56 protein-coding genes (2 of these 56 cut by a window edge) are annotated in these 57,671 nt (G+C 43.9%); 20 read left to right on the plus strand and 36 right to left on the minus strand.

All coding sequences use genetic code 11. From position 1 onward, the window contains the following. On the plus strand, positions 1–189 hold the final stretch of the coding sequence (locus tag PGR14_RS05035) for a response regulator transcription factor (RefSeq protein WP_008368880.1). The gene continues 513 nt to the left of window position 1, outside the view; the window shows 189 of its 702 coding nt (coding positions 514–702); its start codon lies off the left edge, out of view; it ends in the stop codon at positions 187–189. Then, complete coding sequence (locus PGR14_RS05040; RefSeq protein ID WP_055297415.1) at positions 189–1,601, plus strand: sensor histidine kinase; 1,413 nt, start codon at positions 189–191, stop codon at positions 1,599–1,601. The genes PGR14_RS05035 and PGR14_RS05040 overlap by 1 nt, the downstream gene beginning before the upstream one ends. Before the next feature lie 295 nt (positions 1,602–1,896). Here the strand turns inward: PGR14_RS05040 and PGR14_RS05045 are convergent, their stop codons facing one another. Continuing rightward, positions 1,897–3,117: a substrate-binding domain-containing protein gene (locus PGR14_RS05045; RefSeq protein ID WP_270223093.1), complete on the minus strand. Its 1,221-nt coding sequence runs from the start codon at positions 3,115–3,117 to the stop codon at positions 1,897–1,899. Positions 3,118–3,463: 346 nt separating this feature from the next. Between PGR14_RS05045 and PGR14_RS05050 the strand changes: the two genes are divergently transcribed. Continuing rightward, a complete protein-coding gene (locus PGR14_RS05050) occupies positions 3,464–3,634 on the plus strand; it encodes a DUF362 domain-containing protein (protein ID WP_008368888.1) in 171 nt (56 codons plus the stop codon). 234 nt (positions 3,635–3,868) lie between these two features. Next, positions 3,869–4,480 carry a helix-turn-helix domain-containing protein gene (locus PGR14_RS05055; RefSeq protein WP_055155538.1) on the plus strand — a complete coding sequence of 204 codons (612 nt, stop codon included), beginning with the start codon at positions 3,869–3,871 and terminating at the stop codon, positions 4,478–4,480. A 60-nt stretch (positions 4,481–4,540) separates the two neighbouring features. Here the strand turns inward: PGR14_RS05055 and dnaB are convergent, their stop codons facing one another. From dnaB to srtB, 10 genes are all read right to left on the minus strand, one after another. Continuing rightward, positions 4,541–5,896: a replicative DNA helicase gene (gene dnaB, locus PGR14_RS05060; protein ID WP_055155539.1), complete on the minus strand. Its 1,356-nt coding sequence runs from the start codon at positions 5,894–5,896 to the stop codon at positions 4,541–4,543. A gap of 13 nt (positions 5,897–5,909) precedes the next feature. After that, positions 5,910–6,356: a 50S ribosomal protein L9 gene (gene rplI, locus PGR14_RS05065; protein WP_008368899.1), complete on the minus strand. Its 447-nt coding sequence runs from the start codon at positions 6,354–6,356 to the stop codon at positions 5,910–5,912. A gap of 1 nt (position 6,357) precedes the next feature. Beyond that, positions 6,358–8,406 (minus strand): DHH family phosphoesterase, encoded by a 2,049-nt coding sequence (locus PGR14_RS05070; RefSeq protein WP_118199541.1) that lies wholly within the window; start codon positions 8,404–8,406, stop codon positions 6,358–6,360. 113 nt (positions 8,407–8,519) lie between these two features. Beyond that, the gene (gene galE, locus PGR14_RS05075; RefSeq protein WP_022221100.1) at positions 8,520–9,536 is read right to left on the minus strand and encodes a UDP-glucose 4-epimerase GalE; all 1,017 of its coding nucleotides are present in this window, start codon (positions 9,534–9,536) and stop codon (positions 8,520–8,522) included. Positions 9,537–9,678: 142 nt separating this feature from the next. Beyond that, the gene (locus PGR14_RS05080; RefSeq protein ID WP_270223094.1) at positions 9,679–10,602 is read right to left on the minus strand and encodes a sugar phosphate nucleotidyltransferase; all 924 of its coding nucleotides are present in this window, start codon (positions 10,600–10,602) and stop codon (positions 9,679–9,681) included. Positions 10,603–10,750: 148 nt separating this feature from the next. After that, positions 10,751–11,014, minus strand: coding sequence for a 30S ribosomal protein S18 (gene rpsR / locus PGR14_RS05085; protein ID WP_008368909.1), 264 nt, complete (start codon positions 11,012–11,014; stop codon positions 10,751–10,753). Between the two features lie 21 nt (positions 11,015–11,035). Next, a complete protein-coding gene (locus PGR14_RS05090; protein WP_055262097.1) occupies positions 11,036–11,476 on the minus strand; it encodes a single-stranded DNA-binding protein in 441 nt (146 codons plus the stop codon). A 13-nt stretch (positions 11,477–11,489) separates the two neighbouring features. Beyond that, on the minus strand, positions 11,490–11,777 hold the full coding sequence (gene rpsF / locus PGR14_RS05095) for a 30S ribosomal protein S6 (RefSeq protein WP_008368913.1): 288 nt from the start codon (positions 11,775–11,777) through the stop codon (positions 11,490–11,492). 100 nt (positions 11,778–11,877) lie between these two features. Then, positions 11,878–12,072, minus strand: a complete 195-nt coding sequence (locus PGR14_RS05100; RefSeq protein WP_022221102.1) for a DUF951 domain-containing protein — start codon at positions 12,070–12,072, stop codon at positions 11,878–11,880. A 15-nt stretch (positions 12,073–12,087) separates the two neighbouring features. Further along, a complete protein-coding gene (gene srtB, locus PGR14_RS05105) occupies positions 12,088–12,918 on the minus strand; it encodes a class B sortase (protein WP_117824224.1) in 831 nt (276 codons plus the stop codon). A 306-nt stretch (positions 12,919–13,224) separates the two neighbouring features. Between srtB and PGR14_RS05110 the strand changes: the two genes are divergently transcribed. From PGR14_RS05110 to PGR14_RS05130, 5 genes are all read left to right on the plus strand, one after another. Continuing rightward, complete coding sequence (locus PGR14_RS05110; protein WP_022221103.1) at positions 13,225–13,620, plus strand: hypothetical protein; 396 nt, start codon at positions 13,225–13,227, stop codon at positions 13,618–13,620. A gap of 21 nt (positions 13,621–13,641) precedes the next feature. After that, positions 13,642–14,361: a J domain-containing protein gene (locus tag PGR14_RS05115; protein WP_270223095.1), complete on the plus strand. Its 720-nt coding sequence runs from the start codon at positions 13,642–13,644 to the stop codon at positions 14,359–14,361. A 20-nt stretch (positions 14,362–14,381) separates the two neighbouring features. Further along, a complete protein-coding gene (bilS, locus tag PGR14_RS05120; RefSeq protein ID WP_022221104.1) occupies positions 14,382–14,912 on the plus strand; it encodes a flavodoxin family protein BilS in 531 nt (176 codons plus the stop codon). Between the two features lie 182 nt (positions 14,913–15,094). Then, a complete protein-coding gene (locus tag PGR14_RS05125; protein WP_022221105.1) occupies positions 15,095–16,930 on the plus strand; it encodes a Na/Pi cotransporter family protein in 1,836 nt (611 codons plus the stop codon). A gap of 28 nt (positions 16,931–16,958) precedes the next feature. After that, on the plus strand, positions 16,959–17,444 hold the full coding sequence (locus PGR14_RS05130; protein ID WP_055262093.1) for a gamma carbonic anhydrase family protein: 486 nt from the start codon (positions 16,959–16,961) through the stop codon (positions 17,442–17,444). A 92-nt stretch (positions 17,445–17,536) separates the two neighbouring features. Here the strand turns inward: PGR14_RS05130 and PGR14_RS05135 are convergent, their stop codons facing one another. Further along, the gene (locus tag PGR14_RS05135; protein ID WP_117824228.1) at positions 17,537–18,739 is read right to left on the minus strand and encodes a class I SAM-dependent rRNA methyltransferase; all 1,203 of its coding nucleotides are present in this window, start codon (positions 18,737–18,739) and stop codon (positions 17,537–17,539) included. A gap of 42 nt (positions 18,740–18,781) precedes the next feature. Beyond that, the gene (locus PGR14_RS05140) at positions 18,782–19,249 is read right to left on the minus strand and encodes an HAD family hydrolase (protein ID WP_022221108.1); all 468 of its coding nucleotides are present in this window, start codon (positions 19,247–19,249) and stop codon (positions 18,782–18,784) included. 116 nt (positions 19,250–19,365) lie between these two features. On the opposite strand from PGR14_RS05140, the gene PGR14_RS05145 reads away from it, so the two are divergent. After that, positions 19,366–20,076, plus strand: coding sequence for a gamma-glutamyl-gamma-aminobutyrate hydrolase family protein (locus PGR14_RS05145; RefSeq protein ID WP_173692360.1), 711 nt, complete (start codon positions 19,366–19,368; stop codon positions 20,074–20,076). Positions 20,077–20,308: 232 nt separating this feature from the next. Here PGR14_RS05145 and PGR14_RS05150 read toward each other — a convergent pair whose 3' ends face one another. Next, positions 20,309–20,950 carry an HAD family hydrolase gene (locus tag PGR14_RS05150; protein ID WP_008368935.1) on the minus strand — a complete coding sequence of 214 codons (642 nt, stop codon included), beginning with the start codon at positions 20,948–20,950 and terminating at the stop codon, positions 20,309–20,311. Positions 20,951–21,070: 120 nt separating this feature from the next. Beyond that, positions 21,071–22,195 carry a trigger factor gene (gene tig, locus PGR14_RS05155; RefSeq protein ID WP_270223096.1) on the minus strand — a complete coding sequence of 375 codons (1,125 nt, stop codon included), beginning with the start codon at positions 22,193–22,195 and terminating at the stop codon, positions 21,071–21,073. Between the two features lie 237 nt (positions 22,196–22,432). On the opposite strand from tig, the gene PGR14_RS05160 reads away from it, so the two are divergent. Continuing rightward, the gene (locus PGR14_RS05160; RefSeq protein ID WP_022221110.1) at positions 22,433–22,873 is read left to right on the plus strand and encodes a hypothetical protein; all 441 of its coding nucleotides are present in this window, start codon (positions 22,433–22,435) and stop codon (positions 22,871–22,873) included. Between the two features lie 51 nt (positions 22,874–22,924). Here the strand turns inward: PGR14_RS05160 and PGR14_RS05165 are convergent, their stop codons facing one another. The 9 genes from PGR14_RS05165 to PGR14_RS05205 all read right to left on the minus strand — a co-directional run bounded on the left by PGR14_RS05165 (position 22,925) and on the right by PGR14_RS05205 (position 36,935). Then, positions 22,925–23,398 carry a DUF1934 domain-containing protein gene (locus PGR14_RS05165; protein ID WP_055247913.1) on the minus strand — a complete coding sequence of 158 codons (474 nt, stop codon included), beginning with the start codon at positions 23,396–23,398 and terminating at the stop codon, positions 22,925–22,927. A gap of 24 nt (positions 23,399–23,422) precedes the next feature. Continuing rightward, complete coding sequence (pfkA, locus tag PGR14_RS05170; protein ID WP_055247911.1) at positions 23,423–24,400, minus strand: 6-phosphofructokinase; 978 nt, start codon at positions 24,398–24,400, stop codon at positions 23,423–23,425. Between the two features lie 85 nt (positions 24,401–24,485). Next, the gene (locus tag PGR14_RS05175) at positions 24,486–27,965 is read right to left on the minus strand and encodes a DNA polymerase III subunit alpha (RefSeq protein WP_008368946.1); all 3,480 of its coding nucleotides are present in this window, start codon (positions 27,963–27,965) and stop codon (positions 24,486–24,488) included. Positions 27,966–28,435: 470 nt separating this feature from the next. Beyond that, a complete protein-coding gene (locus PGR14_RS05180; protein ID WP_270223097.1) occupies positions 28,436–29,839 on the minus strand; it encodes an alanine/glycine:cation symporter family protein in 1,404 nt (467 codons plus the stop codon). A gap of 359 nt (positions 29,840–30,198) precedes the next feature. Next, positions 30,199–30,843: a pyroglutamyl-peptidase I gene (pcp, locus tag PGR14_RS05185; RefSeq protein WP_008368953.1), complete on the minus strand. Its 645-nt coding sequence runs from the start codon at positions 30,841–30,843 to the stop codon at positions 30,199–30,201. Between the two features lie 23 nt (positions 30,844–30,866). Then, positions 30,867–31,856 (minus strand): thermophilic metalloprotease, encoded by a 990-nt coding sequence (locus PGR14_RS05190; protein WP_022221111.1) that lies wholly within the window; start codon positions 31,854–31,856, stop codon positions 30,867–30,869. 109 nt (positions 31,857–31,965) lie between these two features. Further along, on the minus strand, positions 31,966–32,919 hold the full coding sequence (locus PGR14_RS05195; RefSeq protein WP_270223098.1) for a DUF979 domain-containing protein: 954 nt from the start codon (positions 32,917–32,919) through the stop codon (positions 31,966–31,968). A 14-nt stretch (positions 32,920–32,933) separates the two neighbouring features. Beyond that, the gene (locus PGR14_RS05200; protein ID WP_008368960.1) at positions 32,934–33,626 is read right to left on the minus strand and encodes a 5-oxoproline transporter, DUF969 family subunit; all 693 of its coding nucleotides are present in this window, start codon (positions 33,624–33,626) and stop codon (positions 32,934–32,936) included. Between the two features lie 33 nt (positions 33,627–33,659). Next, positions 33,660–36,935, minus strand: a complete 3,276-nt coding sequence (locus tag PGR14_RS05205) for a M14 family metallopeptidase (protein WP_270223099.1) — start codon at positions 36,933–36,935, stop codon at positions 33,660–33,662. Positions 36,936–37,174: 239 nt separating this feature from the next. Here PGR14_RS05205 and PGR14_RS05210 point away from each other — a divergent pair, with 239 nt between their 5' ends. Then, a complete protein-coding gene (locus PGR14_RS05210; protein ID WP_173686404.1) occupies positions 37,175–37,762 on the plus strand; it encodes a TetR/AcrR family transcriptional regulator in 588 nt (195 codons plus the stop codon). Between the two features lie 501 nt (positions 37,763–38,263). Here the strand turns inward: PGR14_RS05210 and PGR14_RS05215 are convergent. From PGR14_RS05215 to PGR14_RS05255, 9 genes are all read right to left on the minus strand, one after another. Beyond that, the gene (locus tag PGR14_RS05215) at positions 38,264–38,497 is read right to left on the minus strand and encodes a hypothetical protein (protein ID WP_008368971.1); all 234 of its coding nucleotides are present in this window, start codon (positions 38,495–38,497) and stop codon (positions 38,264–38,266) included. A gap of 150 nt (positions 38,498–38,647) precedes the next feature. Next, positions 38,648–39,469, minus strand: a complete 822-nt coding sequence (locus PGR14_RS05220) for a CvfB family protein (RefSeq protein WP_055157926.1) — start codon at positions 39,467–39,469, stop codon at positions 38,648–38,650. 3 nt (positions 39,470–39,472) lie between these two features. Next, positions 39,473–40,180: an acyl-[acyl-carrier-protein] thioesterase gene (locus tag PGR14_RS05225; protein ID WP_173692357.1), complete on the minus strand. Its 708-nt coding sequence runs from the start codon at positions 40,178–40,180 to the stop codon at positions 39,473–39,475. A gap of 5 nt (positions 40,181–40,185) precedes the next feature. Continuing rightward, a complete protein-coding gene (locus tag PGR14_RS05230; RefSeq protein ID WP_022221113.1) occupies positions 40,186–41,367 on the minus strand; it encodes a cation diffusion facilitator family transporter in 1,182 nt (393 codons plus the stop codon). Positions 41,368–41,434: 67 nt separating this feature from the next. After that, positions 41,435–42,052 (minus strand): stage II sporulation protein R, encoded by a 618-nt coding sequence (gene spoIIR / locus PGR14_RS05235; RefSeq protein WP_270223100.1) that lies wholly within the window; start codon positions 42,050–42,052, stop codon positions 41,435–41,437. Positions 42,053–42,116: 64 nt separating this feature from the next. Next, positions 42,117–42,806, minus strand: coding sequence for a GntR family transcriptional regulator (locus tag PGR14_RS05240; RefSeq protein WP_008368980.1), 690 nt, complete (start codon positions 42,804–42,806; stop codon positions 42,117–42,119). Between the two features lie 2 nt (positions 42,807–42,808). After that, positions 42,809–43,684: a 4-(cytidine 5'-diphospho)-2-C-methyl-D-erythritol kinase gene (ispE, locus tag PGR14_RS05245; RefSeq protein WP_270223101.1), complete on the minus strand. Its 876-nt coding sequence runs from the start codon at positions 43,682–43,684 to the stop codon at positions 42,809–42,811. Between the two features lie 63 nt (positions 43,685–43,747). Next, on the minus strand, positions 43,748–45,310 hold the full coding sequence (locus PGR14_RS05250; RefSeq protein ID WP_055157918.1) for a DUF3794 and LysM peptidoglycan-binding domain-containing protein: 1,563 nt from the start codon (positions 45,308–45,310) through the stop codon (positions 43,748–43,750). Between the two features lie 10 nt (positions 45,311–45,320). Continuing rightward, positions 45,321–45,767, minus strand: coding sequence for a protease complex subunit PrcB family protein (locus PGR14_RS05255; RefSeq protein WP_215686409.1), 447 nt, complete (start codon positions 45,765–45,767; stop codon positions 45,321–45,323). Positions 45,768–45,899: 132 nt separating this feature from the next. On the opposite strand from PGR14_RS05255, the gene PGR14_RS05260 reads away from it, so the two are divergent. From PGR14_RS05260 to PGR14_RS05275, 4 genes are read left to right on the plus strand one after another with little or no spacing between them, the layout of a single operon-like run. Continuing rightward, the gene (locus tag PGR14_RS05260; RefSeq protein WP_215686407.1) at positions 45,900–46,634 is read left to right on the plus strand and encodes a lysophospholipid acyltransferase family protein; all 735 of its coding nucleotides are present in this window, start codon (positions 45,900–45,902) and stop codon (positions 46,632–46,634) included. 26 nt (positions 46,635–46,660) lie between these two features. Continuing rightward, positions 46,661–48,115, plus strand: a complete 1,455-nt coding sequence (locus tag PGR14_RS05265; RefSeq protein WP_055157914.1) for a nicotinate phosphoribosyltransferase — start codon at positions 46,661–46,663, stop codon at positions 48,113–48,115. Positions 48,116–48,142: 27 nt separating this feature from the next. Then, positions 48,143–49,519, plus strand: a complete 1,377-nt coding sequence (locus PGR14_RS05270; protein WP_022221116.1) for a UDP-N-acetylmuramoyl-tripeptide--D-alanyl-D-alanine ligase — start codon at positions 48,143–48,145, stop codon at positions 49,517–49,519. Positions 49,520–49,531: 12 nt separating this feature from the next. Beyond that, a complete protein-coding gene (locus tag PGR14_RS05275) occupies positions 49,532–50,344 on the plus strand; it encodes a Cof-type HAD-IIB family hydrolase (protein ID WP_270223102.1) in 813 nt (270 codons plus the stop codon). Between the two features lie 96 nt (positions 50,345–50,440). On the opposite strand, the gene spoVG is transcribed toward PGR14_RS05275, so the two are convergent. From spoVG to PGR14_RS05290, 3 genes are all read right to left on the minus strand, one after another. Then, positions 50,441–50,728, minus strand: coding sequence for a septation regulator SpoVG (gene spoVG, locus PGR14_RS05280; RefSeq protein ID WP_055249427.1), 288 nt, complete (start codon positions 50,726–50,728; stop codon positions 50,441–50,443). Positions 50,729–50,834: 106 nt separating this feature from the next. After that, positions 50,835–51,953, minus strand: coding sequence for a glucose-1-phosphate adenylyltransferase subunit GlgD (gene glgD, locus PGR14_RS05285; RefSeq protein WP_055249425.1), 1,119 nt, complete (start codon positions 51,951–51,953; stop codon positions 50,835–50,837). Then, complete coding sequence (locus PGR14_RS05290) at positions 51,950–53,224, minus strand: glucose-1-phosphate adenylyltransferase (protein WP_055157904.1); 1,275 nt, start codon at positions 53,222–53,224, stop codon at positions 51,950–51,952. The genes glgD and PGR14_RS05290 overlap by 4 nt, the downstream gene beginning before the upstream one ends. A gap of 210 nt (positions 53,225–53,434) precedes the next feature. On the opposite strand from PGR14_RS05290, the gene murC reads away from it, so the two are divergent. From murC to PGR14_RS05310, 4 genes are all read left to right on the plus strand, one after another. Continuing rightward, complete coding sequence (murC, locus tag PGR14_RS05295; protein WP_055249424.1) at positions 53,435–54,814, plus strand: UDP-N-acetylmuramate--L-alanine ligase; 1,380 nt, start codon at positions 53,435–53,437, stop codon at positions 54,812–54,814. 121 nt (positions 54,815–54,935) lie between these two features. Next, complete coding sequence (locus PGR14_RS05300; RefSeq protein WP_055249422.1) at positions 54,936–56,036, plus strand: DnaD domain protein; 1,101 nt, start codon at positions 54,936–54,938, stop codon at positions 56,034–56,036. Between the two features lie 14 nt (positions 56,037–56,050). Beyond that, on the plus strand, positions 56,051–57,046 hold the full coding sequence (locus PGR14_RS05305; protein ID WP_022221120.1) for an ATP-binding protein: 996 nt from the start codon (positions 56,051–56,053) through the stop codon (positions 57,044–57,046). After that, on the plus strand, positions 57,046–57,671 hold the 5' portion of the coding sequence (locus PGR14_RS05310; protein ID WP_055157901.1) for a ribose-phosphate pyrophosphokinase. The gene runs 562 nt beyond the window's last position; 626 of the gene's 1,188 nt are visible here — the first part of the coding sequence; the start codon lies at positions 57,046–57,048; its stop codon lies off the right edge, out of view. Before PGR14_RS05305 ends, PGR14_RS05310 begins: the two co-directional genes overlap by 1 nt.

The raw sequence follows: 57,671 nt of genomic DNA on the forward strand, positions 1-57,671 counted from the left end.
CTCGCCTCTTCACCAAACCAGGTATTCACACGCGAGCAGCTCCTTGACCAGATCTGGGGCTATGAGTATGTCGGCGACACCCGTACCGTTGATGTTCATATTAAGCGTCTGCGCGAGAAGATCAAGGATCATCCTTCCTGGGGACTTAGTACCGTCTGGGGAATCGGTTACAAATTTGAGGTGAAGTAATGAAAAGTACTCTTTACCTTAAATTTATCCTCTTATATATTATTCTCGGATTTTTAAGTATTTTTACAGTGGCATCCCTGTCATCCACACTGACAACCCACTATCTGGAAAGCAGCATTTCCGGCAATATGTATCAGTCGGCGAATCTGCTTGCATCCAATTATCTGCCGGACTATTTTTCCAAAACCATTGCTCTGGCAGATGTTTATACACAGCTCAATGGTATGAGCGATTATCTGAATTCAGATATCTGGTTTGTTGATAATGAGGGATCTTTACTTGCATCTGCCAAATCCGGCGATGTATCGTATGCCCCTTCCCGGATTGAAAATTTTGATCCTGCCGAATCCGGCGGCTCCACTTATCTGACCGGTGATTATCACGGGTACTTCAATTCAGAAATGATCACCGTGATTGCTCCGGTCACAGAGAATTTTTCAACCCACGGATATCTGCTTGTACATAAGCCTTACTCGCAGATCACAGACGCACATTCTGTCCTGATGCGTAACACGTATATCGTGATTCTGATCATTTATGTGCTCTCATTCATTATTTTGCTGGGTGTACATTTTCTGATCTACCGCCCGCTCGTCAAGATTACGAATGCAGCAAAGCAGTATGCTTCCGGCAATCTGGATGTTGTCATCCCGGTTAATACGCAGGATGAGATAGGATATCTTTCCGCATCCCTCAACTACATGTCTTCCCAACTGAAAGATATGGAGGATTACCAGAAGAAATTTGTGGCAAATGTATCCCATGATTTCCGTTCTCCTCTGACTTCCATCAAAGGCTATGTTGAAGCCATGGCGGATGGCACGATCCCACCTGAAATGCAGGGCAAATACTTAAATATCATCTTATTTGAAACAGAACGTCTTACTGACCTTACACGCGATCTGCTGACATTGAATGAATTTGATACGAAGGATCTTCTTCTTGATAAAACAGATTTTGATATTCACGAAGTGATCCGTAACACAGCAGCTTCTTTCGAAGGTACCTGCACTGCCAAAAAAATTTCTATCGAACTTCTTCTGGCAACTCGTACCCTGTATGTACATGCTGACCGGCACAAAATCCAACAGGTTCTATACAATCTGCTGGACAACGCTATCAAATTCAGCAATCCGGAGTCTACGATCACGATTGAAACCACACCGCGCGGTGACAAAGTATATACTTCCGTCAAAGATTATGGAATTGGCATTCCGAAATCAAGTATCAACAAAATATGGGAACGTTTTTACAAAAGCGATCTCTCCCGCGGAAAAGACAAAAAAGGAACCGGACTTGGGCTTTCGATCGTAAAAGAAATTATTCAGGCACACAATGAAAATATCAATGTGATCAGTACCGAGGGAGTTGGAACAGAATTTATCTTCTCCCTTCCACTGACGAAAAAATAGCAATAAGAAAGAATGTGCCGCAGCACATTCTCGCGCCGAGCGCGTTGCTGAGCGCCAGGGACGCTCGTTAAGCAACGACCGAAGCGGAGCCTAGCCCGCTTGCGACATTCTTCATCTTCGTGCGAGTGCGCATCTCCGGCACCCAGTGCCTTTTATTTCATAGGAAGTTCCTTTGGAATTTCCTATGAAATAAAAAGAAACGGTTGTAGCCGGCATAAATAATATGTCACTCACAACCGTTCTTATATAAAATGTCTGAAACCCATTTTCCACAGATTTCAGACATTTATTCTTACTAATAAAGCATCTTCTTAATCGAATCTTTATTCATATTATCTTTTGTAACCCAGGTATATCCGGTACTTACCGTTGCTTCATTTCCCTGACCAAGCACTGCTCTTGCGCAGGCAACAACCGTTGCATAGCCGATTCCGTATGGGTTCTGAACGATCAGCCCATCAATCTTCCCATCTTCCAGAAGTTTCATCTGATCCTCTCCGCCGTCAAAGCTCACTACCTTGATTCGGTCTTCCCCTGTTGTTTTGTCCATAGAGTCCAGGACATTCACCACAAGGTCTGCTACTGTTTCATTGGTTGCAAAAATTCCTTTTACATCCGGATACTTTTCAAGAAGATACTTGATTGCATCCTGCTGTGCCGTCTGGGTATCCCGGCTATCTGCGTTCTCTTCCCCTGCTTTTTGCACATTATCCGCAGTCTCCTGGGAATTCTTTTCAGATGAATCTGCATTGATCTCTTTCGAGATCGCATCCAGATCATCCAGATGCCAGATCTCTGCAACCGTTACATTCGGATCATTCTTTTCCACTTCCTGTACAAATCCCTGCTCTCTTTCTTCAGAAGAAGTAGACTTGGAGTCATGTGCGATTACAAGGATCTGACCACTCTCACCGATACTGTTGCACAGCTTACTTGCTGCTGTTGCAGCGGCAGTTGTATTATCTGTATCAATCATGGATACAATATTCTGATAATCGGTCCCAGAATCAAATGCTACGATCGGGATCCCATTCTCTGCAGCAAGATCAAACTGAACCTCACATGCCCCTGAATCAACTGCTGCGATCCCGACCGCAACCGGATACCGTGCAAGCTCCTCATCCAGAATATTTACCTGATCATCTACATCATTCTCTGTCTCCGGCGCGGAATAAACAAGCTTTACTTTATCATTCCCTTTATATCCCAGGTTTGTATTAATATCCGCTACCGCCTGCTTTGCACCTTCCTGAACAGCTTTCCAGTATGCGGAAGAACTTCCTCTTCCTATAATAGAAATCGAGCTTCCTTTCTCCAGATTCAGTCCCTGCACATTGCCATATGCAGATGGCTGTAAAACATCCAGGTTACTCTGATGCTCATTCTCTTCCCTTGTCTCATGACTGAATGTCTGCTCTTTTCCTGTACCTGCATCATTCTTGCTTCCAGTTCCACATCCACCAGTCAAAAGTGCCACACAAAGTACAGCCGAAAGTATACTCCACCGTTTTTTCATAAATCCACTCCACTTTCTCTATCTTAAAATCAGTTTCATTATTGGTTATAAAATGATACAGTACCCACTATACACCAAATCGCCCGGGAAAGGTAGAAAAATTTCTTAAGATTTCATAAATTCTTTTTGGTTTCATTTGTAAGTTTTATATTACTAACCTTTTGGTTTTATATTCCTAACCAAAGATATGCCCATTTCGCGCTATTAGTTTGACATTTCTAACTCGATTGTATCTATTTTTAAGCATAAATTCCTCTTGTATATTTTCAAGTTCTGTATTAGAATAAAGTTATGCGAAAGGCATATCGATTTTAACTTTTTCATAATAATAAGGAGGATACATATCATGGCACACGTAATTTCAGACGAATGTGTAAGCTGCGGAGCTTGCGAAAGCGAATGTCCAGTAGGAGCAATCTCTATGGGTGCAGATCATATGCAGATCGATGCTTCTGCATGTGTTGACTGTGGCGCTTGCGAATCAGCATGTCCTACAGGAGCAATCAGCGCTGAGTAATCAGAACACGTAGATTGAATAAGACAGTAAGAAAGAGACGATTTTCATCTGAAGATCGTCTCTTTTTATGTATACGTCTGAACCAAATACAGATCCAGTAAGCATCATCCTATCTGACATTCTTCCCTCTGCAACATTTGTCGAACGATTTTTCTTTCCATCTCTTCTTCTTATGCTACAATAGACTTGTACTCAATCTATATCACATACTTATTTTAATAAGGGGGTTATCGTATGGGCGACGTTCATTACATGATCTCAGAAGCTGCCAAACACGTTGGCGTAGAATCACATGTTCTTCGCTACTGGGAGGAAGAGCTTGATCTTCCGATCGGACGCACTGAGATGGGACATCGGCACTATACGGAAGAAGATATACAGCTTTTTAGCTGTATCAAAGAACTCAAAGAACAGGGACTACTCCTGAAGGAGATCAAACAGCTCCTTCCGGACATGCTTCGCACAAAAGCACTTCTGAAGGCCAGAAAATCGGATGCACCAAAGGCTGCCGCTTCGATAAACGAAGTTGCTGCCCCCCAGGATCCGGCTCTTTCTGTTTATACAGCAGACAACCTTTCTCTTTCTGTTTATCAGCCTCTGCTCGAAGAGTCTCTCCGAAAAATTCTTTTGGAAAACAACCAGATCCTGGAGGGATCTATCGGCAAATCCGTATCTGAAAAAGTAACAAAGGAAATGGATTTTCTTTTACAGGCAAAAGAACGCCTGGAAGAAGACCGTTACCGAAAGCTTGATCATTTACTTCGTCAGCAGCAGGCGCTCCGGAAAGAAGCTTCAAAATCTGCCGCCGGACATTACCTGCGGAAATTATTTGGCGAAACCACATAAAAGTCAAAAGACAGCGAACAGTTTTGATTCTGTTCCCTGTCTTTTTCATTTCATAATTTCTCATTCCCCATCCACAACTTTTCGTTCTGAATTGGCAAATTTCGTGTACTGCGGAAGCCATGTAAGCGTTACGGTTCCAATCGGACCGTTTCTCTGTTTGGCAATAATGATCTCTGCCTCATTGACATGCTCCGTATCCTTATTATAATAATCATCTCGATAAATGAACATAACCACGTCGGCATCCTGCTCGATTGCTCCGGACTCACGCAGATCAGAAAGCATCGGTCTGTGATCTGGTCTCTGCTCAACCGCACGGCTCAGCTGTGACAGCGCAATGACCGGTACACTTAATTCTCGGGCAAGCGCTTTTAAGGAACGGGAAATATCGGAAATTTCCTGTTGACGGGACTCATTACGTCCACCAACACTTCCGCTCATCAACTGCAGGTAGTCGATGATAATCAGCTCAAGATTATGTTCCATTTTATATTTTCTGCATTTGGAACGCATTTCCGAAATCGAAATACCCGGTGTATCATCAATGATCAGGTTCGATCTTCCAATTGTTCCGGCACCTTCGATCAGCTTTTCCCAGTCAGAATCCTTCAGATTACCGGTTCTTAAAAGCTGTGCATCTACATAGGATTCCAGCGAGAACAGACGGTTTACCAGCTGTTCCTTTGACATTTCCAGACTGAATATGGCAACTGTACGGTTCTGTTTAAACGCCACATGCTGTGCAATGTTCAGTACAAACGCCGTCTTACCCATAGAAGGACGGGCTGCGACCAGGATCAGATCGGAGGGCTGCAGACCGGATGTCTTGTAATCCAGGTCAATAAATCCTGTCGGAATTCCTGTAACAGTTCCCTTACTCTTAGATGCTTTCTCAATTTTCTCAAGGGCATTTAACACTACCTGCTTGATCGGCACATATTCACCGTTTCCTCCTCGGTTCTGCACCAGCTCAAAAACCTGCTTCTCTGTCCTTTCAAGGATCGCCTCCAGCGGCTCTTGTCCCTGATAACATTCATCCGCAATCGCTTCATTCATCTTGATCAGACGCCTCAACGTTGCTTTTTCAGAGACGATCTCAGCATAATACTTTACATTTGCCGAAGTTGGAACTGCTGTTACCAGATCCCGGACAAATTCAAGACTACTGATCTCTTCCGGAACAGCTTTTTCACGCAGACGGTTCTGCAGTGTAATCAGGTCAACGGGTTTTCCCTCATTAAAAAGTTCTACCACTGAATCGAAAATTACACCATATGCCTTTTGATAAAAATCGTCTCCACAAATGATCTCGGCAGCTACTGTAATCGCATCCCGGTCCATCAGCATCGCTCCGACAACAGACTGCTCTGCCTCTATGCTGTGTGGCGGTACTCTCTTAATGAGTGCTTCATCCATGTCTCAGATCCTCCTAAGCTTCCCCAACGTGCACTTTTAATTCAGCAGTCACTTTCTGGTGAAGTTTGACCGGTACAAGATGCATTCCAGGTGTACGGATCGCTTCTTTAATCTGGATCTTTTTCTTATCAAGATCATATCCAAGCTGTTCTTTTACTGCAATTGCAATTTCCTTTGAAGACACAGAACCGAATGTTCTTCCACCTTCCCCGGTCTTGATCTTGAGTTCTACTTTTGCTGCCTCTAATTTCTTTGCAAGTTCCTGCGCTGCTTCCAGATGCTCCTGTGCAACCTTTTCTTCATTCTGTTTCTGAAGCTTTAAGTCATTTAAATTCTTTCCATTTGCTTCCAGTCCAAGGTTTTTTTTGAAAATGAAGTTTCTTGCATATCCGTCACTTACATTTACAACCTCGCCTTTTTTCCCAAGGGATTTTACATCTTCCAATAAAATAACTTTCATCTTAAATATCTCCTTCTTCTATCATAATATCGATTGTCTTTTTCAGAGTTTCAATCGCTCTTTCCATATCGGAATATGGGAACTGGGCACCGGCAGTGTTGATATGACCGCCTCCGCCGAGCCGCTCCATAATGATCTGTACATTGATCTCATCAATGGAACGTGCACTGATGTAAATCTTACCATTATATTCAGTCAGTACAAAAGAAGCCTTGATCTCCTCAATATTGAGAAGCTCATTTGACGCCTGTGCTCCGATAATAGTGGGACTTTCAATTCCCAGATGTTCGCCTCGCGCGATCGCAAATACATCCCGATATACCTCAGCACTGCTGATTACTGCAGCTTTTGCCCGGTAAGATGCCATATCATCACGGAGGAGTTTTCTTACATAAGTAACATCTGCGCCACATCTTCTCAGGTACGCAGCTGCTTCAAAGGTCCGGACTCCTGTTCTGGACATGAAATTGTTGGTATCAACCAGAATACCTGCATACATACTGTTCGCTTCCATGGAATTCAAACGCAGATCATCGCCGATATACTGAAGAACCTCTGCTACCATCTCACACGCCGAGGAAGCATATGGCTCAATATACGACAGAACCGCATTCTCAATCACTTCATCGCTCTGTCTGTGGTGATCCAGAACTGCAATCGTCTTCGTCAGACGAAGCAGGCGTTCACATTCTGTCATCTTTGGCTTATTGGTGTCAACAACAACTACCATTGTATTGTCATCTGCCAGTTCCTCCGCCTCATGGGAAGTCACAAACAGATCATCCGGATACTTCGGATCATCAGTAAATGCTTCATAAAGCGGTCTGAGTGTCACAGAAATATCGTTCAGGACAATATTGACTTTCTTTTCCATCGCACTTGCTGCCCGGTAAATACCGATTGCCGCACCAAATGAATCCACATCTGCCATCTTATGTCCCATTACGATCACACGCTCTTTTCCGGTGATAAACTCCCGGAGTGCTTCTGCTTTTACTCTTGCTTTTACCCGGGTATTCTTAGAAGTCTGCTCACGCTTTCCGCCATAATAGCTGATTCCCTTGTTATTCTTCACAACTACCTGATCTCCGCCTCTTGCAAGTGCAAGATCGATCGCTATACGGGCATAATTATATCCTGCAGCATAGGTATCTGTACTGAGTCCAAGCCCAATACTTAGTGTAACCGGAATCTGATTGCCGATACTGACTCCTTTTACCTCATCAAGTAAAGAAAAACGGTCTTTTTCCATTCGATTGAAGCTTTCTTTTTTAATTACAACAAAATATTTGTCTTTCTCAAGCTTCTTCACAATACCGGAAAAATCCGCAATATACTGGTTGATCTTACGGTCGATCAATGCCACCAGAAGAGACTGCCTTACTTCCTCGACACTTTCCATGACCTCTTCATAGTTATCAATATAAACCAGTCCGGCCACCAGCCGCTGCTCTTCATTCGCCCGGATATATCGGTTCAGCTCTGTCACATCCTGAAGATGTATCGCAATAAAATATTCCTTTTCCTCCGGTATCTCCAGAAGCTGCTCTGTCTCACTGAAACCTTCGACCGATACGCACTGGATCTCAGCCTGATAATCTCTGTCAAGATAATTGAATTCCAGGCTTACCGATTCATTCTCTTCCTTTGGAAATACGCCCCGGTTCAACTCCGGAATATATTTACTCAGATAGGTATCCTTCCGGATAGTCGTCCCAAGGACTTCCCGGAACTGTGTGTTCGTCCAGATGATTTTTCCATCATCCAGTAAAATCGCATACGGAATCGAAAGTTCCTTCAGAAGTGTATTCTGGACAATCCCGTACTGCGCTGCAAACTCTACCATGTCTGCCAGAATCAGAGACTTATTGTAAAAATACATAATGCCAATGACGACTGCATAAACCAGCACAAACGCACTCATAAGCAGCCCGGCCTTTCGATCCATCCTGAAGATCCAGATATTCATCAGGATAAGGAAAAGAATCATAATTCCCGGCCATTGCATATACAATTTCAGTTGTCCCTTTAACTTTATATCCTTTTTCATCTTTCAGCCCTCTTAAAACCTATAGATATTTGTATTATATCACCTTTCCGGATATTAGGGAACTAAAAAATGTGCCAGGGAACGTACACCCTGACACATTTTTCTTTCTTTTATTAAGCTTCGTATCCATTCGGATTCATTGTCTGCCATCTCCATGAATCCTCACACATCTTGTCGATTCCGCGTTCTGCAACCCATCCGAGCTCGTTCTTTGCTTTTTCTGCATTACAGTAGCATGTTGCGATATCTCCGGCTCTTCTTGGCTTGATCTGGTAAGGGATCTCTTTTCCACATGCTTTTTCAAATGCATGCAATACATCCAGTACTGAATATCCCACTCCGGTTCCAAGATTATAAATGCTTACGCCTGATTTTTCCTGGATCTTCTTCAGCGCCTTTACGTGTCCAATTGCAAGGTCAACCACATGGATGTAATCTCTCACACCTGTTCCGTCCGGTGTATCATAATCATCACCAAATACCCCCAGGCATTCCAGCTTACCGATTGCAACCTGTGCAATATATGGAAGCAGGTTGTTCGGGATACCCTTCGGATCTTCTCCCATCAGTCCGCTCTCATGTGCGCCGATCGGATTGAAGTAACGAAGAAGGACAACATTCCACTCCGGATCTGCCTTATGCAGGTCTGTCAGGATCTGCTCAAGCATCCATTTTGTCCATCCATAAGGATTCGTACAGGTTCCCTTCGGGCATTCTTCTGTAATCGGGATAAATGCCGGATCACCATATACCGTTGCTGAAGAACTGAAGATGATGTTCTTCACATTGTGGTTACGCATAACATCACAAAGTGTAAGTGTACCTGCAATATTGTTCTGATAATATTCAAGTGGCTTTGCAACAGATTCTCCGACTGCTTTAAGTCCTGCGAAATGAATGACACATTCTACACTTTCTTTGTCAAAAATCTGATCCAGTGCTTCTTTATCTCTGATATCTGCTTTATAAAATGTAACGTTCTTACCGGTGATCTTCTCTACACGTCTGATTGCTTCTTCAGAAGCATTGCAAAGATTATCTACTACAATAACTTCATATCCTGCATTCAGCATCTCTACACATGTGTGACTGCCGATAAATCCGGCTCCGCCTGTTACTAAAATTGCCATGATTTTTTCCTCCTGAAATTAGAATCATTTACTTTTCTTTACACACTATAGCACACATCCTGCCTATATGGAAGTGTTTTTACTAAATTATTTGTATTTTTTAGTAAATCAAATGAACTATTTACTAAATTTTAACAAATTTCTACTCTTCCCAGAGATTTTCCGGATAAAGACCTTCTTTTTTCAGATTGCGGATCGCTTCTACGACAACCGGTTTGTCTTCTTTATAAGTTACGCCGTACCATTTGTCTTCCGACGGAAGAACCACTGCTGTTGCGCGGTCTGCCTCCAGAAGATTGCTTACGACTGCCGGCAGAAAATATTCACACTTCATCGGATTTTCAGTAAGTCCTTTCTTCAGGAACTGTGGAAATTCTGCTTTCAGCTCGTCCAGTATGCTTCTCGTAAATCCCCACATATTCATGGAAACCAGTGTATCCTCTGGTAAATTTTCCCAGGTTTCGCCATCATTTTCGGTAAACGCAATCTTACCGTCACGCTTCTCAATGCGGGTTCTTTCGGTAATATTTACCAGTTCCCCTTCTTCATTGGTCGTACAGATTCCTCTTGCCACATGACCATTGTCTGTTACTGTATTCTTCAGAAGATATCCGACCATCGCATAACGATACTTATCATCATCCTCATGCTCAGACAGATAATTATAAATTGCTTCAAACGCATGTCTTCCATAATAATCATCTGCATTGATAACAGCAAATGGCCCGTCGATCTCATCAATGCAGCTGAGGACTGCATGTCCGGTTCCCCACGGTTTCACTCTGCCTTCCGGAACTTCAAAACCTTCCGGAATGTTGTTGATATCCTGAAATACATAAGAAACCTCCATATATTTTGCCATACGGTTTCCTACTGCTTCTCTGAAACTGTCTTCATTTTCTTTCTTTATAATAAAAATAACCTTCTCAAATCCGGCTCTTTTTGCATCAAACAGGGAAAAATCCATAATGATGTGTCCCTCTTTATCAACTGGATCGATCTGTTTAAGTCCGCCATAACGGCTTCCCATTCCTGCTGCCATAATTACTAAAACTGGTTTTTTCATAATTGATTCTCCAATTCTTTTTTAGATTTCAAAACTTTCTCTTTCTTATTCTAACCCCAAATGACTCCTTTTTCAATCGTCTGCCAGCCAGAAAAACAGTAAAAAAACAGGACTTCCAAAACGGAAATCCTGTTCTGATCATATTCGATTAATCCTGAACGTATGGCATTAAAGCGATATGTCTTGCTCTCTTGATTGCTACTGTAAGAGCTCTCTGATGTTTTGCACAGTTTCCTGTGATTCTTCTCGGAAGGATTTTTCCTCTCTCAGAAACATATTTCTTTAATTTTGCTGTATCTTTGTAATCGATTTCGTTGTTTTCTTTACCACAGAATACACAAACTTTTTTTCTTCTGCGTCCGCCTCTTCTCTTCATTGGAGAATCCGGTCTGTTTCCTTTTTCGAATGCCATTGTACACATCTCCTTTCAACCTTAATTAAACGGTAACTCCTCATCAATTCCGTCTGGAATGTTCATGAAACCGTCACCTGCATCAGCGCTTGGCGCCGGTGCCGGGGCTGTCTGATAAGACTGTGTATTAGCACTGCTAGCATTCTTACTTTCTGCGAATTCCTGTTCCTCAACAACAACTTCTGTTGTATAGACCTTTACACCATCCCTGTTGGTATAGCTTCCGGTCTGGATTCTTCCGCAAACCACTACGCGCATTCCCTGACGGAAATAACGTTCTGTAAATTCAGCACTCTTTCCGAACACAACACAGTTAATAAAATCTGCGGTCTGTTCTCCGTCACGCTTGAATCTGCGGTCTACAGCTAATGTATATCTTGCAATAGCGAGAGCGTTCTCACCTTGTGAATATCTCACTTCAGGATCTCTTGTCAGACGTCCCATTAAAACTACTTTATTCATACGTTGCCTCTTTCTAAGCTTCCTGTTTCACGCATAAATATCTGATTACACCATCCATGATACGAATTCTTTCTTCGATTTCGCCTGGTGTTGTTGTTTCAGATTCAAAGTGAATGAAGTAGTAGTAAGCTTCTTTCATCTTCTGGATTTCGTAAGCTAATCTCTTCTTTCCCCATTCGTCAACGTCAGTAATGTTACCACCGAAACGTGTAACAAGTGCTTTCACCTTTTCGATTACTTCTGCTCTGGCGTCGTCTTCGAGTTTTGCGCTGACAACAACTGCTAATTCATATTTGCTCATGTCCTGCACCTCCTTATGGTCTTTTGGCTCCCGGATCCGCCGGGAACAAGGATAAATAATATATCACAAGTTGGTATGATATCATAATTCAAGCTTTGTTTCAAGCCTTTTTTCTTATTTCTTTTGTATTTTTTTCAACCAGTCTGCGCGGTACCATTACCTGGTGTCCGCATCCCTGACATTTCAGACGAAAATCCGCCCCTACTCTCAGGATCTCCCACTCTGAGCTTCCGCACGGATGCGGTTTTTTCATCCGGATCACATCTCCGACTTCAAATTTTGCTTCTGCTGCCATCGCTTTACTCCTCTTTTATTCTCCTGCCGGCTGTACATTTACCCTGACACCGTGTACGATCGTTCTGTCATCATTTCCCTCCCGTGTACAGGTGGACAACGTCACGATCTGCGAATCATTTCCCACTTCCACACCTGTATCATACAAAGAAGACGCCTTCGTTGCTTCAAGGAAGGATGCAAACGCCGCATCATCTGCGAACTGATATGTATAGCCTTCGGAAGTATCTTTTACCACTCCAACAGAATAAATCTGATAAGTAGCCACATTGCCATCCGGTGTATAAATATAGAAGGAAGGGTATTTTTCCCAGAAACTTTTTTCGTGATACTGCTCCAGCTCATTAAACATCGTTCCATTATACATATAATGTCCGTAAATGATCGTGTTTCTGTCATTAAAATCCGCATGATTATAAGCATTTACAAAAATCGTTCCTACGGTATTGTCATATCCTTTGAATGTCTTACTCAGATATTCTGAATTATCACTTCCTTGCACAACCGGATAATTGATCACCGCCGGTTCATCAAAACGGATCCATGCAACCACATCCGGATTGATCTGTCTGAGTGCATCGAAATCCACGGAAAATCTGCTTCCATCCTGATCGTCCGTCCCGTTCTCCTGTTCCCCCTTATCTTCCGTAACCGCAAGCTTTACCAGATCATCATACTCACTTTCCCCTTTGTGATATCCGTTAAAGATTTTATACAGCTGAAAGGCAGAAAATGCAAACACACAGATTGCAACGATCAAAATGACCGTACTGATGATTCCACCTTTTTTCTTGCGCCGGTCACGCCTGGAATGCTTTCCATACCGACCATATTCTTTCCGTCCCATAATTTCCTCCTCTGCTTTTTATATATGATATTCCCGGACTGCTCCATTGCCATGCAATCCCAGAAGTCCTATTTTCTTCCATATTTTCACGATATCAGCAGTATAACATACTTTTTAGAGTTTTTTAATAGAGAGTTTATTGATTTTTGTGTGTGCAGGCGTACAATGTAAACCATCGTATAGTATCATATGATGTTGTGGTCAAAAGGTATTTTGACCCCTTCGATACCAGATTGCTACGTGCTTTCTGACCTTTTGCCCCTGGTATCATCATATTCTATAAATAAAAAAGATTGGGTGAACATTATGAAAGAAAAACTGATGCGTTTTATGTATGGAAGGTACGGAGTAGATACCTTCGGCAAATTTCTCTTATGGAGCGGCGTAATTCTGATGCTGATCACAAGCATCTTCCATTTTCGTATTTTTTATGTAATTGGGTGGGCATTCGTGATATACTCTTACTATCGCATGTTTTCACGTCAGACCTACAAGCGTGCACTGGAAAACCAGAAATTTCTCCAGCACACTTCAAAGATCCGTGGATTTTTTGCAAAACAGAAGTATATGGCAGCGCAGCGCAAGACACACCACATTTACAAGTGTCCAAACTGCAAGCAGAAGATCCGTGTCCCAAAGGGAAAAGGTAAAATTGAGATCCGCTGTCCAAAATGCCAGACTACTTTTATCAAAAAAAGCTAACGATCAGGAGAATAATCAATTATGCAGGATCCTTACTCAATACTCGGCGTTTCACGGGATGCTTCCGACGAGGATATCAAGAAAGCCTACCGCAAATTAAGCCGTATTTATCATCCGGATGCCAATATCAACAATCCAAATAAAGATCAGGCAGAAGCCAAATTCAAAGAAATCCAACAGGCTTACCAGCAGATTATGAAAGAAAAAGAAATGGGTGCCTCCGGATATACCGGAACAGGCTCCGGAGGTTATGGCGATGCCGGAAGCGGATACGGAGGTTTTGGCGGTTTTGGTCCATTCGGCGGTTTCTACGGTCAGTATACCAATCAGAATCAGCAGACAACCGAGACAGAAGAAGATATTCATCTGCGTGCCGCCGCCAATTATCTGAACAGTGGCCATTATAAAGAAACTTTAAATGTCCTTTCAGGAATCAAAGACCGTTCTGCCAGATGGTACTATTACAGCTCTATCGCCAATTCCGGCATGGGCAATAATGTCCTCGCCCTGGAGCATGCCAAAGAAGCACTTCGTCTGGAGCCGTCCAACTATCAATATCAGTCTCTTGTCAGCCGTCTTGAAAATGGTGGAAGCTGGTATCGTACACAACAGACAATGTATGGCGGTACACCAACGATCAACAATGATTTCTGCGTGAAGCTCTGCATTGCCAACATCATGTGCAATCTCTGCTGTGGCGGCGGTGGATTCTTCTGCGGTTCTCCTTATACATACCACTAAATGACAGGAGGAAATACTATATGTTAGATTATCTTGTTGTCTATGACAGTGAGACAGGAAATACAAAAAAAATAGCAACAGAAATTTTTGCATCCCTTCCGGGGATGTCCAAAGATCTGATAAATCTTCATGAACGTACCGATTTCCCAGAAGCCAAAATTTATTTTGTTGGTTTCTGTGTTCACCGCGGAACCTGCCGCCTCGAGATTGGCAACTTCCTTTCCGGTCTGTCGGACAAATCCGTTGCTCTCTTTGGAACCTGCGGTGCCGGAAACAGCCCGGAATACTACAAAGAGATCGCATCCAGCGTCCGGATCTGGCTTGAAGATGACAATCACTATCTCGGTTCTTTTATCTGCCAGGGGAAAATGCCACTTGCTGTCCGTCAAAAATATGAATCCTTGCTGAACACACCAAAAGATTGCGATTGCCAGCAAATCCGAAGGCAATTACAGAATTTTGACGAAGCAATGATTCATCCGACACGCACAGACCTTGAAAATGCGGCTCTTTTTGCTACCGAATGTATAGAAAAAGTTAAGTCCTTGTAAAAAAAGTGTAAAAAAATATCGTTTCAGTCTACCTATGGAAACTTTCTTGTTATATAATAAGAGTGTCGTATAGCGTCACTTTGTGTGATCTGCATGCAGACTTTTCATATTTAAAGTAGCTGTACGATATTTTTTTTGCGACAAAATGTAAACTAATGCTTAAAGAAAAGGAAAACAAAATTATGGGAATTACAATGGTTTTGTCATTGCTCAGTGGGGTAGCCCTGTTTTTATACGGTATGTCACTGATGGGCGACAGTCTGAAGAAAGTTGCCGGCAATAAGCTTGAACTTATTTTATACAGGCTGACCAATACTCCTCTGAAAGGACTTCTGCTCGGTACTGTCGTAACCGCTATCATTCAGTCATCCTCTGCAACGACAGTTATGGTAGTCGGATTTGTAAACTCTGGTATGATGAAGGTCGCACAGGCAATTGGTATCATCATGGGTGCCAACATCGGAACCAGTATCACCGGATGGATCCTATGTCTCTCCTACATTGATGGTTCCAGCGGAATCGCGCAGCTTTTATCAACCGCTACAATTTCTGCAATCGTAGCAATCATCGGAATTATTTTCCGTACATTTATCAAGAAAAAACCGTATTCTGATATCGGTGACATCATGCTTGGCTTTGCGATCCTGATGATCGGAATGCAGACCATGAGCGGTGCTGTCTCTCCTCTGAAAGAGAATCCGCATTTCGTCAGACTTCTGACCATGTTCACGAATCCATTTATGGGAATCCTTGTCGGGATCGTATTTACAGCAGTTTTGCAGAGCGCTTCTGCTTCTGTAGGTATCCTCCAGGCACTGTCCATTACCGGATCGATCACCTTTGCAGCTGCACTTCCGATCACAATGGGTATCGGCGTTGGCGCCGCATGTCCGGTTCTTCTTTCCTCAATCGGAACGAACAAGAACGGAAAGCGTACTGCTCTGATCTATCTGCTGAACGATTTATTTGGTATGATTTTCTGGTCCATCGTATTCTATTCTGTAAATGCCATCGTGCATTTCCCATTTATGGGTGAAATTATGTCACCTTTCCGTGTGGCACTTTTGAATACGGTATTCCGGCTTCTGACGATCCTTGTTCTTGCTCCATTTATCGGCAAGATTGAAAAGCTTGTCTTCTTCCTTATTAAAGATACCGATGAAGACAACGAAGAGCAGGCAGATTTCGATCTTCTTGAGGAACGTTTCCTCAATTATCCGCCACTGGCAATCACACAGAGCCAGCTTGCAGTCAACGGAATGGCAAAGAAAGCATACAAAAATATCCGTCGCGCCCTTGCACTGCTGAAAGATTTTTCAGATAATAAGTTCAACAAAATTCAGGAAAAGGAAAATCTGATCGACAAATACGAAGATAAACTGGGAACCTATCTGATGCAGCTCAATATGCACGACCTGACACCGGAACAGTCCAAACAGACCGCCAAGTTCCTTCATACGATCAGTGATTTTGAACGTCTGGGTGACCATGCAGTCAATATTTCCCGTGTTGCACAGGAACTTCATGAAAAATCACGTATTTTTTCAGATGCAGCCAAATACGAGCTTCATGTTCTTGAATCCGCATTAAAAGAGCTCCTTGATCTCACGATCAATTCATTTGTAGATGAAGACCTTGTAAATGCTGCCAAAGTAGAACCGCTTCGCGAACTGATCGGTATTTTATGCAACGATTTGAAAATGCGTCATATTAAAAGGCTCCGTAACGGGCAGTGTGATCTGAACACCGGATTTGCATTTAACGATCTGCTCACCAACTATGATCGTATTGCAGCCCACTGTTCTAACATTGCCGTTGCGATCCTGGAACTGGATTCTTCCAATTTCGATATGCACGAATACACTAAGAGTGTACGGAAATTGAAAGACAACAATTATGTATCCACCTTTGATTATTACGAGCAGAAATATAATATCAACGGTTATCAGCCGGAAGCGGAACAGGATACAAAAGCAGCCGCCAAAAACCCGGTCAAAGCTGTTGAAGCCAAAAAATAATCTTGCAACGAGAAAGGAATCTGCTGTAATGTCTTCTTTAAATATTTCATCACAGGCGCACATTGCCAGTCAGTCCGTCATCCTAGGTGATGTCACCATCGGTGCAGACTCAAGTGTGTTCTATTATGCCGTTGTCCGCGGTGATGAATCGTCTATCACGATTGGCAAGCGAAGTAATATCCAGGATAACAGTACCGTCCATGTAGATTACGGTTTTCCGACCGTTATCGGTGATGATGTCACTGTTGGTCACAACTGTGTGATCCACGGCTGTACAATTGGTGACGCGTCTCTAATCGGGATGGGAAGTACGATTTTAAACGGTGCAAAGATTGGAAAGCATTGCCTGATCGGTGCCGGAAGTCTGGTTACTCAGAACACAGTTATTCCGGATGGAATGCTGGTTATCGGAAGCCCGGCAAAAGTAAAAAGACCTCTTACTGAGGAAGAGATCCAGTCAATTTATAAAAATGCTGCAGATTATGTTGCATTATCGGCTGCGCAGTTTGAATAGAATATCAAATCTGAAATATGTACACTATTAAAAAAAGTATCGAAAATCATTTATGTTTGATTTTCGATACCTTTTTTATCTACTACAACACTTTATTTTTCATCCACGATCTGGAACACATAGAATTTAAGATAATACGATTCTTCTGCCGACCACAGAATTGGATGATCCGGTGCCTGTGTCCGGTATTCTACCTGTCTGACTCTCTTATGCACATTCTGCGCTGCCTGGTGGATCGTCTTCGTAAAAAGCTCATAATCCATAAAATGCGAGCAGGAACAGGTTGCCAGATATCCGCCTGGTTTTACCAGCTTCATTCCGCGCATATTGATCTCACGATATCCCTTTGTCGCATTCTTGATCGTCTTACGGGATTTGGTAAATGCAGGTGGATCCAGGATTACTACATCATACTGCTTTCCTTCTTCTTCCAGCTTTGGAAGCAGGTCAAATACATCTGCACAGACAAATTCAACTCTATCCTCTAATCCATTGAGTCTTGCGTTCTCTCTTGCCTGTTCTATGCCAAGTTCCGAAGCATCTACACCTGTCACATGCTTTGCCCCTGCGATCCCTGCATTCAGCGCAAAAGAGCCTGTGTGCGTGAAGCAGTCCAGCACCTCTGCATCCTTGCAAAGTCTCTGGATTGCCAGACGATTGTATTTCTGATCCAAGAAAAATCCTGTCTTCTGTCCGTCTTTGACATCAACCATATATCTGACACCATTTTCCACAATCTCAACTTTGGTATCAAATTCTTCACCGATAAAGCCTTTGACTCTCTCCATGCCTTCATTCTGACGAACCTTTGCATCGCTTCGTTCATACACGCCACGGATCGTAATTCCATCTTCTGAAAGTACCGCTTTCAGAATGTCCACGATTTCTTCTTTCATCCGGTCAATTCCGAGTGCAAGAGACTCTACAACCAACACATCTGAGAATTTATCGATCACCAGTCCGGGAAGAAAATCCGCTTCTCCGAAAATCACACGGCAGCTTGATGTATCTACTGTCTTTTTCCGGTATTCCCACGCATCTCTCACCCGCATTTCCAGAAATGCATGATCGATCTCCTGATCCTGCTTTCTTGTCATCATACGGATCCGGATCTTAGAATTCATATTGATAAATCCTCTTCCCATTCCGTACCCGTCAAAATCATGGACGATCACAATATCACCATTCTCAAATTCTCCCATAATCGAATCAATTTCATTATCGAATATCCAGGCGCCGCCTGATTTCAGCAGACGTCCCTCACCCTTTTTCAATGTCACTATAGCCTGACGCATCTTTTCTCCTTCCACATACTCTTACGTATTCTTCTGCAAATATTATCCACGGAGTCCTGCAATGATCCGACCTGGATAGAGCAGAAGATCCAGTCCATCCTGCATAGATCTGACGCAGAGATCCGCATTTTTCAATAATTTCCCATAGACCCCTTCCCGGTCCATAACAGCGATGGAAAGCGCCGCCTCTTTCAGCATCCACTCATCGTTTCTGCCATTACCGATTGCCACACAGCGTTTTGCACCGGTCGCTTTTACCAATTCCCTTTTATACTCCTTTGCATTACCTGTCGGAAATGTCTCCAGGATCACCGGAAGCCCTTCGCACTGCGCTTTCGCATTTCCATGCGTATCTGCAGTCAGTACATAAATTCGGAACTGCTCTGAAAGTGCGATAAGACGTTCCTTCACACTCGGCGGGATCACGCCGTCCACAGCGATCGTCCCGTTCATATCTAAAAATATCGTATCAAGTTCTAATGTTTTATATTCCGGAATAACCAGTTTCATAGGAACTCCTTTCCTGCCATCTGGCATGTTGCTTTTTTTATTATAATACATATTTCGTACAGACTCCACATATTTTGTAACAACTGATTTATCTGATAAAGAGGAGGATTGTAAATATGAAACCAGTTGTTGGAATCTTATGCTGTGGCTTCGACGGCAAAAACCAGTTTGTAACCGATACCTATGTGCGGGCAGTCCGCATTTCCGGAGGAATCCCCCTGCTGATACCGATTCTTCCTCAGGACTTCCCGATCAATTCTTATCTTGACATATGCGATGGATTTCTGCTCCCCGGAGGAGGTGATTTTACACCATTTCTCTTCAATGAAGATCCACTTCCAGGTGTAGGACAGACCAATCTTTCTGTAGATCTTTTCCAGATTCATTTTGCAGAGGAAATCTTAAAACGTCATCTTCCGGTAATCGGCATCTGCCGGGGTATGCAGGTGCTCAACGCCGCCTGTGGCGGAAGTATCTACCAGGATCTTTCCTGTCAGCCCGGAGATCCTTTTCTGCATATGCAGACCTCACAGAACCGCAGCGATATGTGGCACCAGATTTTCATCGCCAAAGACAGCCATCTTCATAAACTGACCGGAGACACTCTGTATACCAATAGTTTCCACCATCAGTCCGTTCATCTGCTCGGAAAAAATGTCCATGCATGTGCACACACTTCTGATGGCACAGTTGAGGCAATTGAAATCGAAGGACAGCCTTTTGCACTTGGCGTTCAGTGGCATCCGGAATCCATGTTTTTTACTTCTCCATGTATGCGGGAATTGTTTTCGCTTTTCGTCCGGTCGATGCTTCCCGGAACAGATTAAATCCCTTTTGTCGGGCTGCAGACTCTGCTGTCTGCGGTCCCTTCAGAATATATGTATACTATGTTCACAAACGTTCATAATTCTTTCAAATTATAAACACACTTTTTTCACAAGATACGAGTATACTAATAATTGTCAAAAGGAAATAAACCTTTTCACATAATAAAATTTTTCTTTTTCATAAACGCCGATATTCGGGAAACCGGATATCGGCTCTCCTCATTTTCAGGGGTTATTTCAGATATTCCAGAAGTCCTCGCAGGTCTGGAACGACATGATCTGCCATCTTTTTGACCTCTTCGTCTGCAGGTGTCAGATCCGGAACCATCGTCACATGGCAGCCCGCTTGGTAAGCCGCATTTACCCCGTTCGGTGAATCTTCGACCGCCATGCACTCTTCAGGCTTCCGCCCGATCTTCTCACAGGCATAGAGATACACATCCGGTCTCGGTTTTCCCAATTTCACCATAGATGCACTGATGATTTCATCAAACAGCTCTTTAAATCCGACCATTTCCAGATAACGCACAGCCCTGTCTTCCGCTGTAGCCGTCACGACTGCCGTCTGATAACCACGTCTTTTCAGCTCCTTGATCGTCTCTTCCACATACGGTTTCTTCTCAATTCCGAAACGCGCAATATGATCACTCATCAGTTCCTGTCTGCGCCGTCTGAGCTCATCGTATGGGAAATCCTCTCCAAAAATTCCCTTCATCTGCTCTCTTGCAAATACGGATGCACAGCTGCGGAATTTGTATGCCGTTTCCAGATCCAGCCGGTATCCCGCCTCCCGCATTGCCTTTTGTTTGTATACTGTCAGATATTTCTCTGTATCGATCAGGATGCCATCCATATCAAAAAGTACTGCTTTCATCTTGTCCTCCTGTAGTATATTTCATTTTGTAAAAACAATTACTTTCTATATCATACCATTCCCTTCAGGAAGAAAAAAGACGGAGATTTTATTCTCCGCCTTTTGAATGTTTGCTTATATCTATTTTGTATTTTCTGTGCTGCCGGTACTTCCTGTACTGTTTGAACCGCTTTCGCTGCTGTCAGATGAAGTACTTTTCACCTGCTTGCAGTTGTCTGCTACCCAGTCTTCTACGATATCCAGTCTTGCTGTCTTCTCCAGATTCTCCAGGTTTCCAGCATCTTCCAGTGCTTTTTTGAGTGCATCTACATCTTCGTATCCGTAAGCCTTTGCATACTCCTTATACTTCTTCTCAAGTGTCTTATCTGACACATCGATCTTTGCTTTCTCAATGATCAGATCTGCCGCAAGGTTGGCCTTTACCTGATCCTTTGCAGCCTGGGTTGCCTTTGAATTAAAAGTTTCCTCATCCATATTCATATACTGTTTAAGGAAATCTGCAAAATCAAGGTTATAATAAGATGCCATATTCTTATACTGTGTCTTGATCGAACTGATCATATTCTTCAGATCCTTCTTCGGATACTTGTTCACAGTTGTGTTCTCAAGTACTGCTTTCCATGCATTTTCCTTGATTGTATTCTGCTGGTTTTCTTTGCCGTTTTTTTTCAGAGATTTTTTAATTTCCTTTTTGTACTCTTCCACCGTCTTGGAAGTATCAGAAACACTCTGTACAAATTCATCGGTAAGTTCCGGTACATCGGTCTGGCTGATTCCCTTCAGTGTAACGGTAAATACAACTGCCTGACCTGCAAGATCTTCATTTCCATAGTTCTCCGGGAAAGTCAGATCCAGATCAAAAGTATCGCCAATATTGTGTCCGACAACGCCATCCTCAAATCCGTCAATAAACTGACCACTTCCTAATGTAAGCTGTGCATCTGTCGCTGTTCCACCATCAAATGCCACACCATCTTTCTTTCCTTCGTAGTCAATCGTTACCGTATCTCCGGTTTGTGCTGCACGGTCTGTAACTTCTGTTGTAGTTGATTTAGACTGAAGTACACTGTTGATCTGTGCTTCTACATCATTATCCGATACCGCATCCGCATCTACTTTATCAATCTCCACACCTTTATATTTTGTAATCGTAACATAATCATTGGAAATCTCACCGGAGCATCCGGTAAGAAATAATGACAATGCACAGATACCTGCTGCCAGTACTGCTAATTTCTTTTTCATTTTCTTTTACACCTCTTATATCTTCATTCTCTCTGACTGTCCAAATCACCCACATCAGAGCGCTACATATGATTATAACACATAATCCGTCATTGAAAAGGGATTTCCCAAAATTCACATTTATTTCAGATTTTCCATTACTTTCAAAAAGCCGCCAAAAACTTCAAATTACTTGCACTTGTCTACAAACAATGCTACAATAAGCTATGTGTAAATATGATTTGAGGAGGAAAACCCGTGAGTAAGATAACGATCGTATTACTGGTAATTCTTGCCGTACTGCTTATCGCCCTGGTTGTTCTGTATTTCCTCGGTAAGAAAGCGCAGAAAAAGCAGGCAGAACAGGAAGAGATGATTGCAGCTGCTGCACAGCAGGTCAACATCCTGGTTATCGACAAAGGTAAGATGAAGCTTAAAGATGCCGGTTTCCCGTCAGTTGTTCTTGAGAATACACCTAAGTATCTTCGTCGTTCAAAGGTACCTGTAGTCAAGGCAAAAGTCGGACCAAAGATCATGACTCTGATGTGTGATGCAAGCATCTATGATCTTATTCCAGTCAAAAAAGAAGTAAAAGCAACCGTAAGCGGTATTTACATCACTGCAGTAAAAGGAGTCAGAGGTTCTCTTGAGACTCCACCTAAGAAAAAAGGATTCTGGGCAAGACTGCGGAACAAGTAACAAAAAAGGGTAAATGATTCTGAGCTGATTGAATCATTTACCCTTTTTGTTTTATTTTCCTGAAATTGCTTCCTCTGCCTGTGCTTTCGGTCTTATGCTCATTGCGATCCGGCAGTCTGCCGTCGCTTCATGATTCACATCAAGCCCGTACTCCACAGCAATATCAATTCGCTCATCATCCACATTCACATCCAGCTTCCGTGTATGAATTCCGACATGAAGCTGCCCATACGGTGTATCATAATATGTGACATTCATCTGATTCTTCTCAAATACCATATGTGCATTCGTAATTCCGCTCTTCATGATCTCCATCGAATCTTCACCGGTGATCTTGATCTTATTCTTAACCACCCCCGGAATCCCTTCCATTACTTCATCATAAAGAATATAATGCTTTCCGTTCTTCCAGTAATAGCTCGCCGGAGTGATCACTTCGATCGGCTCATTCTCTTCATTTTCTTCCGGATCTGCAAATGCCATATCATGCAGTCCGGAAATCGTCAATAATACATCCTGTGTCATACACGTCATCCAATCTGTCTGTTATTAGATGGCAAGCTGTTTTGCGATATCGTACTGGTACTCCGGAATTCCTTTCTGCATTGCCAGTGCTTCGTTGATATCGAAGTCAATATACTCGCCATGTTTGTATCCTACTACACGGTTTGTTTTTCCTTCAAGAAGAAGATCTACAGCAAGAGATCCCATGATAGATGCATAAACTCTGTCTTTTGCTGTCGGGCTTCCTCCACGCTGCATATGACCAAGAATAGTAGCACGTGTCTCCATACCCGTCTCTTTTTCGATTCTCTTTGCCATATTCATAGAATCACCGATACCTTCGGCATTGATGATAATGTAATGCTTTTTACCGCGTTTTCTGCTTTCTTTGATGTCTGCAATGATCTTTGCTTCATCGTAGTCATGTTCCTCAGGAAGAAGAATCTTCTCTGCTCCATTGGCAATACCGCACCACAGTGCAAGGTATCCCGCATCACGTCCCATAACTTCGATAACACTACATCTTTCATGTGATGTAGATGTATCACGTACTTTGTCAATTGCTTCCATCGCTGTATTAACCGCTGTATCGAATCCGATTGTGTATTCTGTACATGCGATATCAAGATCGATCGTTCCCGGAAGTCCGATTGTATTTACTCCAAAATCAGATAATTTCTGTGCTCCCTTGAAGGAACCGTCTCCTCCGATAACTACCAGACCGTCAATTCCATATTTCTTACAGATTGCTGCTGCTTTCTGCTGTCCTTCTGGTGTACGCATTTCCTCGCAACGGGCTGTCAGAAGAATCGTTCCACCTCTCTGGATCGTGTCTGATACATCTCTGGCACTTAAATCAATAATTTCCTCGTTAAGAAGTCCTGAATAACCTCTTCTGATTCCTCTTACCTTCAGTCCTTTTCCCAATGCGGTTCTTACAACTGCACGGATTGCGGCGTTCATTCCCGGTGCGTCTCCTCCACTGGTCAATACGCCGATAGTTCTGATTACTTTTTCTGCCATGATATGTCTCCTCCGTCTCTTCTACTTTGTAACTTTACTATCCTTTTGCTTAATTTATCTCAATTCACACGTTATTGTATAATATTCATCCCTTCATTTCAATGGGTTTTTCTATTACTTTTACACAATCTTCTCCAAAATAATTCGTCAATCTGCTCAAAATTCCAGGTTCTACCTGGATATTTGCGTTTTTAGGCAGTCTTTTTACCGCTCTCTCCGCTTTGCAGAAGATTACAACCTGGTCCTCACCCTCACTTTCCGCGAGCATCCGGAACAGATTCTGCTCATCTTGAAGGTAACTCTGTTTGTCGGCATACTGGATCCACAGTTCTTTTTTCGTCATATCAAACGGAATCACCTCTTCACAGATCAGCTTACTTGCATTATCATCTTCTTCCGATACACGTCCCCGCACAAATACTTTGCTGTCCTCCTGCAGATACTGCTGGCTTTTCTCATAGCTCTGCGGGAAAATGACAACCTCTACCGTTCCAAGAAGATCCTCTACGGTAATAAATGCCATCGTTTGATTCTTCTTTGTATATTTGATCATCTTCGATGTGATCATACCACCGATGATCTCCCTTGACCCGTCACGTACTTTTGTCCGTCCGGTCTCTTCATCAAGCTGAAAATCCAATGTCGTTGCGGAAATACTCTTGCGCCATTTCTCTTCATATTCTTCCAATGGATGTCCGCTGATATACACGCCGAGTACTTCTTTTTCAAATGCAAGCATCGTTTCCTTCTGGTATTCTCCCACATCCGGAAGCGTGACCTCAAATTCTTTTTTCTGTTCGTCATCTACAATATCAAAGAGCGACATCTGTCCGGCAAGCGAATTTTTCTTGTTCTGTGCTACCTGATCCATGATCTGTACATAAATGATCATAAACTGCTTTCTGGTCCCTTTCAGACTGTCAAATGCGCCGGATTTGATAAAGTTTTCTACCGCACGTTTATTGACTTCCTTACCGGAAAGCCGTTCCAGAAAATCCTTCAGATCACGAAACGTGCCATGCTCTTCTCTGTCCCGGATGATCTGCTCGATCACCGGTCTTCCAACCCCCTTGATCGCCGCAAGTCCGTAACGGATATTACCGTTATCTACAGAAAAATCACCAACCCCACGATTGATATCCGGCGGCAGGATAGAAATTCCCATCTGTCGGCAAGTGTAAATGTATTCGGCAACCTTTCCCGGATTGTCGATGACAGAAGTCATAAGCGCTGCCATATATTCTACCGGATAATAATATTTCAGATACGCTGTCTGGTATGAGACAACCGCATACGCTGCCGCATGTGATTTGTTGAACGCATACTTTGCAAAATCGATCATTTCATCATAGATCTTATTCGCAACCTTTTCATCGATTCCATTTTTGACACAGCCCGGAATGCCTTCTTCTTCATTACCATATACAAAATTCTGACGCTCTCTCTGCATCACGTCGCCCTTTTTCTTACTCATGGCACGGCGTACAAGGTCGCTTCGCCCAAGTGAATATCCGGCAAGGTCACGCACGATCTGCATAACCTGTTCCTGGTATACAATGCAGCCATAGGTCGGTGCCAGGATCGGCTTTAACTGCGGGCATTCGTAAGTAATCAGCTCCGGATGGTTCTTTCCTTTGATATACTGTGGAATGAAATCCATCGGACCTGGCCGGTAAAGAGAAATTCCGGCGATAATATCTTCCAGACTCTGTGGACGAAGTTCCTTCATGAAGCTCTTCATCCCTGCACTTTCTATCTGGAAAATGCCGTCCGTCTTGCCGGTTCCGATATAGTCAAGCACTGCTTTATCATTATAATTTAATTTTTCTGTTACCAGCTTCACACCGGTACTTTTTTCAACCAGTCTGATCGCATCCTGGATGACGGTCAGGGTACGAAGTCCAAGGAAATCCATTTTCAGAAGTCCCAGTTCTTCCAGCGTGGTCATGGTAAACTGTGTGACTACATTGTTGTCCGCTCCAAGTGCCAGCGGAACATATTCATCCACATCCTTCTGGCTGATCACGACTCCCGCGGCATGCATGGATGTATGCCGTGGCAGACCTTCCAGTCTCTTTGACATATCGATCAGCTCTTTTACCTGTGGGTCTTCATCATAGAGCTTCTTCAGCTCATGGTTCATCTTCAGGGATTTATCCAGTGTAATATTCAGTTCTTTCGGAATCATCTTTGCAATTGAATCCACAAAAGCATACGGAAGATCCATAACTCTTCCCACATCCCGCAGCACCCCGCGCGCCTGCAGTGTACCAAAGGTTACGATCTGCACTACCCGGTCTTTGCCGTATTTACGCACAACATAATCAATGACTTCCTGCCTTCTTTCAAAGCAGAAGTCCACGTCGATATCGGGCATGGACACACGTTCCGGATTCAGAAAACGCTCGAACAGCAGCTGATACCGGATCGGATCGATATTGGTGATCGCAAGTGTGTACGCCACAATGCTTCCTGCCGCAGATCCACGCCCAGGTCCAACCATGATTCCGTTGCTTTTTGCAAAATGAATGAAATCCCATACAATAAGGAAGTAATCCACGTAACCCATGCTTTTGATAACGCCCAATTCATAATTCAGGCGCTCCACAAGGGCTGGATCCGGGTCTTCTCCATATCGTCTTTTTAGTCCGTCAAAACAGAGCTTATTCAAATATTCCCATGAGGTAAATCCTTCCGGCACATCGAATTTCGGAAGCTTTGTCACACCAAATTCAATCTCTACATGGCATCTGTCTGCAATCTTCTGTGTATTTTCCAGCGCCTCCGGTGCATATGGGAAAAGTGCTGCCATCTCTTCTTTGGACTTCACGTAGTACTGTCCGCCTTCATAGCGCATCCGATCCTCGTCTGCGAGCTTTTTCCCTGTCTGAAGGCAAAGCAGGATATCATGTGGCTTTTCATCTTCTGCGTAAGTATAATGCACGTCATTTGTCGCCACAAGGTCGATTCCAATCTCCTGCGACAGACGCATCAACTGCTGGTTAACGGTACGCTGTTCCGGGATCCCATGATCCTGCAGTTCCAGGAAAAAGTTGCCTTTCCCAAAAATCTGTTCATAATGAAGCGCAGCTTTTTTTCCTTCTTCATACATCCCTCTCGCCAGGTTTCTCTGTACCTCTCCGGCAAGACATGCACTGAGGGCAATGATTCCTTCGTGATAGGTCTCCAGAAGCTCATAATCTACTCTTGGCTTATAATAGTAACCTTCCGTAAATGCACGTGACACGATCTTCATCAGATTGGCGTATCCTGTATTATTCTCGGCAAGAAGTACCAGGTGATAATATCGGTCCTCATCGCGTCCTACGGCTGTTTTATCGAATCTGGATCCCGGTGCCACATAGACTTCACATCCCAGTACAGGATTGATTCCTGCCGCTCTTGCGGCTCTGTAGAAGTCAATGACCCCATACATGACACCGTGGTCTGTGATCGCAGCCGCTGTCATCCCCAGTTCTTTGACTCTGGCAACATATTCTTTAATTTTATTTGAACCGTCCAGAAGGCTGTATTCCGTGTGGACGTGCAAATGCGCAAAATTCATATTGTGTTCGCTCCTTTTCTCTGTGTTCCATTTTAGCAGAAATGAGGGGGATTTCCAACTGGTGTGAGGAAAATTTTATAGGTTGGTGGGCGGCGGATTTCCAAATATATGTACTCCGGTTCCCTTCGCGGCAATGGAGATGGAAGCCAGGAATCGTGGAAGCCTTTGCTGAACACGATTCCCGCTTTCAGGCGTTCATCCGAATGTTTTGCCGAGGGGAACCGGAGTACATATATTTGGAAATCCGCCTGTTCAACGGTATCGAATGATTTTTTGGATGTGTTGGAATCTGCAGGAAGAGAATTGATGGAAACACAGATTATACTTACCTGCGCTGTACCACTCATACTCTATGCGAGTGTAAACCTGTTAACTTTCTTTTTGGGGCGTTGGTGTCACAACCTTATTTATCCTCTAACGCAAAAATACCGCCGCATCAGATCTCATTTCCAATGCGGTAGTTTCTTTTCTTACTCCACTGCTTTTACCGCAGCAGACATTTTTTCTTCATTTTGTTTTGAAAAATACAGTTTTGTTTCTCCAATGATCACTTTTCTAAGTGCAATGATTGCGATCAGGTTCGGAATAATCATCAACGCATTCGTGATATCTGCAAGAAGCCAGATTGGTTCCAGCGATAAAAACGGTGCCAGTGCAATTGCTGCAATGTAGATGATCTTATATGGTTTGATCCATTTCGTTGTGCCGGTTAGATAAACCAGGCAGCGTTCTCCATAATAATTCCACCCCAAAATGGTGGTAAATGCAAAGAACATGATTCCTGCTGCGATCAGATACATGCCTATATTGTGCGGCAGACACATGTTATATGCAGCTGTAACAAGCGTGCTTCCGTTCATATCCGAACTGTCCATCAACCCGCTGCTGATGATAACTAGTCCTGTCATGGAACAGGTCAGAATCGTAGTAACAAACACACTTGTCATGGAAAGAAGGCCCTGTCTTACACCGGAATTCGTCTTCGCCGCTGCTGCCACGATCGGTGAACTTCCAAGTCCTGCCTCATTTGTATAGACACCTCTGGCAATCCCGGTTCTCATAACCGTCATAAACGTAATGACACCTGTTCCTGCAGTTCCTCCGATTACCGATTCTTTTGCAAATGCACAGGTAAAAATGGTCTTAAAAGCATCCGGTACTGCCGCCCGGTTGATCACCAGCGCCACTACCGAGCCTCCAAGAAAAGTAAGCGCCATAATCGGCACCACAATTTCAGCAACCTTTGAAATACTTTTAATTCCTCCGATCGTTACAACCGCAGTAAGCACTGTTATGATGACTCCTGCTACAATGATCGGTATATGGAATGTCACATTGACAGATTCTGTGATCGCATTTACCTGCGGAAACGTTCCGCAGCCAAATAATGCTGTACATATGCCAAACACAGAAAAGGCTTTTGCAAGCCAGATAAATCTCTCTCCCATACCATTTTGGATATAAAACATCGGTCCGCCGGCCATCTGGTTATTCTCGTCCGTCACTCGGTATTTTACCGCTAAAAGACTTTCTGAATATTTCGTCACCATACCAAGTATGGCTGAAATCCACATCCAGAATAACGATCCCGGTCCACCAATTCGAAGCGCCGTTGCAACTCCAACAATACTTCCCGTTCCTATGTCTGCTGCCATCGTTGTACATAGAGTCGCAAATGCCGATACATCTCCTTCTCCGCTTCCGGTCCCACTTTCTTTTTCAAAAATGGCCCTTACTGCACGTGGAAATTTTGTGATCTGCAGTCCTCTCAATTTAATCGTAAAGTAAAGCCCTGTACCGATCAACAGTAACAATGTCGGAGGTCCCCATACATAACTTTGGATAGTCGTCAGCATCCCCATTAAATTACTCATTTCACTTCTCCTTCGCCTCTGTTATTGTTTTCCATCCATATTCTATTTTTACGATAATCTTTTCCCCACTAGATTTTTTTCTTCACCTTCTTAATCAACTTGTTTTTTGAAAAAGCTCTCTCCGTTCATAAAATTGTTCATTTTTCTTATTTCCGCTTCGACTTTCTTTATGCATATTATACATAACATTTCTGCCCGTGACAAATCAATTCTTTTTCTTTATAATAGAATTTCTTAATATATAATGAACGTCCATTTTCATTAAGCGACATGAAATTATATTTCCAATAAAATTTTACAAAAAAACACCGCCGCATCAGCTTCATTCTGACACAGCGGTACTTTTTTCTTTCATAAAACTAGTGAGTAGTTCCCATAACCTCTTTTACATCTTCTGTATTATTCACTACAGCTTCAACACAATACTCCAGAGACTTTGCGATTGTCTCAAGCGGCATACTTGCCATTCCGTTCGCCTTATCTACAACCTGATCGCAAGCATATGGTACATGGATAAATCCGGCACGGATGTTAGTGTATTTGGTTGCACACATATGCAGTACATTGTACATTACACAGTTGCATACGTAGGTTCCTGCCGTGAAAGATACATGGCATGGAAGTCCGTGAGCACGTACATTCTGAACCATTGCATTTACCGGAATTGTTGCAAAGTATCCGGTTGGACCGTCTGCCTGAAGTGGCTCATCAAGTGGCTGGTCACCTGCATTGTCCGGAATCCGGGCATCTGCAAGGTTGATTCCTACTTTTTCTACAGTGACGCAGGAACGTCCGCCTGCCTGACCTACATTGATCACTATATCCGGGTTATGTTCTTTGATTGCCGCTTCAACTGCCGGTGCACTTTTCTTGAATTCTGTAGGAATCTCTACATATACGATCTCTGCCCCCGCAATTGTTGACGGAAGAAGCTTGATTGCCTCGAATGCCGGGTTTACGCTTTCTCCTCCAAATGGATCAAATCCTGTTAATAAAACCTTCATGTTAATTTCCTCCTTTATATCTCTTAGTATAACACAGGCTCCGGGATAATAACCTTCCCCTGCTGCATAATCTGTCGGTTGTCCGTGTAGATATCCGGTTCCATACATACCAGATCAAAATGCCCTTTGGCGTTCTGAATACCTCCAAGAGCAATATTACGCCCAAGTCCTACATGGAATGTCCCATAAGCAGATTCATCTTCAATATAGCAGTTTCCAAGGCATTGTGAGCATGAATTAAGCCCGATTCCGAGTTCCCCCGCAATATAGATCCGGGGATCCTGATAATCTTCCATGTATTTTTTCAACCGAATACCGGTCGGAGTCTCTTCAATCTCCGTAATCCGTCCGCCTTTAAATAAAATCCTTGTCGGTTCCTCTGCGCGACCAATATATCCCAGAGAACCGTCAAGCACCATCACACCTTCTGTCTTTGTCTCCTCGATTGGGACATAGACCTCAATACTGGAAGAAGAATATCCCTTTCCATCCTTTAGAACTCCGTTAAAAAATCCCGGATCTCTGCCCACTTTGTAGAACATCATATCCGTTCCTGCCGGAGTTGTCACACGAACTTTTTCTGAATACTTGAGATATTTGATAAATGCCTTTGCCATCAGTCGGCTCTTCTTCGTATCCATCGTCAGGAAATCGTATTCCAGAAAAGATCTTCCGTCATTGGTTGCCAGTGGCAAGGACAGAAATTTCTTGTGTCTTTGTATCGCACGCTTTGCGGCTTTCGTTGTCACCAGCGAATACTCTGTCGCCGCGATAATTGCCGTATAAGGATCAAAAACTGCTTCATTATCATCAAAAAAGATTCCCACATGGCGTCCCTTGTTCTCGACAAGCAGTGTATTCACTGACCGTGCTTTTCCGGAAGCCTCTTTTTCCATTGCTTTTGCTTCTGCAAGATATTCCTTCGATGTCACGATCAGTACTTTGTCCCACGCCCTTACTTTTACCCATTCGTGAATAATGATCCGGGCACCCCGTTCCATATTCGGTGTCATATGTCCCTCTTCTTTCTCCATACCAAAAACTAGAATAAGCTTACGAATTCTAAGGCCATTATTTTCTGCTTTTCCAGTGAAATAATGACCTTAGCTACTTATGTCTTATTTACTTTAATACTATCATATAACAGATCTGGAACACAAGCATAAAAATTGCAACCAGAACCTGATTTTTGATAGCGCCCCAGCGGTCCTTCATGTTCAGGATCGCAACCGGCAGGATGTTGAAGTTCGCTGCCATCGGTGTAAGCAGAGTTCCACAGTATCCACATGTAAGTGCGAGCATACCGATCACCACCGGATTAGCACCGTAAGCAAGAACGAACGGTGCACCGATACCAACTGTCATAACGGTGATAGCTGCGAATGCATTTCCCATGATCATGGTAAAGAGTACCATACCGATTGCATAAACGATGATCCCGATATTTACATTTCCCTTTGGAACAATCTTTTCAACAAGCTGTGCGATTACATCGCCAACTCCTGCAGCGGTAAATACACCTCCAAGACATCCAAGCAGCTGTGGCAGCATACTGAGAGGTCCTGTGATTCCAAGGAATCTTTCAGAATCATTCAAAAAGACTGCCGGTTTATTCTGTTTTGTATCGAATGCCATCAGTAAGACCATAGCTACAATCACACCAACGGTAATTGCAACCATAGAACTCATATTACTGAATAATGCAAAGAACAGGGAGCATACCGCTACGGAGAATGCCGGGACAAATATCTTCATTCCGATCTTCTTAAACTGCTGTTCTGTGTGTTCCTTTGTCGGATTATCTGTTTTTCCGATTTTTACTTTCTTGAAGATCGGCGGCAGGCACATGATCAGAACAAGCGCACCAGAAACCTTTGCCGGGATCCATGAACCAAATCCACAAACGATACCGAAAGAGCACCAGAAAACAGCGGTTCCGACTCTTGACGGATTCTCTTTATCCAGCAGGTTCTTGATTCCTGCGTAAATCGTGATCAATCCGATAATTACCCATACTACATTCAGTCCGATTGCATTAAACGAATCGCCGACCTGTATAAATTTTAAATTACTCATCTGTCTTCCTCCCTCTATTTCTTAGTATCTGTTGATTTTCCATAGTATTTCTTCATCAGTTTGTTATCTTTCACAATAACAAATGCGCAGGAAACAACAAGTGCAACTAATGCTACCGGGATTTCAGCTGCTGCAAGGTCGATCAGTTCTACTTCGTATCCAAGACCTGCAAGTGTTGTCTGTACAAGGATTCCGCCGGCACCACCTACGAACAGTACCTGGAAGAAGAACCATGTGAAGTTCTGCATAGCAACAGCAAGTCCTTTTGCTTCTTCTACGTGATCTTCATTTGCTTTTCCTTCTTTATTGCTGATCGCACCTTCGATCATCGGAAGCAGTACCGGACGGATAAATCCGGCAACTCCACCGAAGCTGACATTGAATGCTCCAAACAGAGCATTCAGCATACCATATACAGCAACAAGCTTACCTGCTGTCGCACTTTTTACTTTACGGATCAGGTTTGCCGCTGCTTCACGCAGACCGTTTCTTTCCAGTGTACCTGTAACCAGCAGGATCATGATAAAGATTGCCATACTTCTGTTCGCTACAAAGTTTGTACCGATTGTTTCCAGAAGTCCGCCCACTCCAAGTCCTCCAACAATCCCTGTCGCGATAAGGGCCAGGAAAATAATGAGGATTGAATCCAGTTTCAGCGCGAATCCAACGATTACGATTAACACGCCAAGTAATTTGATGAGTTCCATACCTAACTCCTCCTTTAGAAAAGTATTAAAAAGTTATTTATTTTTTCCAGTCACTTTGACAATCATCGGACGCTGTCTTATGTAACTGGTCAAAATCTGTCCATCCTGCTCTTCCAGATGACATTCCATCACATGCACTGCTTCCATCAACATCCGGATAGTCGCCTCGTCATGTGCCACATGAGCCCTTGCACACAAATTCAGGTATTCACCCTGTGCGGTCTCATCTGCAACCTCGCTGGTATAAGCAACCGTTGTGATCCACGGAAAACGGATCGACGGATAACGATGGTTTGGATCTGCCGCGAACGGGATCCAGTAGTTGATCATTTCTTTATAATAGTTTGCCGGGAACAATTTCGGCATCCATGCATGTGCATATTTTTCAAACTGAGCACTCCATTCACGGTTCAATTCTCTCATCTCCGGATACTCGGCAATCTTGTCTGCAATCACATCTTCCATTACCTTATTGACCGGGTAATTGTCCTTGTACTCTGGATTGGTCACATACCAGAAATAACCATAAAGCAGAGATCTCGGAAGCCAGAAGCCTTTGTAAGACGGGGAGGTATAACCTGAAAACTGCTGCTCCCATTCATGGCTCGGTACTCCGTGATTGTCCACGATCATATCCGGGACATACCGGTCATAAATACGGGTTAATCCCATCGCCTCGCTGTGGATCGTATCCTGCTGGAAATGTTCATAGTAGAACTCTTTTCCAAGCGAATTAAATCTTGCCACATGGAATTTCCAGGTTGGATGCTCTTTCTGCAATTCATAATGGATTGCCGCACCATCCACATTTTCCATCGGAACGATCACCAGATTCAGTTTATCCGGTAAATCTTTGTAAACATCTTCTGTCAGCAGCTTCTTGATCAGGATAAATGCTGCATTTGTCGAAGATACTTCATTTGCATGATGTCTTGCATTGATCATCTCGCCAGGAATTCTTGATATACGCTTCGTCATGGACAGATAACCTTCGTATTCCGGTTTGATCCATACTGCATAGAGTTCACGTCCTGTATAAGATACCGCAGTCCGGAACACTTCGATTCCAGGAACCTGCTTCAATTCTTCGATGATCTCACGGTAAGTATCATATCCGATCAGTTCATGCTCATGCAGGTCAATCTCTTCAATCCGTTTCGTCTTTGGTTTTTCTTCTCTTTCCGGTGTAAGTGCTGCATACTGTATCTCGCTCTGCTCACTTTCAAACAAAAGCTTCGTACCTGCTGCAACACTTTCACACTCTGCCAGTACACCCTTTGACCACAATGTTGAGTAAGTGTGTAATACATTAGATTGTACACCATTTGTGCGGATATGGAAAGTAAAATTATCATTTTCCCATGAAATGGCACGGATCCATGCATCTGCTTCTTCCCGTTTTCTCTGTAAAAGAACCGCTTTTCCATCTTTTACAATGCATGCTTCTTCTTTTAACGGCTCGGTCAGTGTCACCTTAAATACCGGTCTGCCTTCTTTTTCATGGATCACCGGAAGGATCAGTCCCGGCGCATCCAGCATGACATCTGCTTTCTTCACACCGTAATTTTTAAAATAGTCGCTTCCGACAAAATACATATCTTCATGCAAAGCATCCAGTGAAGAGATCAGATCCTCTCTTGATCCGGTCGCATAGTCCGGTTCACTTGCGGTCACGTCCAGACGCAGTTCATGGAAGAACGGCTGCAGGTCTGCGGAAATCTTTCCGCCTGTCTTTTCCTCAATATATCGTCTGCAATCCGGAAGAACTTCCTTCTGGTAAACATCCCAGATCTCTTCCATATCGGTACGGACGGTCTGATAAAATACTTCCTGTCCGTCAATCTCTGCTTTTACATAACCGGTTGCCGGATGAACCTTTCCCATCTGCGGATATTCATCCATATATGGTCTTTCCGACCAGACTGCTTTGTAAGTATCCTCACAGCAGACCTTTTCGTCCTTGATCCCCTTGCAGAGATAAGTGATATCTTCTTCGCCTTCATAAGCTTTGAAAATGACTTTATCTCTTTCAATTCCAAGCTCTTTTACCAGAATATCTTCTACCGGATACAGTTCCTGCAGATAGCGGATCGGAAGATCATACCACTTGTCCGGAGTGTCTGCATTCAGATTGTGATAGGACGGGGTTGCACCGTTCTCATCCAGCCAGTCTGTCTGGCCTTCCGGCAGGAACGGTTTGAAATAAATCTCAACCTGATCTGCCTGCGCTTCCTTCATCACCGGAAGCATCTCTTCAACGATCCAGGAATATCCCTGTTTGTATGCACAGATAACGGAGGTATCCTCCGGCTTGGCACCTAACATCTGGATTCTGTCTTCGATTTTTTCTTTTATCTTCTGGCGTACTTTTATATTTTCACTTACCGCACCGGTAATCTTTACCTTGCTTCCTTTCCCGATTTGCGGATAAACCTTTTCTTCCAGAAGTTTTTCAAAAACTTCCACTTCCCACGGAAGCTCATACACCTTCTCGTACATCTTCTGTCCGGATTTGTAATTATATACCTTTGCATCCCCGGCTTCTTTTTTCTGTGTATCATTCCAGAGCGGAGATCCGTACACTTCGTATTCTCCTGTCTGCTCTTTCTGCATCGCTTTCAAAGCTGCAAGCTGTCCATCTGCGCTGCGCAGTACAAAGTCATCCACCATATCCATCAGCAGGTCTTTCCAGCTTCTCTGACCATTGATCTGTGGAAATTCCATACAGAGGCGGGAGGTAAATGCGATTAGTTCCTCTCCGTCACCGCGAAGAGATACTTTTACACTTTCTCCTTCTTTTTCCCGTACAAGCTCTGTCTGCTCTGCTTTTTCCAGAACGAGCCGGTTGCCTGTATAAGCTGCATCTGCCGTAATAGTTCCTTTATATCCGGTCGTCTCCATACCAAAACGCCATGCCAGGTTACATGCTGCAACGAGCATCGCATCATCTGCATCCTCCGGAAGTACAATCTTCACATCCAACACATCCGGAAGAAGATCCTGATTCTCGTCTTTCAGGAAATCCCCTTTCTGAAGCATCGTCTCCAGCCCTTTTTCCTTACGGAAATCCAGATCAAAGATCGGACCTGTATGCTTTGATGCTGATTCGTACTCTTCCGGTGTCTCCCCTGTACTCTTTTTCCACAGGGCTTTCAGCTCTTCCATATTCTCCGGCACCGGAATCTCACCGTCCGCTGTGATCACCGGAAATGTAGCTGTCTCTGTCTGAAATCCCAGAAGTAGTGCTGCTTCAACCGCATAACGCTTCTGTTCTCCTGTCATGCCGGCTGCAAGTTTTAATTTTTCCATCTTACACCTCCAAAAGCACTGTAGTTCGTTTTCGTACTACGGTCTAAAAAGATACTGTATTCCGAACTACGTTCTGCTTTTTATACCCTTCATTCTACTAAAGTGTTCAAATAAAGTCAACCATATTATCCTTATATGGACATTTTCAATAAAATGTATGCAGAAACAAAACATTGCACTCTCCACATCCCTGTGTTACAATAGCTTCAATACTTTTAAGAAGGCAGGAACGATCAATTATGACAACGCACGGCAAACGACATGCAAAACAGGACATCATGGATGCAGCATGGAAGCTGTTCACAGAACAGGGCTATGACGAAACTACGATCGCGCAGATCATCGAACTCTCCGGTAATTCCCGCAGCACCTTTTACCACCATTTTCGTGGAAAAGATGAACTTCTCTTCAGCCTCGCCTATTCCTACGACAGTGACTATGATAGCTGGCTTCAGACCTGCGACCGGACGCTTCCAGCCGCCGATCTGCTGCTCGCCTTCAACCATTTTGTGCTGAATAACCTGGAGCACTCACCATATATGGATCTCTTTGCGCCCCTCTACGGTCTTCAGGTAGCTACTACCGGAACCAGACATATTTTAAACCCGGATCGTAATTATTATAAGATCCTGCGCAAGATCCTTTTCGATGGGATCAAATGTGGAGAACTAAAGTCAGACTACTCCTACGTCGAGCTCTCCCAGATGATCACCTCTGCCCAGATCGGTCTCACCTACTCCTGGTGTCTCACCCAGAGAAGCTTCTCCCTGCTTCAATACGGCGAATCCCTCCTGACACCATTTATTGAATCATTACGCGCAAACTAACCTAACCCACCCTCAATATAAATACCCTCTCCCATATACCAGGAAACTATCTTTCTATAGTTTCCTGAATTTTTATGTTTAGCAGCCGCCAGGTCTGCGTCCAAAGTCTTGAGGGCGGATTTAGAAAAAGAATAGGGGTGAAGGCACTTATTGTGCAATGGAGCTGAGACTCAAAAATTGTGGAAGCCTTTGCTGACACGATTTTCGTTCTCAGAGGCTCATCGGAATGCCCTGCGCAATGGACTTCACACCTATTCTTTTCCTAAATCCGCCACACAATCTCCCCCTCGCATACCGTCTCTCTCCACAATCGAGCAGGCTGACTCCTACTCGATTTGTATACTTTGTACACGATCTCGCTTAACAGCTCGATGATCTACATTCGCCAAATGCAGATCCTTGTGCAAGGACAAATCTGCACTTGGCTCATCGTATACACAAAAAAGCAGGAACCAAATCACTTTGATTCCTGCTTCTCACTATTCCTGGTATTTATATAAATTAGCCATTGATCATGAAGTTAACCAGTTTATCGATGTCTTCTTTTTCGTATGCAATGATTTCCAGTTCCGGAATCTCTCCGTTAGAGAAAATATTTGCCATAGAAACATACTGAGAAAGTTTAGATTTCAGATTCAGTCTGTCGCCTTCTCCTGTTACAAGTTCTACTTTTCCTTTGCAGCTGTCTACTACTTCAAAAAACTTATCAATGTTTGTAATATTCTGTACCTTCATGATGTACACTCCTTTTCTTTTATCTCTTCCTATCTTTTACACCCTCAATATATACAATTTTTTTTTGAAAATCAAGGGTTTTTTTTCAAATCAGCGTTTTGGGCATTGTGAACAATTTAACAGTCTGTTTTTTGTGCATAATCACAATGTCTATTTCAAAACAATACTGTCCTTACGGATCTCGATCTTACGCTCTTTATACAGATGTCCGACTGCACGCTTGAATGCATTCTTGCTCAGATCAAACTCCGCACGGATCAGCTCCGCGTCTGCTTTATCGTTAAACGGAAGGACTCCGCCCTTTTCTTCCAGACGCGCCAGTACCAGAAGCGCATCCTTATCCATCTGGATAAATGCTTTCTCACGGACACTTAAATTCAGCTTTCCATCCGGTTTTACTTCTGTCACTCTCGCATGGATCTTCATTCCCGGTCTTAGACTTTTCGGTGCTTCTCTCTTTGGCACAAGCGCAGAATATTTTCCGTCCACTGCAACGAAAGCCCCAAAATTATCACTCACTTCGTAAACGATTCCCTCTACCTGATCATCCTTCTGATAAGGAGAATCACTGGTCAGATACTCATATACCTTCATGGTCGCACAGAGTCTCTGGCTCTTATCAATATAAAGTCCTACCAGACATTCATCCCCCGGTTTCACCTTATAAGTCTGCTCCTTAAATGGCAGGAACAGATCCTTTTCCAGTCCCCAGTCCAGGAAGGCACCGAATTTGCCAACCTGCGCTACCTTCAGGATTGCACTTTCCCCCAGTGTAAGCTTCGGTTCATTTACCGTTGCGATCAGACGGTCAGAAGAATCCTTATACAAAAACACCTCAATCGGATCGCCCGGTTCGATTCCTGCCGGAACCTGCTTCTTCGGAAGAAGAACCTTTTCTCTGTCATCTCCCAGATATACTCCGAAATCAACTACCTTTACTACCGTAAGCATCTGTTTTTTTCCTAATTCCATCTCTTATTTCTCCTTGAATTCTACTACCGCATACGGATTTCCCTCCGCATCACAAAGTTCCACTATTTTTCTCTGTTCCTCTACCGCCATCTTTGGATAAATAATATCACCCATAACTGCGGATTTTTTATATTCTACCCGGATCTGTCCGGCACGCTCACATTCCGGCACCACATCAATTGCCATCTGGATATACTGGCAGTTATTGACATGCTCGTTTGTGTCGATCTGATGACGTCTTACCGGAAAACTTTCTCCATCTTCCAGTTCTTTTGGAAGCACGATCTTACGCGGCGCAAACTCTACATCCAATGGTGCTTCCGGCCGATAAGCCTCGATCTCTTCTTTCGCCGGTCTGCATGGTCTTCCTTTTTTCATATCCATATATACCCAGACCGAATTGGCCCAGGCTGTCATCTCGCCTGCTTCATCCTCCATCTTAAAATTACGAAGTCCGAAAAGTCCGGTAAAATCCGTTGCCCAGGTGGACACCCGGATATGTTCCCCGAGTTTCGGATAACGGTTTACTACAATCTGCCATGCAGAAAGAATCCATGCCTGCCCGCTTTTTTTCAGTGATTCCACGCCATATCCGATATCCTCAGACTGAAAAGTACTACAGTCCTGAAAATAATTAACAAGCCCCGGTAATGTCAGAAGCTCCGTATGGTCTGCTTCACTGAATCGTACTCTGCTTTCAAATGTATACATCTCTTTTACCTCTGTTCTTCCACATAACTTCTGTCTAATGTGATAACACACTGATACTTTGGGTTATGATGCTGCAATCGGTCCATCAAAGTCAGTGTCAGTTCATTCCCTTTTTCCTCAGAATACTCTCTCGGAATGACAAAATCAAAAATGAGATTGATCTGTTTTTCTCCATTCACCATGCGGAAATCATGGATACTGCATCTCGGATCCAGTGCTTCCACAGCTTTTTCTGTCTCATGTTTTGCCTGAAGTACTTCTTCATTACGAGTCTCCACCGGATCCATATGAATTGTCAGCGAGATCCCCAGTTGTTCCATTGCCTCTCTCTCAATCCGGTCAATGATCTCATGGGATACATCAATCGGGACATCATTCGGAACCTCTGCATGAATGATCGCCATACTTCTTCCCGGTCCGTAATTATGGATCACCAGATCATGGCTGCCCTCGATTCCAGCGTATTTTTCCACAAAATGCTTGATCTTCTCATAATCTTCCCATGTCGCCGGAATTCCGATCAGCGGCTCAAGCGTATCCTTCGCAATCCCAAATCCGGCCCACATAACGACCAGTGAAACACCAAGTCCGACAAAGCCATCGATATTGATCCCTGTGATCCGCCAGAATACAACCGACAGGATCGTCGCTGCTGTCGTGATCACATCTCCAAGTGCATCTGCTGCCGTCGCCATCATCACCTGGGAAGAAATCTTTTCACCAAGTTTCCGGTTAAACATCGCAAGCCACAGCTTCACACCTATGGACAACACCAGGATCAGGATCGACACCAGACTGAATTTTAACTCTTCCGGCTCCCGGATCTTCACGATCGCATTTTTGAAAAAGGTAAATCCAACTTCGATCACCAGAAAGGATACGATCAGTGCCGCTATGTATTCCAGCCTGCCATGCCCAAAAGGATGCTCCTTGTCTGCCGGTTTTTCTGCCATCTTCACTCCGATCATTCCAATGATCGAAGAACCTGCATCCGATAAGTTGTTAAATGCATCTGCAGTAACAGACACACTGTGAAGAAGGATTCCTATCACCATCTTCGCAATCGTCAGCAGAACATTACAAAAGATGCCTACTCCGCTTGCCAGCACTCCATATGCTGTACGGACAGACACCTTTTCTACATCTTTATAATCTTTTACAAATAATTTTACAAGTATATCCGTCATTAAACTTTCCTTTACCTTAGGCGAAACAAATTTTCCTGCCATCTTCGTTGAAGTATATTCTACACATTTACTCCGTCAATTGCAAGAAAAACCATTTGATTTTTACCGGTGTGCCTTTTACGATCATCGCATACTCTTCATCCGTCAACACACTCCGCAGCTCTTCCTTCCCTTCTTTGGGAACAATTGCATGGACAGAATCCATAAAACAGAGATTCGGATAAAGAACACACCACCAGTTGTGCCCCTGTGCCTTTCCGATCTTGATCCGAAGTGCATCGTACCAGCCTGCGGGGAAGATGATGTCTCCGTAAGTTTTGTCCGGAAATTCACACCGCACGACCTCAGCTGTTATCTGATCGTTACATCCTTCTTCCTGCAAGACTTCCCTGGCCGTCCGGATCAGTTCTTCTTTGTGGCGGATCGCCCATGCTTTCGCCTCCGCTGCATTCCCTGCATTCGAAAGATTCTCACACATATAATCTACAACAGCCTCTTTCACCTTCATCTTAAGTTCCTGGTCTTCTTTGCTGTCACTGTTGGCAAGCACATGAAAGCGGAACACCTCACCGGATAACTTTTCCTGCACTGCATTCGCCTTCGCTTCCACCTGCATTCCCCTTGCAAATGCCGCACCACACAGAATCATGATCAGTACCAGCGCCAATGCTTTTATTTTTTTCATTTTCGTATGTACCTCCTGTCTTTGATACCAGGAGTATTGACAACATATGGAAAACTATACATTTTTATCTGTGATATTCTACCTGATCTCTCCGGATAACATCCGATACTGTAGAGGCCTGATTGTCAATATGACATCCCATGAGCTCACATGCCTCTTCAACCTCTCCACCCGAAATCAGTGCGATCAGCTTATCATGTTCTTCCAGGAGCTGTGGATAACATTCCTTCTGCTTCAGATATTCTACGCGGAACCGGTACATCTGTTCCCGCAGGTTATTCAGCAGCGTGATCAGTCTCTGGTTATTGGTTGCGGCAAAGATAATATCATGGAATTTTACATCTGCTTCAGCGATCTTCGTCACATCACCACTCTTTAAGACTTTACGGAAATCTTCAGCTGCCATCTTCATTTCTTCAACCTGCTCCGGCGTGATCCGTTCACACGCAAGCTGTACGGAAAGCTCTTCCAGTGCCTTTCTGACTTCCAGCACATCCTGCATATTCTTCTCTGTGATCTGTGCCACTTCTGCCCCTTTTCGCGGAATCATCAGAACCAGACCTTCCAGCTCCAGTTTACGGATTGCTTCACGGATCGGGGTACGGCTTACTCCAAGCTTGTTGGCAAGCTGGATCTCCATCAGCCGTTCTCCCGGCTTCAGTTCTCCTCTTAAAATTGCCTTCCGAAGTGTATTGAACACAACATCTCTCAACGGCAGGTATTCATTCATATTTACTTCAAAATCCATATCCATTCTTATCTCCTCCTGACGTTATGCACATTTGCAAGATAAATCTGTTTTGCCAGATTCTGTGCTTTTACTTTTGTAAATGCTTCCTTCGCTGTCCTGCGATCCCTGAAAATCCCAAATACAGTCGGACCGCTTCCACTCATCATCGCCCCAAGAGCACCTGCTTCCATCATACATTCTTTGATCTGTGCAATGACCGGATATGCTTCAACCGTAACCTTTTCCAGCACGTTACCCAAGGATGCTGCCACTTGCTCAAGATCCTGGTTCTTCAATCCGTCCAGGATACCATCTATATCCGGATGCTCCTTGATTTCACAGGAATCCAGCTTTTCATAAACCATCTTTGTCGATACACTGATCGGCGGCTTGGCGATCAGAATCTGACATTTCGGCATCGGAGGAAGCGGCGTCAGTTTTTCCCCGATTCCTTCTGCTAGTACCGTTCCGCGCATAATGCAGTAAGGAACATCCGCCCCAAGCTTCACGCCTCTTTCCATCAGCTCTTTTTGAGAAAGTCCCAGCCGGAACATCTGGTTCATTCCGTAAAGCACTGCCGCAGCATTGGAACTTCCGCCTGCCATTCCCGCTGCAACCGGTATATGCTTGTCCAGATGGATTCTGACTCCGTCTTTAATATCAAATTCATCGATCAGAAGCTTTGCCGCTTTCCATGCAATATTGTCCTCATCATTCGGCAGATAAAAAAGATTTGAATCGATCTCGATACCTGGGGCCGACTTCTTTTGCAGCGTCACATTATCGTACAGATATAGCGTCTGCATGACCATGCGCACATCGTGATAACCATTCTCCCGCCGCCCCAGCACATCAAGTCCAAGATTGATCTTCCCAAGTGCTTTTAACTCCAGTTTATCCATGCGTGTATCTCCTTATTGTATTTTTTCGACCTTTTTTTGTATCTTGTATACATCATTTCATTACTATAGTATACTCAAACTCTCCCGAAAAATCAATATTTTATCACCCGTTTTCAATTCTTTTGATAATAATTCATTATTAAGCAGAATGCTTTCTTCTGTGGTCGAATATTTCTTTGCCAGACTCCACAGATCATCTCCGTCTTTTACGATATATCCCACAATTCCCGGCTGATTCATCCGCTCTTCTTTTTCATAATCCACAAGTGCAGCCTCTGTCACCATCTGTATTTTTTCCGCTTTTCGCATGAAGCTCCTGAACGCCACGACCGCTTTGATCTCTACTTCATCATTTCCGGCAAGATCTACCGCAAGCTGCTCCACTGCATATGTGACGTCATATTTCATATCGCTGCTTCCTTCCCGGCATTCAAGCATTGCCGAGAACGGAACCATCCCCTTCCACACACCAAATGGTACTTCATCATTTGCCTTTACATACAGAAAACTGACATTTAGAATCCCCTCTGCCAGAATTCCTCCATCCTGCACTTCCATTTTTTCTATCTGCAGGTCTGCACTGCTGTGGCACACCTGAAGGATCTCATCTTTCAGCTCCGGCAGACTTAATCGTTCTGTGATCTTACTTTTTGAATGATTCTGCATCAGAAGCTCCTCAACAACAACTTCTTCTGTCTCCAAAACACATTTTTTATCAAGGGAATACGCATCCTCTAAAAGCTCCAGCTTTTCTTCCCCATAGACAAAAAGACGAACCTGAAGTGCCGCTTCAATGCCAAGCGCACGCATCTCACCGTCCTCATCCATCCGCACTTCCACACTGATATCATCCAGCCGGTCATAGACATGATGATACATACCTTCTTCTGCGCCGGCACACTCGATCCGCCCCTCATAAGGAACCGTCTGCTCCACCCAGTCTGTCTTGCCCTCCTGGGATTCATAGAGAACAAAGATCTGCAATTCTCCATTTATCAGCATAGCATCCTGCACAAGTCTGGTATCCATTTTCCGGGAGCTTACCTCTGTCCACAAGAGCGTTCCGATATTCTCTTTGGTCCCCGGTATCTTAATCTCCTCTTTGATCCTGTAAATGTCTCTCTTCGCGGTAAACAGCTGCAGCAGCTCCACCGGACATTTTTTCAGATAGATTCCCTCTTCCCCATCCACATCAAGTGTCACCTGTTTTTCTGTAATCTGCTCTGTATGTACCGTCATTTCCGCAAGCGCTTTTACCGCAAGCTTTCTCGAATGGATCAGTGATACCCCGCATTCCACCCGCTGAACTTGCACAATGTCTTCGCCTTCTCCGTTCTCTTCCTCCATGTAGACCATTTCCTCAAACGGAATCATTCCCTCTAAAGCTCCGGGACGTGGATCTCCCGAATCTGTCACATACAAAACTTTAAAATTCAGTTTTCCCGTCACACGGAGATAATTTTCCACTCTTCTTGTCTCTTCAATCCGCAGACTTCCCTCACCGGAAAGCACTCTTCCCACGTCACTTTTCGCATCCGGTACATTATAATCCCCACCGATCATAAACTGATCCGTCACTGTTTTGCCCATCTGATTCATGCGTACCTGTTTTCTTATCAGTTCCATAGTCAGCCTCCTACTCAAATATCACCGGTTTTTCGCTTTTTGCCATTTCCAGGACAACATATGGGTATTGGGAAAATCCATCTTCCCGCATACAGATATTTCCCATCTCCTCCCCATCTTTTTCTGTCTCGTCACTTCCCGGTCCCAGAAGTGTTGTCTGTACACAGATCACATCTTTTTCTTCCGTACAGCCATCAACCCGGATCGCATATCCCTCCATTTCCTGTCTCCCATACCCCTGTCCGACATACAGCCGGTCTCCTTGCACATACATGATCTGAAATGGGGTTTCTTCCATCCCGGCAATGCGTTCGGTCATTTCCGCCGGAACTTTTTTCTCATCCACAATGGAATATTCCAGCATTTCTCCACCCGCTTCCTCTTTTTCCATGACCTGACAGCCGCCAAGGAAAATCAGCATCCAGATCACCCCTGTCACACAGCATTTTATTCTCATAATTATTCACAAACTTTTCCATTTTTTTGTCTCTTTATTATCATATTATCTTCCTTGTATTTTCATGCATCGAATAGTATAATCGAAGAAAAGTATGTTACTTTATACAATGAAAGAGAGGATTTTGGGGTAATGATACGATTTATCTGTATCGCAGTCTTTTTAATTCTTTACCTGATCCTGTCCATTCCGGTTTTTCTGGTGGAATGGATCATTGGTAAATTCAATCGCAGAGCCAAAGATATCAGTTCTCTGCGCATCGTTCAGTGGGGCTTTAAAGTGATTCTTAAGATGACCGGTGTCACGACAACCGTGATCGGTGAAGAAAATGTTCCGGATGAACCGGTACTCTTTATCGGCAACCACCGCAGTTATTTTGATATTCTCCTTACTTACAGCCGGTGCAGGCGTCTGACCGGTTATGTTGCCAAAAAAGAAATGGAAAAGATTCCGCTTCTTTCCACATGGATGAAGAATCTGTACTGTCTCTTCCTTGACAGAGACAATATGAGAGAAGGTCTGAAGACGATCCTTCAGGCAATTGATTATGTAAAAAATGGCATTTCCATCTGCATCTTCCCGGAAGGAACCCGCAACAATGGCGAAGAACTTTCTATGCTTCCATTCCGTGACGGTGCACTTAAAATTGCCGAAAAGACCGGGTGTGCGATCATTCCGATCAGCATGAACAATACTGCTGACATTTTTGAAGCACATTTCCCGCGTGTAAAAAAAGTACATGTCGTCATCGAATACGGCAAACCAATCTATCCAAAAGAACTGGATAAAGAGACAAGAAAACATCTTGGAATCTATTGTCATGATCTTATCCAGGACACAATTAAGAAAAACGCCAGTCTGGTCTAAACCTATAACAGAAAAGAGGTACGATTATGCATTCTAAAAATTTAACATTACTTACAGACTTATACGAACTGACTATGATGCAGGGTTATTACGATAAGCAGGACAATCCTACCGTAATTTTTGATGTATTTTACCGTTCCAACCCATTTTCTTCCGGTTATGCAATCGCAGCCGGACTTGAACAGGTTATTGAGTACGTGAAAAATCTGAACTTCAGCTATGATGATGTGGATTACCTTCGCAGTCTCCACATTTTTTCTGAAGATTTTCTTCAGTATCTGAGCGGCTATCACTTTACCGGAAGCATTTACGCAATTCCGGAAGGAAGCCTGATCTTCCCAAAGGAGCCGATCCTCAAAGTCGTTGCCCCGATCATGGAAGCTCAGCTTGTGGAAACCGCAATCCTGAACATTCTGAACCACCAGTGTCTGATCGCGACCAAGTCTTCCCGTATCGTATACGCTGCCGGTGATACCGGTGTTATGGAATTCGGGCTTCGCCGTGCCCAGGGACCGGATGCCGGATTATACGGCGCACGTGCTGCCGTGATCGCCGGCTGCGTGGGAACCTCCTGCGTACTTACCGGCAAGCTTTTTGACGTTCCGGTTATGGGAACCCATGCACACAGCTGGATCATGAGTTTCCCGGATGAATATACCGCATTTAAAGCCTATGCAGATCTTTATCCTGAAGGATGTACCCTTCTTGTCGATACTTACGACACCTTAAAATCCGGTGTTCCGAATGCGATCCGTGTCTTCCAGGAGATGAAAGATGCCGGCATCAGCCCGAGAAAGCTTGGTATCCGTCTTGACAGCGGTGATCTTGCCTACCTGTCCAAAAAAGCACGTAAAATGCTGGATGAGGCCGGCTTTGAAGAAGCAACGATCTGCGCATCCAACGACCTTGATGAATATCTGATCCACGACCTCAAGATGCAGGGCGCAGCGATCGATTCATGGGGTGTCGGAACCAATCTGATCACCTCCAAAGACTGTCCTTCATTCGGTGGTGTATATAAGCTCGCTGCCATCCAGAATAAGAATGGTGAGTTCGAACCTAAAATCAAACTTTCTGAGAACACAGAAAAGATCACCAATCCGGGCAACAAGACGGTTTACCGTATTTACGAAAAAGAAACCGGCAAGATGAAAGCTGATTATATCTGCTTTGTAGACGAAGAAATCAATCCGGAGGAAGATCTTCTCCTCTTTGATCCAAGCGAGACATGGAAAAAGACAAAGATGAAAGCCGGAACCTATACCGTCCGCGAAATGATGCAGCCAATCTTCATCAACGGTGAATGTGTCTACACTTCCCCGTCTGTCAAAGAGATTGCCGCTTACTGCCGTCAGGAAAAAGATACCCTGTGGGATGAATCCAAACGACTCTTCAATCCTCACCAGATGTATATCGATCTGTCTCCAAGACTTTATGAAGTAAAGAAACAGCTTCTTGACCGCATGAGTGCTGATGACTAGGTCACAATTTGAAAAGAGGTATTACCGATGAAAAATATGACATTAAAAAATATAACCGCTGCCTGCCATGGAACCTTCCATGGTGACAGCAGTTTTCTTGAAAAAGAGATTACCGGCGTTGCAATCGACAGCCGGAAAGCAGCACCGGGATTTCTTTTTGTTCCACTCAAAGGAGCCCGAGTAGACGGCCACACCTTTATCCCACAGGTTATGGAACAGGGTGCACTTGCTACTCTTACAGAAGAAGATCCTTCTTCCCTTACCTGTCCCTGCATTCATGTAGAATCCTGCGAAAAAGCACTTCGTGATATTGCAGCGTTTTACCGCATGCAGCTTGACATCAAGGTTGTCGGCATCACCGGAAGTGTTGGCAAGACCAGCACCAAAGAAACGATTGCCTCTGTCCTTTCCCGGAAATACAATGTTCTTAAGACAGAGGGAAACTTTAACAATGGAATCGGACTTCCGCTTACCATCTTCAATCTTACCGAAGAACATGAAGTCGCTGTCCTGGAGATGGGAATTGACCATTTCGGAGAGATGCATGAACTTGCATCCATCAGCCAGCCGGATATCTGTGTAATCACCAACATCGGTCTTGCACACATGGAAAATCTCGGAAGCCGCGACGGAATCTTAAAAGCCAAAACCGAAGTTTTTGATCATCTGCGTCCAAATGCTTCTGTCATCTTAAACGGAGATGACGACAAACTTTCCACAGTCGCAGAGGTACAAGGGAAAAAGCCTGTTTTCTTCGGTCTTTCAGACCAGCTGGATGCCTATGCAGACGGAATCGTAAGTCAGGGACTTCGCGGAACTGACGCTGTACTCCACCTTCCACTTGGTGAAATCAACGTACATATCCCGGTACCTGGAAATCACATGGTTTATAATGCTCTCGCCGGAGCATGTGTCGGCATGAAGCTTGGACTTACTCTGGAGGAAATCCAGACCGGGATCTCTTCCCTGAAGACGATTGCCGGACGTACCAATCTGATCGACACAGGATCTCTTTTGATCATCGATGATTGCTACAACGCTAATCCGGTTTCCATGAAATCTTCTCTGGATGTACTTTCTACCGCAACAGGAAGAACCGTAGCTGTAATGGGCGATATGTATGAGCTTGGTGATAAGGAGAATGAACTTCACTACAATACCGGCGCACATGCTGCCGAGATCGGCATTGATGTGATCTGCTGTATCGGAGAACTTTCCCACCACGCATATGAAGGTGCAAAAGCCTGTGCAAAGAGCAGTGCCGTACTTTACTTTAAAACCAAACAGGACTTCCTGGGAAAAATCCGGAATGTTGTCAAAAAAGATGATACCATTCTGGTCAAAGCTTCCCACGGTATGGAATTTCCTGAGATCATTGATGTACTCAGACAGATGAAGTTTTAAGAGAGGTAAGACATGAAATATCAGATACTTGTTCTTGACCTGGACGGAACACTTACCAACTCCAGGAAAGAAATCACTCCACCAACGTTAAAGGCTCTGATCGAGATCCAGGAAGCCGGAAAAAAAGTTGTTCTTGCAAGCGGTCGCCCTACATACGGCGTGGTTCCCCTTGCCAGGCAGCTCCATCTGGAACGTTACGGAAGCTATATCCTGTCCTTCAACGGAGCACGGATCACTGACTGCCGCACCGGCCAGGTCATTTACAACAAAACACTTCCGCAGGACGTGATCCCGGATATCTACCGGATCGCTTCCAACTACCCGGTTGATCTTCTGGCTTATGAGGATGGACAGCTTCTGTCCGGATTTACCCCGACAAAATATTCCGAATTAGAATCCCGGATCAACCATTTACCAATTGTACAAATTGATAATTTCTGCGAGAAAGCATCCACATTTCCAAACAATAAATTTCTCCTGACCGGAGAACCGGACAGCATCGCTGCTGCTAAAGAGGAAATGTCCGCTCATTTCCATGGTTATATTGATGTTTACTGTTCGGATCCATTTTTCCTCGAAATTGTTCCAAAGAATGTAGACAAAGCCGCCTCTCTTCTGAAGCTTCTTACCAGCATCGGTCTGACTGCTGATGAAATGATCTGCTGCGGTGACGGATACAACGACCTGACTATGATCGAAACCGCAGGTCTTGGAGTGGCAATGGAAAATGCACAGCCACTGGTCCGTGAAAAAGCAGATTTTATCACAAAATCAAATGATGATGACGGAGTTCTCTATGTGATCGATCAGTTTATGCGCGATTGACCGTCGTAGAAATATCATTTCTCAAAATATAAAAATCCCGGAGAACTGGTTTTACTTCCAGTCTCCGGGATTTTTGTTTTCAGTATTTTTCTGTACTTAGATTTCTGCAGTTTCCGCGTCGTCAGTCTCTTCCAGTACTTCCGCATACTTGTCCAGAATGATCTTCTGGATTCTGTCTCTTGTACTGGAATTGATTGGATGCGCAATATCACGATATTCCCCATCCAGTGCTCTCTTACTCGGCATTGCAATGAAAAGTCCTTTTTCCCCTTCAATGACTTTAATATCGTGAACAACAAATTCTTCGTCCATTGTAATTGATACTACTGCCTTTAATTTTCCTTCTTTTGCTACTTTGCGCACGCGTACATCTGTAATCTGCATAACTTTCTAGCCCCTTTCTCCAGTAACGCACATACCGGTCCGCTCCTTTTCCTTTATTTGACCGGCATGCCTTCTGATCCGGACTCTTACAAGTCCCCCTCAGTTTTTATAATGCGTACCTTTCGTTCTTTTCTATTACTACTTTCACGCCATCTTCACCAACATGCCGTGTATTGGCACGGATCGTATCCCTGCTCTCTACAATACAGTTCTCAATGTAAGTATTGTCCCCAAGATACACATCATTTAAAATAATTGAGTTTTTAATCACACAATTATTTCCAACAAACACTTTTTTAAACAGAACCGAATTCTCAACGGTTCCGTTGATAATGCTTCCGCTTGCCACAAGGCTGTTCTTAACGACCGCACCCGGATTATATTTTGCCGGAGGCAGGTCTGTCACCTTGGAATAAATACTTGGAAGCTGCTTAAAGAAATAGTTCCGGACTTCCGGTTTGAGGAAATCCATGTTTGTCTTATAATAGGCATCGACCGTGGAAATATTGCTCCAGTAGTCTTTTATCTTATAACCGTATATCTTTTTCAGATTCTTGTATCTGATCAGGATATCCGTTACAAAATCATATCTGTCTTCCTCAGCTGAATGCTCGATCAGATCGATCAGCTGACGTCTGCGGATGATATAGATTCCTGTGGAAATCGTGTTGGAATTTGCCACCATCGGTTTTTCCTCAAAATCTTCGATCCGCATATTCTCATTCATCTTCAGGATGCCAAAACGGGTTGCATCCTCGCCCTGATCCAGATCCCGGCATACCACAGTGATATCTGCTTTCTTGGCAATGTGGTATTCCAGTACTTTGTTATAATCCATCTTGTAAACCGCATCACCGGATGTGATGATCACATAAGGTTCATGGCACCTCTTCAGGAACTCCAGGTTCTGATAGATCGCATCTGCCGTTCCACGATACCAGTAGCCATTGTCTGCGGTGATCGTCGGTGTAAATACATAAAGACCACCCTGCTTACGTCCGAAATCCCACCACTTGGAAGAATTCAAATGTTCATTCAGTGAACGTGCATTATACTGAGTAAGTACTGCTACCTTCTGGATGTGCGAATTGGACATATTGCTGAGTGCAAAATCAATTGCCCGGTAGCTTCCTGCAATCGGCATCGCTGCCACTGCACGCCTCTGTGTAAGCTCCCGCATCTTGTTGTTGTTACCGCCTGCTAAAATGATTCCAACTGCTCTCATGATCTGTCACCCGCCTTTATCAATACTCCGCCGCTTTCAAGAGCACCCTGTACATAATCCTCCTTCACGGTAATACCGCTGATCGCAGTATTCTTTCCAATCTGTACTCCTGCCGGAATCACAGAATTCTCACCGATCGTAACCAGTCCGGAATTGTAGATATCAGACCTGAGCTTGTTCGGTGCTTCATTGCCGATTCCAAGGGTTACATTATCTCCAACCTTAACATTCTCCGCAATGATCGCTTTGTCGATCACACAGTCATTTCCTATCGCAACATCCTGCATAATGATCGAATCCCGGATCACGCAGCCTTGTCCAACAACAACACCTGCGCCGATCACACAGTTATGTATCTCGCCGTATATCTCAGCTCCGTCGCCAATGATGCTTCTGTCGATCACAGCTTCTTTTGAAATATACTGTGGCGGTATAATTGAATTATTCGTATAAATTTTCCAGAATTCCTCATAAAGATTAAATTCAGGAATAATGTCGATCAGTTCCATATTAGCTTCCCAGTAAGAACTCAATGTACCGACATCCTTCCAGTAACCATTATATTCATATGCAAACAGTCTCTGCTTCTTTTCATGACAATACGGAATGATATGCTTTCCGAAATCACATCCCGGCTGATCTTTCATCTTGATCAGTGCCTCTTTGAGCACCGGCCAGCTGAAAATATAAATTCCCATGGACGCAAGATTGCTCCGCGGATTCGCCGGCTTCTCCTCAAACTCGGTGATTCTCTTGTCTTCATCGGTAATTACGATTCCGAAACGACTTGCTTCTTCGATCGGAACCGGCATTGCCGCGATCGTCACATCTGCATGATTCTCCTTGTGAAAATCCAACATGACCTCGTAATCCATCTTGTAAATATGATCTCCTGATAAGATCAGTACATAATCCGGATTAAATGTCTCCATATACTCCAGATTCTGATAAATTGCATTCGCCGTTCCTGTATACCATTCGCTGCTTGTACTCTTCTCATACGGCGGAAGAATTGACACCCCTCCGATATTCCGGTCCAGATCCCACGGAATACCAATTCCAATATGTGTATTAAGCCTGAGTGGTTGATACTGGGTCAGGACACCGACTGTATCGATTCCTGAGTTGATACAGTTACTCAGCGGAAAATCAATGATCCTGTATTTGCCGCCAAATGCAACAGCCGGTTTAGCAACTTTTGCAGTCAGGACGCCAAGTCTGCTGCCCTGTCCTCCTGCCAATAGCATTGCTATCATTTCCTTTTTTATCATGTCTTCACCCCTTCTCAGTAATTCTGGTTTTTTCATTATAACATATTACATACATATAGTGAACATATTTTACAAAAATATTTCTGTTTACCTATCTTTTTTATAGAAATATCACAAAAAGAAAAGGTTTGGTTTTTGACCTATCTATGTTATAATTATGCACGTAAGTCAAATACTATGAAACAAATTCACAGAACAGGAAGTGTCATTATGTATAAAATTGATTTTAATCAGCCTTGCCATATCCACTTCATCGGAATTGGCGGCATCAGTATGAGTGGACTCGCTGAGATCCTTCTTGAAGAAGGCTTCACAGTATCCGGATCCGATAACAAAGAATCGGCACTTACGGATCATCTGTCTCAGAATGGTGCAACCGTATTTTACGGTCAGAAAGCTTCCAATATTATAGACGGTATCGACCTTGTAGTTTATACCGCAGCGATCCACGAAGACAACGAAGAATTTGCAGAAGCAAAGCGTCAGAATCTTCCGATGTTATCCAGAGCAGAATTACTCGGTCAGCTTATGACTAACTATAAGACACCGGTTGCTATATCCGGTACACACGGTAAGACAACCACAACCTCTATGCTTTCTCATATTGCTCTTGCAGCAGACCTGGATCCGACAATCTCTGTCGGCGGTATTCTGAAAGCGATCGAAGGCAATATCCGTGTCGGCGGACCTGACCTTTTTATTACGGAAGCATGCGAATATACCAACAGTTTCCTGCACTTTTTCCCGAAAATCGGTATTATTCTGAATGTGGATGCGGATCACCTGGACTTTTTTAAAGACCTGGACGATATCCGTAATTCTTTCCACCTTTTTGCTAAGCTTCTTCCGGAAAACGGAACTCTCGTCATCAACGGAGATATTGATAAAATTGAAGAGATCACCTCCGATCTTTCCTGTCGTGTTATCACTTTTGGCAAAGAAGCTTCCCTGAATTACAGTGCAGCCAATATTACTTATAACGAACAGGGCAATGCCTCTTTCGATGTCGTAAAAAACGGACAGAATGTTGCCCATCTCGCTCTTGCAGTCGGCGGTGAGCACAACGTATATAACGCACTTGCGGCAATCGCAGTTGCCGATATTCTTGGTGTTCCTGCGGAGACGATCCAGACAGGTCTTGCTTCCTTCCACGGAACAGACCGTCGTTTTGAATACAAAGGTGAAGTCGGCGGAGTGACCATCATTGATGATTACGCACACCATCCGACAGAGATTGCTGCAACGCTGAAAAGTGCTGCACATTATCCACATAAAAAGCTGTGGTGTATTTTCCAGCCACATACTTATACACGTACAAAAGCATTATTCTCAGAATTTGCTGAAGCACTCGCACATGCAGACCATGTAATCCTTGCTGACATCTATGCAGCGCGTGAGACAGATACTTTAGGCATCTCTTCTACACAGCTTGCAGATGCAGTCAAAGAACATGGATGTGACGCAACTTATCTGCCAAGCTTTGCAGCCATCGAAGAATTCGTCACCACCCATTGCCAGCCTGGCGATCTTCTGATCACAATGGGTGCCGGAGATGTTGTAACCATTGGGGAAGACCTGTTAAAAGCTTGATTTTCTCCAATATTTGCGAAATTTTATCTGTAATAACAAAAATTTCCGTCAGAAAATTCTTTTTTACAATCTGGGATGATGTTATAATGAACAAAGTCAGAAAAGAAAGGAAGCGGAAATTATGAGTGCACTTATTTTGCGCAATCATTCCCACAATAACATAACGATCGTGGAGAATGACTTTATCGATCATTATATGGTATCTGCGAACGGAGAATATGTAAAAGTCTATCTTCTTCTTCTCCGTTATCAGAATATCCCGGAGCAGCTTCCGGATATCCCGCAGATGGCAGACCTTCTGGAGAATACCGAAGGCGATATCCTGCGCGCACTCAAATACTGGGAAAAAGAAGGAATTCTTTCTCTCGAATATGACGAAACAAATGAACTCGCCGGAATCTGTATCGGAAAAGCACCAACTCATCAGACACCTGTCAAAGCAGCTTTCCATACACCTTCCGCACAGTCTGCTTCCGTTCATGAAAAATCTCCGGTCACGCAGTCTGATGGAAATACCACTGTTTCAGACAAAGCTGCCGGTCAGAATCTTCCTGCATCAAGACGTTCCCTTGCTGCAAGAAGAGAATTAAAGCAGATTCTTTTTATTGCTGAACAATATCTTGGCAAAACCTTATCCCGTACCGATGTTGATGCGATTACCTACTTTTATGATTCCCTTGGTTTTTCCGCAGACCTGATCGAGTATCTGATCGAATACTGTGTGGAGAACGGACATAAGAGCATGCATTACATTCAGAAAGTAGCACTTTCATGGGCAGATGAACATATTACAACCGTCGATCAGGCACGTAATTCCTCTGCATTTTACAACAAAACCTGCTATTCTATCCTGAATGCATTTGGCATCAAAGGGCGGGGACCTGCATCTGCCGAACTGGATTATATCCGCAAATGGCTGGAGGATGGGAATTTCGAACTGGATCTCATTCTGGAAGCATGCAACCGCACCATCAGTGCGATCCACCAGCCAAGTTTTGAATATACTGACAAGATTCTCGAAAACTGGAAGACGGGCAACGTTCGTACACTGGCAGATGTTGAGCGTCTTGATTCTGCCTTTGAGCAGGAAAAAGACCGGAAGAAAACTCCTTCGGGGCAAAACCGTACACCTTCTGCCCAGCAGCCTTCCAAATTCCGTAATTTTGAAGAACGTTCTTACAATATGGACGAGCTTACCAAAAAATTATTACGCAGTAACTAAGAAAGGGGAACACTGTGCCGTTAACTAATTCACAATACAATGCGCTGATGCGCGTATATGAAGAAAAAAGAGCGAAGAGCCGTGACCTCGCGAATCTTCACTACGAGCGTGCCTGCCAGAAGGTTCCGGAGCTTGCATCGATTGATGCCTCTATTTCTTCTGCCAGTCTTGATCAGGCGAAAAAGCTGCTCGCAGGCGATGACACTGCCCTCGCTTCTTTGAAGGAAGATATCCGGTCTCTTTCTGACAGACGCCGCCGACTCCTTTCCGACGCCGGATTCCCGGAAGACTATCTGGAACAGCATTTTGAATGTCCGGACTGTCAGGATACCGGCTATGTCGGCACGAAAAAGTGCCATTGCTTTTTAAAAGCGATCATTGATCTGTTCTACACCCAGTCCAACTTAAAAGGGCTTCTCGAACAGGAAAATTTTGAACATTTTAATTTTGATTATTATTCATCCAATTATAGAGACCGGCTTTCCGGTCAGAATTCCCGCGAGCTTGCAACGCGGGCTTATCAGGAATGTATGAATTTCATCCACAATTTTGATACCGAACATGGTAATCTGCTCCTTTTTGGGAATACTGGTATTGGGAAGACATTTCTCAGTCACTGCATTGCAAAAGAAGTGATGGATTCTCTGCATTCCGTTCTTTACCTGACTGCCTCTGAATTTTTCGATGCGCTCCTTGAAAAAGCACTGACCCGGAATGATGAGAGCTGTCTTTTATATGAGCAGATCCACCAGTGTGATCTGCTGATCATTGATGACCTGGGAACCGAACGAAATACAGACTTTGTCGTTTCTCAGCTTTTTGTGTGTTTAAATGATCGGATCCTGAACAGGAAATCCACAATCATTTCTACTAATCTTACTCTGGAGGAAATCAAGACGAACTATACAGAACGTACATTTTCCCGGATAAGCAACCATTATAAGATACTTCGCCTTGCCGGTGATGATATCCGCATTCAAAAGAAACTTATGTACAGGGAGGAACACTGATGTTACATCGAAGTGAACGAATTCTGGATAATATTCCAGTTGGCTCTCTCGGCATTATTGCTGTAGACGGCTGTGAAGAGATGGGAAATAAAGTCAATGACTATCTCGTAAAATGGAGAAAGGAAGAGACTCGTTTCCAGAAAGACAATCTTGTTTTCAACGGCTACGAAAAGCCGAACTATCTGATCAACGCAAAGGTACCGCGTTTTGGATCTGGTGAAGCCAAAGGTATTATCAATGAGTCTGTACGTGGAAAAGACCTTTATCTGATGGTCGATGTCTGCAACTACAGCCTGACTTATTCGCTCAGCGGCAATACCAACCATATGTCACCGGACGACCATTTCCAGAACCTGAAGCGTGTCATCGCCGCTGTAGGAGGAAAAGCACGTCGTCTGAACGTCATTATGCCTTTCCTGTATGAAAGCCGCCAGCACAAGAGAAGCGGCCGTGAATCACTGGACTGTGCACTTGGTCTGCAGGAGCTTGTCCGCATGGGTGTTGACAATATCATCACTTTCGATGCACACGACCCACGTGTCCAGAATGCGATCCCGCTGAACGGATTTGAGACGATCCGTCCGACTTACCAGTTCGTAAAAGGACTTTTAAAGCATGTGCCGGA

Origin of the sequence: Coprococcus sp. AF99-45 (genome assembly GCF_027663865.1) — a bacterium.
Lineage (GTDB): Bacteria > Bacillota > Clostridia > Lachnospirales > Lachnospiraceae > Allocoprococcus > Allocoprococcus comes.

Coding starts and splice junctions, on each gene's coding strand:
- PGR14_RS05040 (WP_055297415.1), top strand. CDS start 189: ATGAAAAGTACTCTTTACCTTAAATTTATCCTCTTATATATTATTCTC.
- PGR14_RS05045 (WP_270223093.1), bottom strand. CDS start 3,117: ATGAAAAAACGGTGGAGTATACTTTCGGCTGTACTTTGTGTGGCACTT.
- PGR14_RS05050 (WP_008368888.1), top strand. CDS start 3,464: ATGGCACACGTAATTTCAGACGAATGTGTAAGCTGCGGAGCTTGCGAA.
- PGR14_RS05055 (WP_055155538.1), top strand. CDS start 3,869: ATGGGCGACGTTCATTACATGATCTCAGAAGCTGCCAAACACGTTGGC.
- dnaB (WP_055155539.1), bottom strand. CDS start 5,896: ATGGATGAAGCACTCATTAAGAGAGTACCGCCACACAGCATAGAGGCA.
- rplI (WP_008368899.1), bottom strand. CDS start 6,356: ATGAAAGTTATTTTATTGGAAGATGTAAAATCCCTTGGGAAAAAAGGC.
- PGR14_RS05070 (WP_118199541.1), bottom strand. CDS start 8,406: ATGAAAAAGGATATAAAGTTAAAGGGACAACTGAAATTGTATATGCAA.
- galE (WP_022221100.1), bottom strand. CDS start 9,536: ATGGCAATTTTAGTAACAGGCGGAGCCGGATTTATCGGCAGTCACACA.
- PGR14_RS05080 (WP_270223094.1), bottom strand. CDS start 10,602: ATGAAAAAACCAGTTTTAGTAATTATGGCAGCAGGAATGGGAAGCCGT.
- rpsR (WP_008368909.1), bottom strand. CDS start 11,014: ATGGCATTCGAAAAAGGAAACAGACCGGATTCTCCAATGAAGAGAAGA.
- PGR14_RS05090 (WP_055262097.1), bottom strand. CDS start 11,476: ATGAATAAAGTAGTTTTAATGGGACGTCTGACAAGAGATCCTGAAGTG.
- rpsF (WP_008368913.1), bottom strand. CDS start 11,777: ATGAGCAAATATGAATTAGCAGTTGTTGTCAGCGCAAAACTCGAAGAC.
- PGR14_RS05100 (WP_022221102.1), bottom strand. CDS start 12,072: ATGGCAGCAGAAGCAAAATTTGAAGTCGGAGATGTGATCCGGATGAAA.
- srtB (WP_117824224.1), bottom strand. CDS start 12,918: ATGGGACGGAAAGAATATGGTCGGTATGGAAAGCATTCCAGGCGTGAC.
- PGR14_RS05110 (WP_022221103.1), top strand. CDS start 13,225: ATGAAAGAAAAACTGATGCGTTTTATGTATGGAAGGTACGGAGTAGAT.
- PGR14_RS05115 (WP_270223095.1), top strand. CDS start 13,642: ATGCAGGATCCTTACTCAATACTCGGCGTTTCACGGGATGCTTCCGAC.
- bilS (WP_022221104.1), top strand. CDS start 14,382: ATGTTAGATTATCTTGTTGTCTATGACAGTGAGACAGGAAATACAAAA.
- PGR14_RS05125 (WP_022221105.1), top strand. CDS start 15,095: ATGGGAATTACAATGGTTTTGTCATTGCTCAGTGGGGTAGCCCTGTTT.
- PGR14_RS05130 (WP_055262093.1), top strand. CDS start 16,959: ATGTCTTCTTTAAATATTTCATCACAGGCGCACATTGCCAGTCAGTCC.
- PGR14_RS05135 (WP_117824228.1), bottom strand. CDS start 18,739: ATGCGTCAGGCTATAGTGACATTGAAAAAGGGTGAGGGACGTCTGCTG.
- PGR14_RS05140 (WP_022221108.1), bottom strand. CDS start 19,249: ATGAAACTGGTTATTCCGGAATATAAAACATTAGAACTTGATACGATA.
- PGR14_RS05145 (WP_173692360.1), top strand. CDS start 19,366: ATGAAACCAGTTGTTGGAATCTTATGCTGTGGCTTCGACGGCAAAAAC.
- PGR14_RS05150 (WP_008368935.1), bottom strand. CDS start 20,950: ATGAAAGCAGTACTTTTTGATATGGATGGCATCCTGATCGATACAGAG.
- tig (WP_270223096.1), bottom strand. CDS start 22,195: ATGAAAAAGAAATTAGCAGTACTGGCAGCAGGTATCTGTGCATTGTCA.
- PGR14_RS05165 (WP_055247913.1), bottom strand. CDS start 23,398: ATGACACAGGATGTATTATTGACGATTTCCGGACTGCATGATATGGCA.
- pfkA (WP_055247911.1), bottom strand. CDS start 24,400: ATGGCAGAAAAAGTAATCAGAACTATCGGCGTATTGACCAGTGGAGGA.
- PGR14_RS05175 (WP_008368946.1), bottom strand. CDS start 27,965: ATGAATTTTGCGCATTTGCACGTCCACACGGAATACAGCCTTCTGGAC.
- PGR14_RS05180 (WP_270223097.1), bottom strand. CDS start 29,839: ATGAGTAATTTAATGGGGATGCTGACGACTATCCAAAGTTATGTATGG.
- pcp (WP_008368953.1), bottom strand. CDS start 30,843: ATGAAGGTTTTATTAACAGGATTTGATCCATTTGGAGGAGAAAGCGTA.
- PGR14_RS05190 (WP_022221111.1), bottom strand. CDS start 31,856: ATGACACCGAATATGGAACGGGGTGCCCGGATCATTATTCACGAATGG.
- PGR14_RS05195 (WP_270223098.1), bottom strand. CDS start 32,919: ATGAGTAATTTAAAATTTATACAGGTCGGCGATTCGTTTAATGCAATC.
- PGR14_RS05200 (WP_008368960.1), bottom strand. CDS start 33,626: ATGGAACTCATCAAATTACTTGGCGTGTTAATCGTAATCGTTGGATTC.
- PGR14_RS05205 (WP_270223099.1), bottom strand. CDS start 36,935: ATGGAAAAATTAAAACTTGCAGCCGGCATGACAGGAGAACAGAAGCGT.
- PGR14_RS05210 (WP_173686404.1), top strand. CDS start 37,175: ATGACAACGCACGGCAAACGACATGCAAAACAGGACATCATGGATGCA.
- PGR14_RS05215 (WP_008368971.1), bottom strand. CDS start 38,497: ATGAAGGTACAGAATATTACAAACATTGATAAGTTTTTTGAAGTAGTA.
- PGR14_RS05220 (WP_055157926.1), bottom strand. CDS start 39,469: ATGGAATTAGGAAAAAAACAGATGCTTACGGTAGTAAAGGTAGTTGAT.
- PGR14_RS05225 (WP_173692357.1), bottom strand. CDS start 40,180: ATGTATACATTTGAAAGCAGAGTACGATTCAGTGAAGCAGACCATACG.
- PGR14_RS05230 (WP_022221113.1), bottom strand. CDS start 41,367: ATGACGGATATACTTGTAAAATTATTTGTAAAAGATTATAAAGATGTA.
- spoIIR (WP_270223100.1), bottom strand. CDS start 42,052: ATGAAAAAAATAAAAGCATTGGCGCTGGTACTGATCATGATTCTGTGT.
- PGR14_RS05240 (WP_008368980.1), bottom strand. CDS start 42,806: ATGGATATGGATTTTGAAGTAAATATGAATGAATACCTGCCGTTGAGA.
- ispE (WP_270223101.1), bottom strand. CDS start 43,684: ATGGATAAACTGGAGTTAAAAGCACTTGGGAAGATCAATCTTGGACTT.
- PGR14_RS05250 (WP_055157918.1), bottom strand. CDS start 45,310: ATGGAACTGATAAGAAAACAGGTACGCATGAATCAGATGGGCAAAACA.
- PGR14_RS05255 (WP_215686409.1), bottom strand. CDS start 45,767: ATGAGAATAAAATGCTGTGTGACAGGGGTGATCTGGATGCTGATTTTC.
- PGR14_RS05260 (WP_215686407.1), top strand. CDS start 45,900: ATGATACGATTTATCTGTATCGCAGTCTTTTTAATTCTTTACCTGATC.
- PGR14_RS05265 (WP_055157914.1), top strand. CDS start 46,661: ATGCATTCTAAAAATTTAACATTACTTACAGACTTATACGAACTGACT.
- PGR14_RS05270 (WP_022221116.1), top strand. CDS start 48,143: ATGAAAAATATGACATTAAAAAATATAACCGCTGCCTGCCATGGAACC.
- PGR14_RS05275 (WP_270223102.1), top strand. CDS start 49,532: ATGAAATATCAGATACTTGTTCTTGACCTGGACGGAACACTTACCAAC.
- spoVG (WP_055249427.1), bottom strand. CDS start 50,728: ATGCAGATTACAGATGTACGCGTGCGCAAAGTAGCAAAAGAAGGAAAA.
- glgD (WP_055249425.1), bottom strand. CDS start 51,953: ATGAGAGCAGTTGGAATCATTTTAGCAGGCGGTAACAACAACAAGATG.
- PGR14_RS05290 (WP_055157904.1), bottom strand. CDS start 53,224: ATGATAAAAAAGGAAATGATAGCAATGCTATTGGCAGGAGGACAGGGC.
- murC (WP_055249424.1), top strand. CDS start 53,435: ATGTATAAAATTGATTTTAATCAGCCTTGCCATATCCACTTCATCGGA.
- PGR14_RS05300 (WP_055249422.1), top strand. CDS start 54,936: ATGAGTGCACTTATTTTGCGCAATCATTCCCACAATAACATAACGATC.